The organism is Bremerella cremea (genome assembly GCF_003335505.1).
In the GTDB taxonomy this organism is placed as follows: domain Bacteria; phylum Planctomycetota; class Planctomycetia; order Pirellulales; family Pirellulaceae; genus Bremerella; species Bremerella cremea_A.
Genome location: NZ_QPEX01000033.1, coordinates 1 through 57,671 on the forward strand (window position 1 = coordinate 1; position 57,671 = coordinate 57,671).

The 57,671-nt window shown below is 52.9% G+C and carries 48 protein-coding genes and 1 rRNA gene (1 of these 49 running past the window's edge); 28 read left to right on the top strand and 21 right to left on the bottom strand.

Annotated elements, in window-relative coordinates; all coding sequences use genetic code 11:
- Nucleotides 1–111 (bottom strand): 16S ribosomal RNA (locus DTL42_RS16175); the annotation flags it as partial.
- A gap of 663 nt (nucleotides 112–774) precedes the next feature.
- On the opposite strand from DTL42_RS16175, the gene DTL42_RS16180 reads away from it, so the two are divergent.
- The 5 genes from DTL42_RS16180 (at nucleotide 775) to DTL42_RS16200 (ending at nucleotide 5,346) form a co-directional block, all read left to right on the top strand.
- Nucleotides 775–1,152, top strand: coding sequence for a thioredoxin family protein (locus DTL42_RS16180; protein WP_114369788.1), 378 nt, complete (start codon nucleotides 775–777; stop codon nucleotides 1,150–1,152).
- A gap of 150 nt (nucleotides 1,153–1,302) precedes the next feature.
- Nucleotides 1,303–2,139: a hypothetical protein gene (locus DTL42_RS16185; protein WP_114369790.1), complete on the top strand. Its 837-nt coding sequence runs from the start codon at nucleotides 1,303–1,305 to the stop codon at nucleotides 2,137–2,139.
- Between the two features lie 145 nt (nucleotides 2,140–2,284).
- Entirely contained in the window at nucleotides 2,285–3,691 is a 1,407-nt protein-coding gene (locus DTL42_RS16190; RefSeq protein ID WP_114369792.1) for a sulfatase, read from the top strand.
- A 100-nt stretch (nucleotides 3,692–3,791) separates the two neighbouring features.
- Entirely contained in the window at nucleotides 3,792–4,256 is a 465-nt protein-coding gene (locus DTL42_RS16195) for a YegJ family protein (protein ID WP_199590159.1), read from the top strand.
- 97 nt (nucleotides 4,257–4,353) lie between these two features.
- Nucleotides 4,354–5,346, top strand: coding sequence for a sugar phosphate isomerase/epimerase family protein (locus DTL42_RS16200; RefSeq protein WP_114369794.1), 993 nt, complete (start codon nucleotides 4,354–4,356; stop codon nucleotides 5,344–5,346).
- Nucleotides 5,347–5,438: 92 nt separating this feature from the next.
- Here the strand turns inward: DTL42_RS16200 and DTL42_RS16205 are convergent, their stop codons facing one another.
- On the bottom strand, nucleotides 5,439–6,635 hold the full coding sequence (locus tag DTL42_RS16205; RefSeq protein ID WP_114369796.1) for a helix-turn-helix domain-containing protein: 1,197 nt from the start codon (nucleotides 6,633–6,635) through the stop codon (nucleotides 5,439–5,441).
- 240 nt (nucleotides 6,636–6,875) lie between these two features.
- Between DTL42_RS16205 and DTL42_RS16210 the strand changes: the two genes are divergently transcribed.
- From DTL42_RS16210 to DTL42_RS16230, 5 genes are all read left to right on the top strand, one after another.
- A complete protein-coding gene (locus DTL42_RS16210; protein WP_114369798.1) occupies nucleotides 6,876–7,901 on the top strand; it encodes a DUF1559 domain-containing protein in 1,026 nt (341 codons plus the stop codon).
- Nucleotides 7,891–8,253 carry a hypothetical protein gene (locus DTL42_RS16215; protein WP_114369799.1) on the top strand — a complete coding sequence of 121 codons (363 nt, stop codon included), beginning with the start codon at nucleotides 7,891–7,893 and terminating at the stop codon, nucleotides 8,251–8,253. Before DTL42_RS16210 ends, DTL42_RS16215 begins: the two co-directional genes overlap by 11 nt.
- 317 nt (nucleotides 8,254–8,570) lie before the next feature.
- Nucleotides 8,571–9,503, top strand: a complete 933-nt coding sequence (locus tag DTL42_RS16220) for a DUF1559 domain-containing protein (protein ID WP_114369801.1) — start codon at nucleotides 8,571–8,573, stop codon at nucleotides 9,501–9,503.
- 118 nt (nucleotides 9,504–9,621) lie between these two features.
- Nucleotides 9,622–10,002: a hypothetical protein gene (locus tag DTL42_RS16225; RefSeq protein WP_147274304.1), complete on the top strand. Its 381-nt coding sequence runs from the start codon at nucleotides 9,622–9,624 to the stop codon at nucleotides 10,000–10,002.
- Nucleotides 10,003–10,053: 51 nt separating this feature from the next.
- A complete protein-coding gene (locus tag DTL42_RS16230) occupies nucleotides 10,054–10,557 on the top strand; it encodes a DUF423 domain-containing protein (RefSeq protein WP_114369804.1) in 504 nt (167 codons plus the stop codon).
- A gap of 93 nt (nucleotides 10,558–10,650) precedes the next feature.
- Here the strand turns inward: DTL42_RS16230 and DTL42_RS16235 are convergent, their stop codons facing one another.
- The 3 genes from DTL42_RS16235 to glmS all read right to left on the bottom strand — a co-directional run bounded on the left by DTL42_RS16235 (nucleotide 10,651) and on the right by glmS (nucleotide 13,942).
- The gene (locus DTL42_RS16235; protein WP_114369806.1) at nucleotides 10,651–11,217 is read right to left on the bottom strand and encodes a hypothetical protein; all 567 of its coding nucleotides are present in this window, start codon (nucleotides 11,215–11,217) and stop codon (nucleotides 10,651–10,653) included.
- 167 nt (nucleotides 11,218–11,384) lie between these two features.
- Entirely contained in the window at nucleotides 11,385–12,023 is a 639-nt protein-coding gene (locus tag DTL42_RS16240) for a hypothetical protein (protein WP_114369808.1), read from the bottom strand.
- A gap of 53 nt (nucleotides 12,024–12,076) precedes the next feature.
- Nucleotides 12,077–13,942 (bottom strand): glutamine--fructose-6-phosphate transaminase (isomerizing), encoded by a 1,866-nt coding sequence (gene glmS / locus DTL42_RS16245; RefSeq protein WP_114369810.1) that lies wholly within the window; start codon nucleotides 13,940–13,942, stop codon nucleotides 12,077–12,079.
- Between the two features lie 195 nt (nucleotides 13,943–14,137).
- On the opposite strand from glmS, the gene kdsB reads away from it, so the two are divergent.
- The 3 genes from kdsB (at nucleotide 14,138) to DTL42_RS16260 (ending at nucleotide 17,651) form a co-directional block, all read left to right on the top strand.
- Nucleotides 14,138–14,911, top strand: a complete 774-nt coding sequence (kdsB, locus tag DTL42_RS16250; protein ID WP_114369812.1) for a 3-deoxy-manno-octulosonate cytidylyltransferase — start codon at nucleotides 14,138–14,140, stop codon at nucleotides 14,909–14,911.
- A gap of 187 nt (nucleotides 14,912–15,098) precedes the next feature.
- Nucleotides 15,099–16,763: a CTP synthase gene (locus DTL42_RS16255; RefSeq protein WP_114369814.1), complete on the top strand. Its 1,665-nt coding sequence runs from the start codon at nucleotides 15,099–15,101 to the stop codon at nucleotides 16,761–16,763.
- 489 nt (nucleotides 16,764–17,252) lie between these two features.
- On the top strand, nucleotides 17,253–17,651 hold the full coding sequence (locus tag DTL42_RS16260) for a DUF1844 domain-containing protein (RefSeq protein ID WP_114369816.1): 399 nt from the start codon (nucleotides 17,253–17,255) through the stop codon (nucleotides 17,649–17,651).
- Nucleotides 17,652–17,907: 256 nt separating this feature from the next.
- On the opposite strand, the gene DTL42_RS16265 is transcribed toward DTL42_RS16260, so the two are convergent.
- Complete coding sequence (locus tag DTL42_RS16265; protein WP_114369818.1) at nucleotides 17,908–18,390, bottom strand: division/cell wall cluster transcriptional repressor MraZ; 483 nt, start codon at nucleotides 18,388–18,390, stop codon at nucleotides 17,908–17,910.
- A 337-nt stretch (nucleotides 18,391–18,727) separates the two neighbouring features.
- Between DTL42_RS16265 and DTL42_RS16270 the strand changes: the two genes are divergently transcribed.
- Entirely contained in the window at nucleotides 18,728–19,999 is a 1,272-nt protein-coding gene (locus DTL42_RS16270; RefSeq protein ID WP_114369820.1) for a beta-ketoacyl-[acyl-carrier-protein] synthase family protein, read from the top strand.
- Between the two features lie 98 nt (nucleotides 20,000–20,097).
- On the opposite strand, the gene mdoH is transcribed toward DTL42_RS16270, so the two are convergent.
- From mdoH to DTL42_RS16300, 5 genes are all read right to left on the bottom strand, one after another.
- Nucleotides 20,098–22,734, bottom strand: a complete 2,637-nt coding sequence (mdoH, locus tag DTL42_RS16275; RefSeq protein WP_114369821.1) for a glucans biosynthesis glucosyltransferase MdoH — start codon at nucleotides 22,732–22,734, stop codon at nucleotides 20,098–20,100.
- Nucleotides 22,722–24,275, bottom strand: coding sequence for a glucan biosynthesis protein (locus tag DTL42_RS16280; RefSeq protein ID WP_158545422.1), 1,554 nt, complete (start codon nucleotides 24,273–24,275; stop codon nucleotides 22,722–22,724). The genes mdoH and DTL42_RS16280 overlap by 13 nt, the downstream gene beginning before the upstream one ends.
- Nucleotides 24,276–25,169: 894 nt before the next feature.
- The gene (locus DTL42_RS16290; protein WP_114369827.1) at nucleotides 25,170–25,691 is read right to left on the bottom strand and encodes an adenine phosphoribosyltransferase; all 522 of its coding nucleotides are present in this window, start codon (nucleotides 25,689–25,691) and stop codon (nucleotides 25,170–25,172) included.
- A gap of 216 nt (nucleotides 25,692–25,907) precedes the next feature.
- Nucleotides 25,908–27,092, bottom strand: a complete 1,185-nt coding sequence (locus DTL42_RS16295) for a lipid-binding SYLF domain-containing protein (protein ID WP_158545423.1) — start codon at nucleotides 27,090–27,092, stop codon at nucleotides 25,908–25,910.
- Between the two features lie 178 nt (nucleotides 27,093–27,270).
- On the bottom strand, nucleotides 27,271–28,494 hold the full coding sequence (locus DTL42_RS16300) for an amidohydrolase family protein (protein ID WP_114369831.1): 1,224 nt from the start codon (nucleotides 28,492–28,494) through the stop codon (nucleotides 27,271–27,273).
- 161 nt (nucleotides 28,495–28,655) lie between these two features.
- On the opposite strand from DTL42_RS16300, the gene DTL42_RS16305 reads away from it, so the two are divergent.
- Both DTL42_RS16305 and DTL42_RS16310 read left to right on the top strand, forming a co-directional pair.
- Nucleotides 28,656–30,857 carry a protein kinase domain-containing protein gene (locus tag DTL42_RS16305; protein ID WP_114369833.1) on the top strand — a complete coding sequence of 734 codons (2,202 nt, stop codon included), beginning with the start codon at nucleotides 28,656–28,658 and terminating at the stop codon, nucleotides 30,855–30,857.
- 9 nt (nucleotides 30,858–30,866) lie between these two features.
- Complete coding sequence (locus tag DTL42_RS16310) at nucleotides 30,867–32,609, top strand: adenylate/guanylate cyclase domain-containing protein (RefSeq protein WP_114369835.1); 1,743 nt, start codon at nucleotides 30,867–30,869, stop codon at nucleotides 32,607–32,609.
- Here DTL42_RS16310 and DTL42_RS16315 read toward each other — a convergent pair.
- Together DTL42_RS16315 and DTL42_RS16320 are read right to left on the bottom strand one after the other, a co-directional pair.
- Nucleotides 32,587–34,020: a bifunctional folylpolyglutamate synthase/dihydrofolate synthase gene (locus tag DTL42_RS16315; protein ID WP_114369837.1), complete on the bottom strand. Its 1,434-nt coding sequence runs from the start codon at nucleotides 34,018–34,020 to the stop codon at nucleotides 32,587–32,589. The genes DTL42_RS16310 and DTL42_RS16315 overlap by 23 nt on opposite strands.
- 518 nt (nucleotides 34,021–34,538) lie before the next feature.
- The gene (locus DTL42_RS16320) at nucleotides 34,539–35,558 is read right to left on the bottom strand and encodes a DUF1559 domain-containing protein (RefSeq protein WP_114369840.1); all 1,020 of its coding nucleotides are present in this window, start codon (nucleotides 35,556–35,558) and stop codon (nucleotides 34,539–34,541) included.
- Nucleotides 35,559–36,138: 580 nt separating this feature from the next.
- Here DTL42_RS16320 and DTL42_RS16325 point away from each other — a divergent pair.
- From DTL42_RS16325 to DTL42_RS16340, 4 genes are all read left to right on the top strand, one after another.
- Entirely contained in the window at nucleotides 36,139–37,065 is a 927-nt protein-coding gene (locus tag DTL42_RS16325; RefSeq protein WP_114369842.1) for an ABC transporter ATP-binding protein, read from the top strand.
- 65 nt (nucleotides 37,066–37,130) lie between these two features.
- Entirely contained in the window at nucleotides 37,131–38,978 is a 1,848-nt protein-coding gene (locus tag DTL42_RS16330; RefSeq protein WP_114369845.1) for an ABC transporter permease, read from the top strand.
- A complete protein-coding gene (locus DTL42_RS16335) occupies nucleotides 38,975–40,912 on the top strand; it encodes a hypothetical protein (protein ID WP_114369847.1) in 1,938 nt (645 codons plus the stop codon). The genes DTL42_RS16330 and DTL42_RS16335 overlap by 4 nt, the downstream gene beginning before the upstream one ends.
- A gap of 10 nt (nucleotides 40,913–40,922) precedes the next feature.
- Nucleotides 40,923–42,191 carry a hypothetical protein gene (locus DTL42_RS16340; protein ID WP_114369849.1) on the top strand — a complete coding sequence of 423 codons (1,269 nt, stop codon included), beginning with the start codon at nucleotides 40,923–40,925 and terminating at the stop codon, nucleotides 42,189–42,191.
- A gap of 9 nt (nucleotides 42,192–42,200) precedes the next feature.
- On the opposite strand, the gene DTL42_RS16345 is transcribed toward DTL42_RS16340, so the two are convergent.
- Complete coding sequence (locus DTL42_RS16345) at nucleotides 42,201–42,860, bottom strand: class I SAM-dependent methyltransferase (protein WP_114369851.1); 660 nt, start codon at nucleotides 42,858–42,860, stop codon at nucleotides 42,201–42,203.
- A 266-nt stretch (nucleotides 42,861–43,126) separates the two neighbouring features.
- Here DTL42_RS16345 and DTL42_RS16350 point away from each other — a divergent pair, with 266 nt between their 5' ends.
- The 5 genes from DTL42_RS16350 (at nucleotide 43,127) to DTL42_RS16370 (ending at nucleotide 49,888) form a co-directional block, all read left to right on the top strand.
- On the top strand, nucleotides 43,127–44,896 hold the full coding sequence (locus DTL42_RS16350) for a hypothetical protein (RefSeq protein WP_114369853.1): 1,770 nt from the start codon (nucleotides 43,127–43,129) through the stop codon (nucleotides 44,894–44,896).
- Complete coding sequence (locus DTL42_RS16355; RefSeq protein ID WP_114369855.1) at nucleotides 44,893–45,777, top strand: glycosyltransferase family 2 protein; 885 nt, start codon at nucleotides 44,893–44,895, stop codon at nucleotides 45,775–45,777. Before DTL42_RS16350 ends, DTL42_RS16355 begins: the two co-directional genes overlap by 4 nt.
- A 359-nt stretch (nucleotides 45,778–46,136) precedes the next feature.
- Nucleotides 46,137–47,867 carry a biosynthetic-type acetolactate synthase large subunit gene (gene ilvB, locus DTL42_RS16360; RefSeq protein WP_114370050.1) on the top strand — a complete coding sequence of 577 codons (1,731 nt, stop codon included), beginning with the start codon at nucleotides 46,137–46,139 and terminating at the stop codon, nucleotides 47,865–47,867.
- Nucleotides 47,868–48,247: 380 nt separating this feature from the next.
- Nucleotides 48,248–49,150 (top strand): sigma-70 family RNA polymerase sigma factor, encoded by a 903-nt coding sequence (locus tag DTL42_RS16365; RefSeq protein ID WP_105332002.1) that lies wholly within the window; start codon nucleotides 48,248–48,250, stop codon nucleotides 49,148–49,150.
- A gap of 201 nt (nucleotides 49,151–49,351) precedes the next feature.
- Nucleotides 49,352–49,888, top strand: coding sequence for a macro domain-containing protein (locus DTL42_RS16370; RefSeq protein ID WP_234824235.1), 537 nt, complete (start codon nucleotides 49,352–49,354; stop codon nucleotides 49,886–49,888).
- Here DTL42_RS16370 and DTL42_RS16375 read toward each other — a convergent pair.
- A complete protein-coding gene (locus DTL42_RS16375; protein WP_199590160.1) occupies nucleotides 49,885–50,310 on the bottom strand; it encodes a secondary thiamine-phosphate synthase enzyme YjbQ in 426 nt (141 codons plus the stop codon). The two genes, DTL42_RS16370 and DTL42_RS16375, sit on opposite strands and share 4 nt — an antisense overlap.
- 729 nt (nucleotides 50,311–51,039) lie before the next feature.
- Between DTL42_RS16375 and DTL42_RS16380 the strand changes: the two genes are divergently transcribed.
- The gene (locus DTL42_RS16380) at nucleotides 51,040–51,264 is read left to right on the top strand and encodes a hypothetical protein (RefSeq protein ID WP_105351622.1); all 225 of its coding nucleotides are present in this window, start codon (nucleotides 51,040–51,042) and stop codon (nucleotides 51,262–51,264) included.
- Between the two features lie 254 nt (nucleotides 51,265–51,518).
- Here DTL42_RS16380 and DTL42_RS16385 read toward each other — a convergent pair whose 3' ends face one another.
- The 6 genes from DTL42_RS16385 to DTL42_RS16410 all read right to left on the bottom strand — a co-directional run bounded on the left by DTL42_RS16385 (nucleotide 51,519) and on the right by DTL42_RS16410 (nucleotide 55,782).
- A complete protein-coding gene (locus DTL42_RS16385; protein WP_114369885.1) occupies nucleotides 51,519–51,764 on the bottom strand; it encodes a carbon storage regulator in 246 nt (81 codons plus the stop codon).
- Nucleotides 51,765–51,863: 99 nt separating this feature from the next.
- Nucleotides 51,864–52,157 (bottom strand): hypothetical protein, encoded by a 294-nt coding sequence (locus DTL42_RS16390; RefSeq protein ID WP_105351448.1) that lies wholly within the window; start codon nucleotides 52,155–52,157, stop codon nucleotides 51,864–51,866.
- Between the two features lie 249 nt (nucleotides 52,158–52,406).
- The gene (locus DTL42_RS16395) at nucleotides 52,407–53,345 is read right to left on the bottom strand and encodes a PmoA family protein (protein ID WP_158545424.1); all 939 of its coding nucleotides are present in this window, start codon (nucleotides 53,343–53,345) and stop codon (nucleotides 52,407–52,409) included.
- 121 nt (nucleotides 53,346–53,466) lie between these two features.
- On the bottom strand, nucleotides 53,467–54,228 hold the full coding sequence (locus DTL42_RS16400; RefSeq protein WP_114369889.1) for a hypothetical protein: 762 nt from the start codon (nucleotides 54,226–54,228) through the stop codon (nucleotides 53,467–53,469).
- Between the two features lie 93 nt (nucleotides 54,229–54,321).
- Nucleotides 54,322–55,344 carry an endonuclease V gene (locus DTL42_RS16405; RefSeq protein ID WP_114369892.1) on the bottom strand — a complete coding sequence of 341 codons (1,023 nt, stop codon included), beginning with the start codon at nucleotides 55,342–55,344 and terminating at the stop codon, nucleotides 54,322–54,324.
- 15 nt (nucleotides 55,345–55,359) lie between these two features.
- Entirely contained in the window at nucleotides 55,360–55,782 is a 423-nt protein-coding gene (locus DTL42_RS16410) for a VanZ family protein (protein ID WP_158545425.1), read from the bottom strand.
- 129 nt (nucleotides 55,783–55,911) lie between these two features.
- Between DTL42_RS16410 and DTL42_RS16415 the strand changes: the two genes are divergently transcribed.
- Together DTL42_RS16415 and DTL42_RS16420 are read left to right on the top strand one after the other, a co-directional pair.
- Nucleotides 55,912–56,961, top strand: a complete 1,050-nt coding sequence (locus tag DTL42_RS16415) for an NAD-dependent epimerase/dehydratase family protein (protein ID WP_147274307.1) — start codon at nucleotides 55,912–55,914, stop codon at nucleotides 56,959–56,961.
- A 78-nt stretch (nucleotides 56,962–57,039) separates the two neighbouring features.
- On the top strand, nucleotides 57,040–57,671 hold the 5' portion of the coding sequence (locus tag DTL42_RS16420; RefSeq protein WP_114369899.1) for a 3-keto-disaccharide hydrolase. The gene runs 10 nt beyond the window's last position; 632 of the gene's 642 nt are visible here — the first part of the coding sequence; its start codon is at nucleotides 57,040–57,042; its stop codon lies beyond the right edge, outside the window.

A 57,671-nucleotide genomic window follows, 5' to 3' on the forward strand; every position in this document is an offset into this window, starting at 1 on the left:
CCCTTTCGCCGCTGTCCCCTTAGAAGCAAGCTTCCTTGGTTCTCGCTCGACTTGCATGCCTAATCCATGCCGCCAACGTTCATTCTGAGCCAGGATCAAACCCTTCAATTAAATATTTGCATGAACTTCAAGGCCGAAGCCCTAAAGTGATTTAGCAAGTTAGCAATCGAATATGTTTGAACTAGCTACTTAAATTCAAAAAAAATTGAACTAGCTTGAGTTCAAAGTTGATCGTCTTTCTCAGCTGCCGAAACAGCTTCAAAAAACACAACCACCTTCGTTCTCAAACAGAGGTCACTACCAAATTGTCAAAGATCAAATTGATGCTCTCGCAACATCAAAAGCAATTTGCTTTTGTCCCTGTGAGCGATGTTTCCCTCTCAGGAAGAAGCAAATAGTACCAGAAAGGATTCGGCTGTAAAGGGGCTCAGTGCTTTGCGGCGATAATTTTTCAAGAGACTTCGCTTTTCCTCGGAAAACACGGCGTGTTTTGCGTCTGGAATTTTCTGAAACCTCGCCTTTGCTCATCGGTTTGAGTCCTCTATTGGCCGTTCCCCATCCCAAAACGGGCATCGATTTCGCGATTCAACTCCAGCGAACAACTAGGTCCTTCTGTGACGATCGTGCCGTTTCCAGCGAATACGGGAGGTTGCCGGTCAATTTGGCTTCGATTTCCCTTGGAACCTTTCGGGGCTCTGCACCTGAATGAGCTTTATTGAAGATAGAGCTTGGAAACGAAATCGGCTGGATTGAATACTCGGGGGAAGTGTTGCTATGCAAAAACTGATTGTTGCCTTGGTGGCATTGGCATGCTTTGCCACGCCGGTCTTGTTAACGGTGGCCAGCTATACCAGCCAGGACTTTTCCCCAAACGAAGACGTCTCTCCTAGAAACCTACATGGGAAGGTCTTATTTTTCTCGGCCAACTGGTGCCCGGCCTGTCGGCATGCAGATCCCGTTTACCAAGAGCTTCGTAATGCAGGGTACCCAATAAGCAAGGTAGACGTTGATTCCAACCCAACCCTCGCCGAAAAGTACGGCATCCGATCCATTCCCCAGTTTATCTATGTGGTTGATGGGCATGAGAAATCTCGCATCTCTGGAGGAGCCTCAGCCAATCGCATCAAACGCCTCTTTCAAGGAGGGTGGTAAATCCTGCGTTTAAGTCGCCAATCTCCTTAAGAGGCCCCTCTAGTCGCTACGCCCATTGATTCGCATTGAGTACTTCTCCTCAAAAGTGCTAGATTGATTGCCCCGGTTTCCAATACCAACGAGGGGCAACCAATCCATCAGGAGAGTTCGATGCGAAATTACGATTCAGTTGGGCTCACACGCTGCTTGCCACTTCTTAGCGTGCTTCTCTTGCTTGCCCCCCAACACCTAATCGCTGCAGAAGCGACTGCTACTGGTCCAAACATTCGCTTGAACACGACTTATGGGGCTGAAACGTATCGACCTGCGGAGTTCGTCGCTGGGGAGACGGTCGTCGTTCAGGCAAAAACAAGTCACTTGAAGGCGAATGCTCAGGGGCAATACCAATTCGCCACCGAAGCCCAATTGCTCGATTCTGCAGGCAAAACCATTGAGAAGATCCCTCTTCACCGATCTTCTGAAATTGCCAATAGCTTTGAAACGGTCCACCTTTCCTTTCGCATTCCCACCGAAACACCACCGGGAAAGTATCGTTTTTTAGCCACCCTCCACGACTTAATGGCAGACACAAAGACAACCGCTGAACTAGAAATCACACTTCATCCGCGCGAGTCTCAAGACGTCACCGAACTACGGCTGACGCAAGAGCCTGCGACCTCACTACGCCCGGGTGCGACGTATTTGCTGGCGAATGTCTCTTCGGAATTGGTTGAGATAGATAGCCGGGGCGTTCAATGCACCATGCTCATCTGGGACGAGAAGAAGCGACTTATAGGAGAGCCTATTTCCGCCATCATCACCAAAAACTCTCGCCGCGAAGATGAAACAGGACGTCCATACAATCTAGCGTCGCCGTTGCCTTCGCTGCCATCGGGTAACTATCAGATTCGCTTGCTTGCGCCGAATGAGGTGGGCCGCGAATCGACTCAGTACCAGATCCAATACCGAGTTCCGTTTTACATCAGCGGAATCGATGTGCTTCGATGATTGCTTCTCTCGTCAAAGCCGCCTTTGCTGGGCTGAAGAATCTTAGCTTTTTCGGCGGTAATGACTCACGCTGCCGATTTGGGCAAGGGTATGATAATACGCGATTGGAACATTCCCTATTTCTTCTCGCGTAAGAGTTTCCGCCATGCCGAGCGATCGAATCTTTTTGTTGGCTTGCCTGTTACTCCTCGGAGCTTGTCCCCTCCGCGCAGCGGAAACAAGTACGTCGCCTCCGAACGTGCTGTTTATTGCGGTGGACGACCTCAACCACTGGGTAGGTCACCTTCATCGAAATCCGCAAACCAAGACTCCCAATATTGATCGCCTTGCAAGCATGGGGGTAACGTTCACCAATGCTAACTGCGCCGCACCGGCATGCAATCCATCGCGCGCGGCACTCATGTCTGGCCTGCGTCCCAGCACGACCGGTGTGTACGACAACGGACAAGCTTGGAACCCTGTGATTCCCAAAAAATTGACGCTGACCACTCAATTCTTGAATGCCGGGTACAACGTCTTCGGAGCGGGGAAAATTTACCATAGCAAGCAACATCGCGATGGTGAATGGACGGAATATTTCCAAGAGAAAGTCCCCCAACTCAAGCTCGATCCCTCAGCAAGAAACAATGGGGTCGGCGGCATCAAGTTCGGTCCTTTAGCCAATCCCGATAGCGACATGCCCGACTATCAGGTCGTCGACTATGCCCTCGAAAAACTAGATGAAAAGCACGATAAACCATTTTTTCTGGCCGTTGGTCTAGTAAAACCGCACATGCCGTGGAGTGTCCCCAAGCACTATTTTGATGACATTCCACTCGATTCCATTCAATTGCCACCGCACACCGAAAATGATCTGCAAGACGTACCCGAAGCAGGCCTCAAGATGGCCAAGCCAAACGGTGATCATGCATTGATGCTCAAATCAGGTCGGTGGAAAGAAGCGGTCCAGGCTTATCTGGCCACCATCCAGTTTACCGACGCCCAGATAGGTCGCTTGCTTGATGGTTTGCAGAACTCTGCCTATCGCGATAACACTATTATCGTCCTGTGGGGCGATCATGGTTGGCACCTAGGCGAGAAAGAGCATTGGCGAAAGTTTGCCCTTTGGGAAGAAGCCTGTCGTGCTCCTTTGATCTGGGTCGCCCCTGGCGTGACCACGGCTAACTCGACTTGCGATCGCCCGGTCGACTTTATGACGATCTACCCCACGCTGTGTGACCTTGCGGGCATTTCTGTTCCTGATCACGTTGAAGGGCCAAGTATTGCTCCCTTGTTAAAGAACAGTAAGGCGACTTGGGAGCAGCCTGCGCTGACGACCTTTCATCGCAACAACCACAGTTTCCGCAGCGAAAGGTTCCGATACATCCGCTATGCCGATGGCAGCGAGGAACTCTATGACCATACAGAAGATCCCTACGAATGGACCAATCTGGCAGGCGACGCCAAGTACGATTCGATAAAAGCAGCGTTCCAAAAGCATCTGCCAGAAAAGAACGTCCCGGAACTTCCCAAAGGCAACGATAAGACGGGAAAAAAGAAAAAGGCTGCGTGATTCTACACAATTAGACGATTGCCTCTCGTGAAGGTGGCTTTTATGCTGGAACGTTCCTGTTGCTTACTAACGTTCAAAAACCGCAATGGAATTGGCTCAGATGCGTATTGCCACGTTTATTGTCTCGCTCTTGCTGTTGGTCTCGACGTCCTGTGCCGCCCAGCCAGAAACGCTTGTTACTGGTGGGTACGACGAAAAAGAGATGAATCAGGCAATCGCCAAAGCAAAGGAAACGGTCGACAAGTTCATCAAAGTGTTGAAAAGTGGCAAAGGGGAAAATTTCGCCGTGAAAGCCCCCATCCGTGATGGTGAACAGGTCGAGCACTTCTGGATAACGAATATCTCCTACAAGGACGGGAAGTTCATCGGTCAGATCAACAACGAACCTGGCATGGTCAAAAACGTCACCCTCGGACAGAAATGGACGATCAGTAAGAAAGAGATCTCCGACTGGATGTACATGCGAGACAACAAGATCCACGGCAATTACACCTTACGTCCGCTGCTGAAGACACTTCCCGAGGCGGAAGCGAAGAAAATGCGAGCGATATTGGCCGATCCTTAACGGCGATGACGGGACACTCCATCTTGTTCGTTCCTGGCAGGCCTAGCCTAGGTACCCAAAATTCACCTTCTCATTCCGTAAACCGAAGATCGACCTCATGAATCAACCTTCTTCCCACAAATCACGTTCCTCACGCCGAGGTTTTCTGACGGCGGCAGCTGCTGCTTCGCTAATTCCGTTAGGACAGGCTTGTGCTGCGGAGGAAAAATCGGCCGATATTGGCAGCGGGGCGCGCAAGACATCCCCGATCGTGTTGTCTACCTACTCGCTATGGCGATTTAAAAATGACGATCTTCGCGATTTCCATAAGTGCATCGATATCGCGGACGAGTATGGTTTCGACGGCGTAGAGCTACTGCTGTACCAAGTTGAACAGAACGACTTGCTAAGCCGCTCGAAGATGATGTCGTACAAACGCCATTGCCTTCGCCTGGGCTTGCCTCTGGTTGGCCTCTCAACCCACCAAGGCTTCGTCACGCCTGACCTCGAAAAGCGTCAAGCGAACATCGATCGCACGATTGGCCAAATCGAAATCGCGTACGAACTTGGTATTCCTGTGATGCGCGTCAACAGCGGCACCTGGGGAACCTCAGGCAGCTTTGACGAACTGATGGCCAATCGCGGGATCGAAAAACCACTGGAAGGTTATACCGAAGAAGATGCTTTCCCTTGGGTCATCGAAGCGTTAGAGAAATGCTTGCCGACGGCGGAAAAGTGCGGCGTGGTGCTGGCCTTGGAAAATCACTGGGGCTTGGGGCTCACGCCGGAAGGTCTGCTGCGGATTGTGAATGCCGTTGATTCTCCCTGGCTCCAAATCTGCACGGATACCGGCAACTTTCTCGACGATCCTTACGATCGCTTGGCCAAGATCGCTCCGAAAACCATCTTCGTGCAAGCCAAAACCTACTATGGTGGCGGGCAGTGGTACTCGCTCGATCTCGACTACGCCCGGATCGGTAAAATTTTGGCCGAGCATAACTACCGTGGTTATATCTCGCTTGAATTCGAAGGAATGGAAGACTACACCAAGGCCATTCCCGAAAGCTTAGCACTGCTGCGGAAGGCTTTTCCCCGAACTTATAAGAGCTAACCGTTGCTCGTTCCCCACAAATCAAACAGAAGGCCCCAAGGAGTTGCTTCCCTGGGGCCTTCTGTTATTAGTCGATCGTCGGCTGTTCGCGTTTATTCATCGGTTTGCCTGGCCGACATACGGTATTCGTTGGGTGTCTGCCCGACTTCACGGCGGAAGAAGTTGACGAAATTGGCTGGCTCTGGGAAGCCACAAAGCTCGGCAACCTTCGTCACACTGTGATCGGAATTCTCTAGCATTTTCTTGGCTTGGTGGACCCGCATAGCCCGGATTTTCTTGCCTGGGGTGATACCGTACTCTTGCTGAAAGCGACGATTCAACGTGTTGCGTGAGACGCCCAAACGGCGTGCGAGTTCGTCAACGTTAATTCCCTTACAAGCTTCCCGTTCGATAATACGGTTTACCTGAGCGACAACGGCATCTTTTACCAACTCGAAACGAAACGATTCACGTTCGATGAATTCGAGACGGACATGCTCGACCAAGCTGTGCGAGTCATCCGGAGCCTCTAACCGTTGCAACACCATCTGAAACGCGCGGCGTCCGATCATGGTCCCATGGATCTCAACCGTTGAGATCGACGGGGACGAAACACGTGAGACGGTAAAGTTACCGAAGCCCATCAGGGCGATATCTTGCGGAATACGGTATCCTAAGTCGCGAGCAACCCGACTAAGCAATGCCGCGAGATAATCGTCGTCGCAATACATCGCAGCCGGTTGTGGCAAGGCTTGCAGGAATTGAATCAATTCCGCCTCTCTGGCCGGTTGGAACATCCGTTGCCGTTCCTCGCTCGGCAAGCCAGGGGCAATAAAAAACTGAGTCGAAATGCCATCGCCCTTCAATCGCGCGATCAACTGATCGAGCCAAGCGACCTTGAATGGATCGTTTCCTAAATTATGGGAAACGATCGCCGCACTAGGGCGTCCTAGCGACACAAACTTCTCGACCAAGTCGTCCTGCAATGCTTCCCAATCGAACATCACAGAAGGGACGCCTTCCGAAATCCAATTACTGCCGCAATTGATCACAGGTATCCCCATTTTCAGCAGCCGCCGCATCCAAGGCGATCCCTTATAGGCCCAGACGATCGCGGCATCGAATTGGAGATCCCCCAAATCGAAATCAAAGTCTGGCTGCGCATCGTCATACGGCCACTCTAAAAGAGTGATATGGGGATAGTCAGCAGCTCCCATGGCAGCCCCTGCGGTGATCCGCGCGGACTGCTCGTGCCCCCGAGGGAGGAATAATGCGATCGTTTTGGTTACCAAGTTCGTGTGATCAATCATCCACAGTTGCCCTGGATTCAGCACACCAGGAGTGAAACAAATTGAAAATCACTAAAAACGGAAATAGCAATGCTTTATCTTTGGCAATAATCCAAACTACCTCTTGTGAAGCCACTCCCATCATGCACCGTTGGCATCGCAAAGCCAAGCAGAAAATCTAGCGCTGGGGGGCGTTAGGCCAATGCCGAGCTTTGCGGGCCAGACATCATCCATTTATTACGATCATGGAGTGGTACTCAAATGTCAATGACAAGAACGAGGGGATTTACCCTCGTAGAGCTGTTGGTGGTCATCGCCATCATAGGTGTACTGATTGCGCTGCTTTTACCGGCTGTGCAACAGGCTCGCGAAGCCGCAAGACGGACACAATGTTCTAATAATTTAAAGCAAATAGGCTTAGCGTTACATAATTATCACGACACGCACGACGCTTTTCCCTCTCGCTCTGCCGGTGCTGGGGCGTGTGATAATTGGTGGAGCGGCGTTAGTGGAACCATCCCTTTGCTTCCGTTTATGGAGCAATCCGCGCTTGCCAAACAATGGCAAGAACGCTTAGTAAGTGGCCAGTATTGCTCGATTGATGCGGTCTTCCCCGCCACACAGACTCAGGTCGAAGGGTTGTTGTGCCCATCGGATCCTGAATTCCGCAATGGCCGCAAACAGGCTATGACTAACTACGGTCTTTGTGTTGGTGATAACTGGCGGCAAACCTCCGGTGCCGATGCCAACGACATTCACCCGCGCGGCATGTTCGGCTATCGCTCGTGGTACAAGATGCGGGATGTTGTGGATGGCACGACTAACACCATCGCCTTTGCCGAGATCATTCGCCCTACTGGCGATCGCAAACGAGGGGATACCGCAATGGGCGTTGGGCCTTCCTCGCCATCTGATTGCACGAACAGCTCGGTCTGGCTAGGCAACCGCTACGCAAACGGTATCTCGGTCGCTGGCGGAGTCGACAAACATGGTTCCAGCTACCATCCTGGTGGCGCGATCTGGACCTCGGTGACAACCATCATTGCCCCGAATGGCCCCTCCTGCACCATGGAGAACAACTACTGGACCGAAGCAATCATGACTTCCAACAGTCGACACCCAGGTGGGGTGGAAGTGCTGCTGGTCGACGGCTCGGTGAAGTTCATCCCGGAAACTATCGATACCGGCGATCAAACCTCTTCTCCGACTGATAGCGGACCATCCCCCTATGGTGTGTGGGGAGCCATGGGAACTCGCGACGAAGGGGAGGTGGTCAGTGGCGTATAAACCCAATCCTCAAAGATCCATTTCGCGAATCTATCAAGCTCTTCGCGTTAGCGTTTTACTGCTAGCCAGCGTTGCCATGACTGGCTGTGGCCAACAAGAGATTGATTCGGAAGTTCCACTGCCGCCTGATGGCGTAGCAATGCTACGAAACTTCCTAACTCAGGTCGCCGATCCGGACAAACCGATGCCTCAAATGTTTGGTATCGAGCCCGCGTTCGCCGATGCAATGCGACATGCTCCGGATCAAGTGGCACCGTTGAAGCCGTTGTGCAACCGCTTGAAGTCGGCTGGCAGCGACAAGCAACGCCGCAAGATCGCCAGCGAGATGCTGGAAAAACTACCTCCTGCCTAACCGGATCGTAGAAAACTGCTGGTACGTCCTCGCCCTGTTCCCCCAACAGGGCGAGGTCGACCGCTGGCTGACCACGGATTGCCCACCACACCCAAGATCCGTTATTTGAAACAAATTACAAATCTGTAAAAACCGTAATTGCAATTCCAGCTCGCGCGGGACGTGATAGTATCCTCTTCAATTCCACCCCATAAATCATGCAACCCCCAATCGCCCCGGCTTCTTCATTACAAACCGAACCCAATCACTTGTGCTCGGCCAACCCCAGATAAAAAGCCGCAACTATCATCCTTTTATCCGTCCTGGAGTGGAACAGAATGCAATCGTCCAGATTAAAAGGCTTCACGCTCGTTGAGCTGCTTGTGGTCATTGCCATCATTGGCGTGCTGATCGCCCTGCTGCTGCCAGCGGTGCAACAAGCCCGTGAAGCAGCACGCCGGATTCAATGCACCAACCATCTCAAGCAACTCGGCTTGGCGATGCACAACTATCACGATACGTTCGGCAATCTGCCTGCCGGACAATTTAGCCAACAGCAGTTGGACGACCCCAACGGGCAACCCAATCGCATGACGTGGTATGTTTCGATCCTTCCCTTTGTGGAACAAAAAGCGATGTATGACATCGTTAAACCCAACATGGGTACCTCGCCTGCCAACACTTGGAACGAAACGGTCCGCAAGACAGTTGTGGAAGGATTTGTCTGCCCATCCGACCCTAACGGTGGCAAGGTTGGCACCGATGGTTTCCAAGGAAACTACGTAGGCAATTCTGGGCACGATATTATGGTACAAGCCAACGCCGCCACTCCTTCAACCCATGGTGAAGGCATGAGCGGACTTTTCTTTGTGAAGTCACACATTGGCTTAAAAGACATTACCGACGGTACGTCCAATACGTTGATGTTCGGCGAAATCCGTCAAAGCCCTCAAGCGAATTGCACGATTGGTAACTACTGGAACGGCTGGGGTATGGAGTCGATGTTTTCTACTCTTTTCTGGATTAACACCCCAGCGCCAGACTTCGTGCCTACTGGTACCGTTGCCGACAACCCTTGGCGTAAGACCCAAGAGATGCCTGCTGCTGGGCCCGGTTCACAAACCAACTATTCGCTCCGCAGCACTCACCCAGGCGGCGTTATGGTCACCCGGGCAGACGGTTCCGCTTCGTTTTTGCCCGAAACGATTAGCAGCCAACTGCTCAAAGATCTATCTAACCGTGGCGATGGCTCCGTGATCACTTCCTTCTAGGGAATTACTCCCAAGCAGCACGTGGCGACTAGTTTGCCACGTGCTAAAAACAAAATTCTCTATGCAGTCACCTATGCCGGCGATTGAGTCGTTTGCTTGTAAAGAAGGAAATCGATCGATGGAATTTTTCCGTTTAGCCCCATATCAGGCTATGTTTCTGCTGCTATGTGTTGGTGCCATATCTGGCTGTTCTCAAGGGCCTGTCACCTTTCCAATTACCGGCAGCGTGACTCTGGACGGCAAACCGCTGCAAGACGGCACGATCATGTTCTCGAGTACCGAAAACGGGAACGAGATGGCCGAAGGCAAAATCATTGAAGGCACCTACACACTGGAATGCACTGCCGGTGCGAAAACGGTTCAAGTTGGGGGCTACACTGCAGAGAAAAAGATTGTTCCGTGGCAATACCTGAGTCAAGACTCAAGCCTATCGGCGAATGTTAGCCAAGAAGCAGAGATCAACTTTGAACTAACCTCGAAGCAAAAACGACGGCGTTAGAGCAAAGCTCCTTAACAATCAATTGGCATCTACCAACCTGAAAACAAATCGATGTCCACGCTCAACTTAATTTTTGGCTGCCTATTCGGCTTGGGTGCAGTCCTTGCTGGGCCCGTTGGCGAATCGTTTGTCCAAGCCAAGTTCCAAACAGAACTGCGTGAAAAAGCCAAGCTCACCCCTGGCCGGATCAACCCTGATGGGAGCCAGGAAAAAGACAGCATGGAAATCAGTACGATTGATCGCCAAGAGAGCGACCAACGCTGGGCAAGATACCAGAAAGGGATTCAATCAATTTCGATCTATTCCTTAGCCCTGGTCGGCTTGGGCCTGCTTAGTACGTCGGGCAAAGGACAACTTATAGGAGGAATCGGTTTTGGCCTGGGAACGCTTCTTTACGGAGGCGGACTCGCCCTAGGAGCCTACTTCAACATGCCCACGATCGGTGTGCTCGCGCCCATTGGTGCGATGATCTTGCTGGCAGGCTGGGGAGGACTACTCTTGGCGGCACTACAAGGCCGAGGGGAAAAACCGATGCTCACGGAGGCGGGGCAGTAGAGAAGAGGCCATCTCTCAACTGACGCTCCGACGAAAAAACGCCGCACGATTTGTGCGGCGTTTTTTTGTTCGAGCTCTATGCATTGCGATTACTTACAATAGGTTCATTCTCATCTCAGGGAACTTAAAGTCACTCGGAAAGTCGGGGAACAAATTGCCAACCGTCTGCGGGTTGACTTTCTTTCCTGCAATGTATTTCCATTCGCTTTCCGTTTTCTTTTTTTGCCCGAATTCGTAACCAATCGCCTCTACCTTCTTCTCATCAATGGTCAATACCATGCGTATTGGAATAACCACAAAATGACTCTTTTCGGATTCCAAAAAATAAGGTTCCGTTGTGAATTCAAGCACATCCATACTCACATTATTTTCCTGGAAAGTAGCTAGAACGCCCCGCATCGCCTCGCGGGCTACTTCCGGGTCATCAACAACTTCCAAGACTTTCTCATGCGTTAAGCCAAGCAGCGTATCGACATCACCTTCAAAAGTTGCCGCCATGACCCGGCGAAGATCTTGCTGAACTTGCTGCGGGTCTTTCCAATCCTGTGGTGACACCGATTCCCCTGATTTCGCCGTACTCGAAGTATCTGAACTTTCGAGGCTTTCAATCGGCTTACACCCCAAGCCGACGAGCAAAAGAACCAAACAGACGAACCGCATTGAAAATCCCTCAATTGGAATAGCGAAAGCAAACTCGTTAGACCGAGTTCCTATCATGCTAAATCACACAGGCAACCTAAGCAAGAAAATCTTACTCCGACGTGACGGATGAAACTTGGTTTACCAAGCTGGGGCCGTCTTCCGTGAAAAGTCACCAGCCCAACGCTTTAAACATATGCGTCCATATAGAAAATGCCCCGCTTCGTATCAATCCAAACTTGGACGTATCCGTCGCTGAAGTATTCCCCCTCTTCAATCTTGTTCGGATTGAACCAAGCTTGCTGATGCCGGGGCGAGTTGCCCCAGGCAGGCACAAATGTAAAGCGAGCGTTAGAAATCGATTGATCGATCGGCATACCAGGCCCAAATTTAACGCGGTACACGCGTTCGACTTTGGCCAAGGTTGCATAGCAATCTTCTACCGAGGCGTGGAAGGTGACCCGCGTATCGGCCCCCGTGAAGCCGTTCATCCGCTCAGAAGCCTGCAGTTGAGAAGCGGATGGCGGCAACTCGAACGGACAACTGAGACGATTGAAGATACTCGGTAAAACAACACCGAATACCATCGCCAGGGAAACCCAAAGAAGCAACGCATAACGCAAACTACCGCTATGCTTCTGGCCTGAAATCAACAGATAGCCGAGAGCAGCAGATGGAATACCTAAGAAAGCCAGCAGCAACGGACTGTACGGATCAAGTCGATAAACCGATCCTAACAAGGCCGCAACCACCCACACCAAAGCAAAGAGCTTTCGCAGCGTAAAGCGGGTCCCTGGTCGGTCATTCTCAACGATGGCGTCCGTCATGTAAGCATTTTGGAGTTAACGGATGGAAACTAGGTCGATGGCGAACCGTAAATCTACTCCACCGTTACACTCTTCGCCAAGTTTCGCGGCTTGTCGACATCGCAGCCGCGCAGCAGCGCGATGTGGTAGGCAATGAACTGCAGCGGTATCACGGAGACGATTGGCTGAAGGAACTCTTCCACCTTCGGGATACGAATCACGTCGTCGGCGTACTTTTCGATCTCGTGGTCGTCTTCGCTGGCAATCGCGATGACTGGGCCGCCGCGGGCCTTGATCTCTTGCAGGTTACTCATCACTTTGTCATACACCACGCCCTGCGGCATGATAAAGACGCTGGGGGTGTTCTCATCGACTAAGGCAATCGGACCATGCTTCAGTTCTGCAGCCGGGTAGCCTTCGGCGTGGATATAGCTGATTTCCTTCAGCTTCAATGCCCCTTCCAAAGCCACCGGAAAGTTGAAGTAACGCCCTAGGTACAGGAAGTTGTTCACCGATTGATACTTTTCCGCTACCTTCTTCGCTTGCCCCTGAGTGCCGAGCGCCTGGCGAACGGCATCCGGTAGCGTTTGCAAAGCTTGGATGATTCGATAGCCCTGATCAAAGCTCAGGTGATTCAAGCGACCAAAATAAAGCCCTAGCATCGCCATCACGGCTAACTGCGACGTGAATGCTTTCGTCGAAGCCACGCCCACTTCCGGGCCGGCGTGTAAATAGATGCCGCCATCCGATTCCTGGGCGATGCTACTACCCACGACATTACAGATCGCCAGGGTGGGATGCCCTTTCCGCTTCATCTCACGCAGGGCGGCCAAGGTATCAGCCGTTTCTCCACTCTGTGTGATTCCAAACACCAGCGTTCGCCGCGGAACCGGCGGATTTCGATACCGCAATTCTGAAGCGTACTCGACTTCCACCGGAATTCGAGCCATCTCCTCGATCATGTACTCACCCACCATCGCGGCATGCCAGCTCGTTCCGCAAGCGGTCAGCAAAATTCGATCGACGCCGCGCAATTCTTGCGGGCTCAAGTTCAGCCCGCCAAACACAGCGGTGGCATTGTCGAGACTCAACCGGCCACGCATCACGTTTTCCAGCGATTGCGGCTGCTCGAAAATCTCTTTGAGCATGTAATGCTCGAAGTCCCCTAGTTCGACATCACCAGAGGCAATCTCCAACTTTTCAACACTGTGGGTGACTTCTCCTAGATCGCGATGGGCAATCTGCAACGAGTCCGCTTTGAGCAAGGCCAACTGATGATCGGTCAGGTACACAATCTTTTCGGTATAGCCCACCAAGGGAGAAGCATCACTCGCCAGGAAGTGAGCATCTTCCGATACACCAATCACCAGCGGGCTACCTAGCCGAGCCGCGATAATCAAATCAGGCCGGCTGCGAAATAGAATTCCTACCCCGTAAGTTCCTTGCAGCTTGGCCAACACCTTTTGCACTAGCCCGACCAGTGCTTCGTCGGTCGGCGCTTGATTCGGGGCAATTGGAAGTTGCTTGAGGCCATCTTCCAACATGAAGGCAATCACTTCCGTGTCGGTGTCGGAACGAAAGACGTATCCTTTTTGTTGCAGGCGCGACTTAAGCGCGGCGTAATTTTCAATCACCCCATTATGAACCACCACAACCTCGCCGTTGGGACCAGGGTGCGGATGAGCGTTGGCCTGGGTCGCCGGGCCATGAGTAGCCCAGCGTGTATGGCCGATTCCTGTCGTCCCGATTGGCATGTCGTCCGCCAATTGTTCTGCCAAAGCGGCGATCCTGCCGGCGGACTTGACGATGTGAATGTCTTCATGACGATCGACTGCGGCAATGCCGGCGCTGTCGTACCCGCGATACTCAAGCCGCCGCAAACCTTCCAGCAAGAAGTCTGCCGCACGCAAGTTTCCCACGTATCCGACAATACCGCACATAGAACCGTATCCTCAATCGTTCGTCCAATGGTTGCCCCGCTATCAATGTCAAGCGTAGCAAAATCCTGTTTACGTACGAAGATCAGACCACAAATTGGGCTTCTGATTTCCACAGGTTAAAGCGTATGCTGTCGGCGTTTTCGCGTCTCGATCACGCGATATGCCCATTTCGAATGGAATTCCAACTTTTTAACCATGAAGCCTGAACTCGCCCTTTCGCTTTCCAGCCTTGTTGTCATCCCGGCTCGGCTGCACTCGTCCCGCTTGCCTGAAAAGCTGCTGCTGGCCGAAACAGGCAAGCCGTTAATTCAGCATACGTACGAAGCAGCTTGCCTCGCCCGCGGGACAGACGGTGTGGTCGTAGCGACCGACCACGATACGATCTGCCAGGCAGTGCAAGGGTTCGGCGGTGAAGCGGTCATGACCAGCGAAACATGTGCTAGCGGTACCGATCGCGTGGCTGAAGTGGCTCGTTCTCGCCCGGATGTCGATATCTTCATCAATGTCCAAGGGGACGAACCAGAGATCTCGGCAGAAGCAATCGAAACCGTTCGTCGCTTGCTCGAGCTAAATCCAGAAGTCTCGATGGCCACCCTCGGCACACCGATTCGCAGCCTGGAAAAGCTGCAAGATCCTGCCTGCGTAAAAGTCGTTTGTGCTGAAAACGGGCGGGCTCTCTATTTCAGCCGTAGTCCTATCCCCCACGTTCGGGATGGTTTCGACGAGATGCTCTCGGCAGAGCCAGCGGTCTTTTACCAACATTTGGGCATCTACGCCTATCGCCGCGATTTTTTGTTGAAACTAGCCACCGCCCCTCCCTCTCCTTTGGAACAGCTCGAAAAGTTAGAGCAACTTCGTGTTTTGGAGATGGGAGAGCCAATTTTGGTGGGCAAAATTGCGGAACCCAGCATCGGAATTGACACGCCAAGCGACTATGCGGCGTTTGTCAGAAAGATGAGCAATTGCTAGGATAGTGTTTTCACGCTAGCGGCCCTGCTTTGGTTTTCCTTAGGGTCTGATTAATCCCCGTTGGCCGGGCATTAACAGGCACTTAATGGCCAGGATGTTAACATCCTCTGCCGAACCAAAATAGCCGTCGTGGCATGTCTCTCTTTCTGCTTGGATGCACGCAAGGTCGAAGGGCCCCCGCAACTTCATGGCAAAACACATTTTCGTCACCGGCGGCGTTGTCAGTTCACTAGGTAAAGGGTTGACCAGCGCATCGGTCGGGATGCTGCTCGAACAGCGTGGCCTCAAGGTCAAGATGCAGAAGCTCGACCCCTATATTAACGTCGACCCTGGCACCATGAGCCCCTACCAGCATGGCGAAGTCTACGTGCTGGACGACGGTAGCGAAACCGACCTCGACCTAGGGCATTACGAGCGATTCACCAACAGCCCGCTGACCCGCGATTCCAACTACACGACCGGGCAGATTTATCTGTCGGTGATCAACAAAGAACGTCGCGGCGAGTTCCTGGGCAAGACGGTTCAGGTCATTCCGCACATCACCGACGAAATCAAGTCGGTCATTCGCAAACTGGGCGATGACGATACCGATGTCATTATCACCGAAATTGGGGGAACGGTCGGCGATATCGAAAGCCAACCGTTCTTAGAAGCGATTCGTCAATTCCCGCAGACCGTCGGGCGTGAGAACTGCCTGTTCATTCACTTGACGCTCGTTCCTTACCTGAAAGCTGCCGGCGAACTGAAAACCAAGCCAACCCAACACTCGGTCGGCCAACTGCGAGAAATTGGTATTCAGCCAGACATTCTAATTTGCCGCACCGAACGAAACTTGAGCCGCGACGACCGCGAAAAGATCGCGTTGTTCTGTAACGTGCCGATCGAAGCCGTGATCGAAGAGAAAGACAAAGACTTCTCGATCTACGAAGTCCCTATCAGCTTGCATGACAATCAGCTCGATGACCTGATTGCCACCAAACTGGGCTTGCCGCAAGTTTCGTCGGTCGACCTGACCCCGTGGCAAGAGATCCTACAGACACTCCGTTACCCAGACCACGAAATCAGCATCGCGGTTGTCGGCAAATACGCGGAACACAAAGACGCCTACAAATCGATTTACGAAGCAATCGATCACGCCGGCATTCATCATAAGTCCCAAATCCGAATCGGGCGCATTCAAAGCGAAGCCCTTGAAACGGAAGGGGCCGAACGGATGCTGGCTGGCTTCGATGGCATCCTAGTCCCAGGCGGCTTCGGCGAACGGGGCATCGAAGGGAAGATCGATGCCATCCGCTATGCTCGCCAACGGGGTATCCCATTCATGGGAATTTGCCTCGGGATGCAGTGTGCTGCCATTGAGTTCGCCCGCAATGTGGTGAATCTGGAAGGTGCCCACTCGACCGAATTCGACAAACATACACCGCATCCGATTATCGGCTTGCTCGACGAGCAGAAGAACATCACCGATAAGGGGGGCACAATGCGTCTTGGCACGCAACCTTGCTCGCTTAAGGAAGGCTCCAAATCGCTCGAGGCATACGGCCAAGAAGAAATTTCAGAGCGCCATCGTCATCGCTACGAATTTAATAACGTCTACCGAGACCAGTTCCGTAGCCACGGGATGAGCTTTGCCGGCCTGAAGCCAGATAACTCGTTGGTCGAGATTCTGGAAATCGACGAGCACCCTTGGTTTGTTGCTGTTCAATTCCATCCGGAATTCAAGAGCAAGCCAATCAAGGCGCATCCGCTCTTCGCCGGCTTTGTCGGTGCGGCCATCGCTCGCCGCCGTCGTGATGCCAAGAAGGAAGCTCCTTCTTCCAAGACTGCCTCGGAACAAGCCGCCGACGCCTAACAAGAGTATTGATCCCCCTCTCTTCCCAATCTTGCTGCGGGAAGAGAGGCGTTCAGCACCTATTTCCCACTTCTTCTGATCTGGCAACCGCGATCTTCCGCACCTCTCTTTGCTTGCCGGACGCCCCCCTTGAGATACCGTAGCAACTGAAACGAGCGATTCTCCGCCGGTTTTCATACGATCGTACAATCAAGCACACTTCGTCGTTTGCTTATCTTCTTAGGCCAAAGCAAGACAAAGCGGCGGCAAACAAACCTCCCAAGCAAGCATCTAGGGACAGCCAGAAAAACTCGTGGCAAGAGTTTCGTGCCTATCGAGCCAAGTCAATCACCGTATTCCCATGACTCACTCACGTGCATATACGACTATTGAGCATGAAACCTGATTCCTAGTAAAACGTAGATTGGAATGCCCTCAATCGGTAACAGCGATTGAGGCAGAACCTTCCCTCACCCTTTCCCATATTCCTCCGACAAGTAGACAAAACCGATGAGCGAAGACCCTGAGAAGAAGATCGTCGTTGATGGCGATTGGAAAGAACAAGTCCGTCAGGAAAAAGAAAAGCAGGCTATCGAGGAACAGCCCGAGGCTCCGATCGAGTCGCCCGCTGAGGCTACGCCACCCCCATCCCCAGGCAAACTCCCCAAGGCCGATTTTGGCTTTCTGATTTCCATGATGGCTACCCAGGCGTTTGCTGCCATGGGGCAAATCCCTGAACCAGGCACAGGCCAGGTAACGAAACAGCCTGAGGTTGCCAAACACATGATCGACTTACTGGCCATGCTCGAAGAGAAGACCCAAGGCAATCTCGACGCCAACGAAAAAGCAGGATTACAGAACGTCCTCTACCAACTGCGTATGGCCTTTGTTGCCAGCCAGCAAGGGTAAACACGGCAAGCTCTACGGCGAAGCGCTGCCTTAACCATGTGCTTTACGTGGAGCGCATAAAAAAAAGCCCCGCGGTTGAGTGGACTATTCTCAACCGCGGGGCCGTCGCTTACTGGGGAATTATAAAAGTAGGCATCCTTGCCCAAAGGCCATCCCTGGTATCTTGTGATTGACCTGGTCGTTACGGAACAAAACAGGGTTAACGACGTTCGATCAATTCCCTAGCAAGCAAAGTGACTTCATCTATTGTTTTGGTTTAGCCACTGAGTTGATCCAAAAGCGATCGGAACTCGGGCATCTTCTCTTCCAGATTTTGTAGCCAGGCTTCGGGCTTCCAAATTTCGACACAGACAGCCGCTCCGATAATCAAAACTTCGCCGCCGGCATCTACGCCTAAGAACTCCCGAAATCCTTCAGGTATCAGTAATCTCCCTTTTCCAGCTAACGCAACATTGCGTTGTCGCGTGGAAAGCAGTCGCCCCAGCAACTGAACGTCGGCAATGCGGTTCTCTAGCTTGCCCGCAGCGATCTTGGCGTGAACCAAATTCACCCCCGCATCGAGCTTGCCCTGCCACTGCGGTCCGTTCCATAAGCTCAAGCAACCAGGTCGCTCCTTGACGAGAATCAGGTCGTCCTCCTTGGGTGCAAGAAGGTCGGTTATTTGCGTGGGAATCGACAGCCGAAACCGGTCGTCCAGCGTGCGGCTGAATTCGCCCAGAATGAACTCGTCGGACCCCATAGGTTTTCGTTTTCATTCAGGAAAACCGCCAAACGCCGTTTTGGGTTAGTTTCCCACTAAATCGCCAATTAAAATCCACTCATGGGTTAATTTCCCACGTCCAAGAGTTTACCCGGCAGCACATTTTTGGCAACCATTCTTGAGGGAAATTTGGTAATTCTTTCCAGATATGCGGAATTCCCCGAGAGTTGCTTCTAAGAACTCTCAGAAACTGAACTGGAAACGTTTCTTGGTATTGGGTAACTTTCCCACACGATGGCCTCGAAAGCCCGATCGATAGGGAGATCGCTCGGCGGGGCAACAGGCATTTAGCGGTTGGAATACGCAAAACGTGACCATGGAAGACGCGAAAGACCCGGTCGTGATCACCGGAATCGGCTTGATCACGTCCGTCGGACAGGATCGGGAATCGACCTGGGCGTCGATTCAGCGCGGAACGTGCGGAATTCGCCGTATGACGGGCATCTCGCCGATAGAAGACAATCTCGTTCTCGGCGCACCGGTCGACCTGCCCCCCGGCTACGAACCTCGTTTGAAGATTCTTACTCTCAACGAAATCGCCGCCGGCGAGGCATTAAAAGACGCCCAAATCGACATGGGCAATATCGACCGAACTCGTTTCGGCTGTGCCGTGAGTGCCGGTATGGGAGACGCCCGTGCGATCTTCGATGTGATCGATGTTCCTGGCGGTACCTGGCCGGTAGCTGGTGGAATTCCTCACGAACAATTTTTCCCCTGCACACCTTCCTACCATGTCGCCCACAAATTTCAGTTGGAAGGTCCGCGGCTTTCCCATTCCACAGCCTGTGCGAGTGGCTTAGTCGAACTTGGCTGTGCGGTCCGTGCGATTCGCGATGGCCAGTGCGATATCGCCTTGGCGGGGAGTGCCGAAGCAATCGATCCATTATTCGTCGCAGGCTTCCGCAAGATGCGTGTCCTCTCCGACGATGCCGACCCGGTACGAGCTTGCCGTCCCTTCGACAAAACCCGCAACGGGTTCGTTATTGGCGAAGGTGCCGCCATGTTCGTGGTCGAACGGCTCAGCCATGCGTTAGCTCGGGGAGCTAAGATCTATGCCGAGGTGCTTGGCTGCCGCATGTTGGCCGAAGCACACCATGTCACCGGCATCGATATGAACAGCGATGCCCTGGAACGTCTACTCCGCATTACGCTGAAATCGAGCAATCTGGGGCCACGTGATATTGATTACGTAAACTGTCACGGCACCGGCACACAGCAAAACGATGTCAACGAGGCTCGCGGTATCCGAGCAGCGTTCGGGCCGTTCGCTAGCCGTTTGTGTGCCAGCAGTATCAAATCTATGATCGGCCACCTACTGAATGCCTCTGGCAGCGTAGAACTGGCCATGACCGCCCTCGCTCTGCGAGACGGATTCGTGCCACCTACCTCGAATCTCCGCAGCCTCGACCCAGATGTCGATATCGACTGCGTTCCCTTGGTTGGTCGACAACTGCGTATTCAACATGCGTTAAAGTTGTCGGTTGCCTTTGGTGGCCATCTGGTAGCAGTCGCCCTGCGGCGTTGGAACGATTCGCAAAGTGGTTTCGCCTACCCAGAGCTGCCCGAAGAAACTCGCCGTGTTGCTTAACCCGACACCGTGCCGCGTTCTACAAATTTGCCGCGTCAAGAAACGAAACATGCCCACACGTTGGTGGGCATGTTCTAGGTTTTAGTGGCTTTCTAGGCTTACGATCGATAGGCCAATGGCGATTTTGGTTTCCGCTGAGATCGCAGTTGAATGTGCAACTGCTCCATCGCGTAGCGGTTATTCTGCACCTGGAAGCGAATCTTAGGCGGAAGCGCGTGCAGCCCATCTCGCTTAACAACTGCTTGAATCGCCATCAATTGATCACGAAAGATCGGAATCTCGCGTTCACTCGTTCGTAAAATCCCCAAGTGCAACACCAAATAGGCGGGATCTAGTAGCACCATTTCAAACAGATCCCCCTTGGGACCAGCTTGCTTTTCGCGACTAGACTTCGCCAGAGCAGCGCGTTGCACTTTAAGTACTTCCGGAGCTTCGACTTCCTCGTTGATGAGAAGCAAGCCTTGTCCTTTCATCTTCTTGCCGATCTCCAAGCTCCCCAGCAGCATCGATAGCGGTACCGAGAAGACCAAACCAACCAAGACCGGTGAAAGCCAGAGCAAGAAAGTAGGGGCGGTGAAGCACAGGATCGCCGTCGCGGTGACACCAACTAGGGTATGAGCCCAGTGCATCATGAACGCATCCGTCAGCGAAACGCCAACGTCATCGCGTTGCTGGGCGTTCCACTTCACCTTCTTTCCACGTAACGTCGCCAACACAAATTGGCTGTGCAACAGCATCATGATCGGAGCAATCAAGATCGCAACGCCTGTTTCTAGCAAAACACCCAGCCAAGCCCGCTGGCGAATCTGAGGTGAATCTTGCGGCAGGGGTCGAAGCATTAACGCGAACAAGCCGTAAGCTTTCGGAATGAGCAGCATCCCCATCGTCGCCGCGAACAGCCCGCCAGCAAGCCAAGGATTGATCCCAGCAGCCGCAGCGTCGCCCCCAAGATAAGCAGCCACCAGCGACAGGGTGAGGAAGACCAACCACAGCGGTGAAGCCAGGTAGCTCATCACGCCCATGCTCAAATGAAGCCGGCTAGTTGGGTGAAAACCATCGGCGAGCAGCAAGCCCATGTGCTGCATGTTCCCTTGGCACCAGCGTTGGTCACGTTGGGCATAATCGAGCATCGTGGTCGGGCACTCTTCATAGCTCCCTTGAAGATCGTGAGCCAGACAAATTTTCCAACCGGCTCGTCGCATCAAAGCGGCTTCTACGAAGTCGTGACTTAAAATCTCGCCACCTAATGGTCCATTGCCCGGCAAAACCGGTAGGTCACAATGTTCCATGAACGGCTTGATGCGAATAATCGCATTATGCCCCCAGTAATTCCCGTCGCATTCCGACCACAAGGCGAAGCCCTCTAGGAAAACACGACCGTAAACCTGAGCAGCAAATTGCTGGGTCCGGGCGAAGAACGACTGACGATTGACTGGGGTCGGTGGGACCTGCAAGATTCCGATCTGCGGATCGTTTTCCATGCGGCGGACCATCTCGACCAGCGTTTCGCCCGACATCACACTATCGGCGTCGAGTACCGTCATGTAAGGATAGTGGTCGCCCCAGCGTTGGCAGAAGTCGGCGATGTTGCCTGCCTTGCGGCTAGTATTCTTCGCGCGGTGGCGATAGTAAACGCGGCAATGCTCCGGCAAATCGATCACCAACTTGGCCCAGGCCCGTTCTTCTTCGAGCCAGACATCGGGGTTGGTGGTGTCCGAGAGAACAAATAGGTCAAACTTATCTGCGGCGCCGATCGACTTCAGCGATAAAGCAACCGCCTTCAGATTCGCCATTACGCTGGCAGTATCTTCGTTGTAGATCGGCATTAAGATCGCGCTACGCGGCAAACCGGTCAGGTATTCAGGATCGTCAACCGGGATCACCTTCTTCTGCTTCTTCGACATTAAGATCGAAGCCAGCCCCATCGTGGCCGTCCAGAAACTAAACGCAATCCAGAAGAACAGCAGCACAAACATGCCCACCAGCGGATACTGAAAGATCCCTGTTGCCGACACCGTCTCCCAATAAACAGCCGCCGCCGTTGCCGTTGTCAGCAAGGTAAGGAACGCCAACAACCCCCGGGTTACGTTGAAGCAACTTCGAAAGGAACAAGGCTGCTCGCCCCCTTCGCTTGCGATATTGTCTGATTTCTTGTGGCTTGCTTGGCACAATCCCAATACTTCGGCAAGCTGCTTGCCCCAACGAGGCAACAGCGGAAGCTTCTGTTTCGTCATTCCCTTAGGAACCGGTGGCGGCACGACGGGCTTCCGTTTGGTTTGAGCCGAGGCCACAAACCGTTCCGGCAATGACTCGTCGACCAAACCTTGCGGGTGCAGGCTCAAAAGCTCTGGCAAGTGCGCACCGATTACCCCAGGCGGATTGGGCGTGCCCTCGGCTCCATGCTCGACTTCAATGGCATGAACCCACTTGGCTAACTTTTTAACGGTTAGCCGGATGGCCATCTTACGGAGCCGCTTTCCATTGGTCTTGGGATCTTCCGCAATCGCGGCGAGCGACTCGTTGACAATTCGCTTACTTTCGGAAGCGATAAAATCAGGATCGGTTAAACCAAGGTCACGTAAGTAATCGGCGACGACGCTCTTTGCTCCGCGAACATCAGCATCTGAAAGTTCACGATGCAAAGGGGGAGTCGGTAATACCGGGCCCATCTGGTTGGCGTCGAAGGAGTGACCGTATAGGGCTCCGACGTCAGTGGTTGAGCTTAAATGGGACATAGATATCTCCACGATTCAGAGCAGAGCTCGTCCTCTACCTTGAGGACAACCTCAATCTCCATGGCGTAAGGTCCGTCCGGGATCAACTTGCACGAGACTTCCACCGTGTTAAGCGCAGTTCGCCGGACGACGATCTCTTTCGCGCTGCCTCGTTGTACCTCGATAAGAGGTAGCAACTCGCGTTCCACTGGAAGTCTGGATAGGTTGTCGCCCTGAAAAACGACGGTGAGATGGAGGGAGGATTTATCCGAGCGATCAACTCGAAAGTCAGTCACCTTCGCCAGCGAATGCTGCTTGGGTGCCTGGTGGAGGAAGGCAATTTCATATTCCAACTCAATAGGTTGGTCGGTCGTAACAGGTCGATCGGCAACCCAGTAGGCGCCAATGTTATCAGTCCCTTCATGATCGGAAGGAAGTTCTAAAAGCTGTACTGTTCCGTTCACCCATGGTTTGCTCGGCGTAATCCAAACACTCGGCCGGAGATCGTACTTGGCTTCATCGTCTTGATACCGAGCCGGGTCTCGCTCGGACTGCATAAGCCCAAAGCCGTATAGCTGCCGCGCCTGGTAATTGCTGAGCGAAGGAAAATCGAGACGATTCAGCGAACGCCGAATCCACTCGTTCTCGCCCGTTTGAATCAACAAACTATCGGCATCATGAACCCGGGGACGGGGATCGTTGGCTGGACCTTCTTTGCCCAGCCCCCACATCCACATGCTTGTCAGCGGAGCAACGCCCACCTTCTCAGGAACTTTACGGAAATGAAGTTCCGCCTTAACGTCGATCGTCATCGTTTCGTTAGGATGAATTACAAACGCATAAGCCCCCGTCACACTGGGGCTATCTAGCAAAGCCCAAACCTTGAACTGCTTGGCATCTGGTTGGGGGCGTTCTACCCAAAATTCTCGAAAGACGGGAAACTCTTCTGGCTTCGCCAAACCAATATCAACCGCCAAACCTCGGGCACTCGTCCCATAGAACTGATCAGGGGAAATTGCACGAAAGTAACTAGCACCTAAAAACGAAGCAATCTCTAGCGGGTGCTCTGACTTGGGAAATTTGCCGATGATTTTCAGGCCGGCATATCCCAAATCTTTAGGAGGAGTCAGCCCGGCCAGTTCGCCACGATATTGAAAGCGAGAAGGATCGAAATCTAACCGTTCAGCCTCATTCACGGATGAACTTCCCGGCGGCAAAAGAAACACCTGAACTTCATCGCGATAAATATACCCGCGATGAAAAAGCTCCATCCAAAAGGGCAATGCCTCTGGCTTCCAGATCGATTTTTCGTGCTCGAAAGCGATCAGACGGTAGGTGTCATAGTTTAAGTCTTTGAGTTCGCCCGGTAATTCAGGGGATGACTGATACGGCTTGGCGGCAACATCAGCGGCTTTTTCCTGGATGGCATGAAAAATCGGATCCTCCGCCTGGGGCGTTTTATCTTGCGCGTGGGCGCAGTAGACATTCGCCGTTCCCGCCAGGAACATCACCATGCAGCCAGTAAACCAGCGTCGACCAAGTGGTTTCCTTCTGAAATCCATTACTTTCTTCAACTGAAAGAAATCAGCGAACATAAAAAAAGGCCTATGAAATTATTGGGATAGCTGTCACGAATGCGCGCAGCCCAAGTTATTTTAGCACTGCGTGTGCCAATATTTGATTTCCTTTTCGCTTACAGGTCACGCCTGCACAGTCCGCCTGAACAACAATCGGAACCAAGCCACTAATGCCAGGACAATGGCCTGTCGCCCCCAAACACTCCATTGAGCAAAGATTGCTCACATGGCCTACCTGGTTCCTAGACGATCTCTCTGACGCTTAAATAACCGATACTTTGTGCAGAATTTGCACAACCTGTTGCCCACATCTACAAAGCAACACCTGTTGATATAACAGCCACAGATCGACTGCTCTTGATGCCTAGAGAAACTCTTTAAGACAGAATCGTACTTCGTGCTGGCGACTTACGATAGTGATCACGAGGATTGAAGGGTTGTGTTTCCTTGCCCTCAATTCATCCGACGTCTCAACCCCACAAGATGGATGTCACGAGCCATCTCAGATGAGCACTGAAGAAGAAAAAGCCTGCTTCGGACCTGCGTCGTCCCATCGAAATTCTGCTTTCGTTTTGAGAAGATGAAAGCGATTTTGCTATGCCTAATCAGATAAGCCGTGGCACGAGCCGAGAACCAACGCAGCTGGCGAACGTTTCCGAAGCGGCGACACAATGTACCGCCGCAAAGAGATATGACGACGCAAGGAATCTAAGGCATTTGCTTTTTCCAGCCGTCGAGGATTTCGTCGCAGCGATCAGATTGAGCTTCCCATCGCAGGAGAAGTTTACCCATGCGATTAGCAATATCTAGTTGATGAGAATGCAATTTAATATAGTGCTTTCTATCTTCATCAAACTGTCGCTGAGCCTAATTCACTTTTCAGTATTCGATCAAGCTGAAAGACTCGAATGGAGCGATCCGCTGTTCACCCTCGAGCGCCTTGAGATTGATTAAGAAGCAGCAGCCAACCACGGTGGCCCCGATCTTTTCGACCAAATTACAACAGGCTTTCATCGTACCGCCGGTGGCCAGCAGATCGTCGACCATCAGCACGTTTTGCCCTGGCTGAACGCCATCGATGTGGATTTCGAGGGTGTCGCTCCCATATTCTAGCTCATAGTGGAACGAATGCGTATCGAAAGGCAGCTTGCCAGGCTTGCGCACCGGCACGAAACCGCAATTAAGCCGCAAAGCCAACGGGGCGGCGAAGATAAAGCCACGGGCTTCTGCCGCGACAATCGCATCGATCTTCTTCCCCTCGTAGTGGGCGGCCATCTGATCGATTGCTTCGTTGAACACGTGCGGATTGGCCAACAGGGGCGTGATATCGCGGAACAAGATTCCCGGTTTGGGGAAGTCTGGGACATCGCGAATGTACGACTTGAGATCAATTTCCGACATGCTCGTTTTCTCCGACCGACAAAAAAACACCTGAAACTTGGTTCGCTCCAGGTGCTGAATATACGGGGATTTTCGAGCAGCGGAAAGAATAGGGGGGATATTCCCTGATATGCGGAGTACTTGGCTAAGGTCTCTCTCAGAAATCAGGCTCTACAAACGACCAAGAGAGCATCTAGGGATGCTCTCTTGGATGAATCAGGCTTCTGGCAATCACTTCTAACGTGGAAGGATCACGGAAGGGGCAACCCCTTGAGGGGCGATTTCCTGCGGTCCGACTGGTTGCGGGGCTACAACTTGAGGTCCCACATTACTTGGCGGAGGAGGGAGTCGAATTTCGCCGTTTTCAGCCGCCATGGCAGCCAAGGCATCGGTATAGGTAATTAACAAACCATGCACGTGCTGAAAATCAGGTCGTTGCGTTAGCTGTGCGTAGTTGGCATTTCCGGCAACTTGATCGTAGCGAGCAATACATGCTTTCAAAGTCTGAGGATTAGGGTGGGGTCCTTGCTCGTAAACTTCCTTGGGCAAGGCCAGATATCCTTTCCACTGGTTATCAAGCACACTTCCTAACCGATTGGATGCTGCAGCCAACTCCATTCGGAGTTGATCGATGCCAATCGCGTTTTGTGCTGGCGTCATCGCCGGGTTGAGTTCGACGACTTCCTGTGGAACTTCGTAGGTGGTGTTCTCTGCTTGAACAGGGACGTTGTCGGCATACTTGGCGATTGTTTGCAACAACTGGACGGCCGATGCCGGAAGCACTGGCGTATTGATCGCAGGCTGGCCGTTAGGCGTGAGGCCGGTACTCGCGTAATAGTTTCGATTGGCGAGAGTGTCGATTTGCAACGAACTGCCATCGACCGCTGCCCCCACAAACAAGCCCCGGCTGCGGCTGTAAGAGAAAATTTCGCTTTGCAAGCTCAAATCGGTTCCAGCGGAAGCCTGACGCCCGACAGGCCCAGCGGCTGCAGAAGCATCGACCCCAATGGTGAACTTGCCAGTAAGAAGCCCTTGAATGCTTTTCTTGGTTTGAAACACCAAGACAACATCGGTCGCTTGAATACCAGCTTGCCAGCCAACGCTTCCTCCGGTCATCGTGACAAATTGAGGAGGCTGCCAACCACGGTTTTCATTTCGCACCAACACCACACCACGGCCGTGTCGGACACCGATGACGAATCCCCCTTTGATCATATTGGGAATGATCACAACCCCTTCAGCCCGAGCCAAAAGCGCATGAGGAATTCCTTTGGCCGGAATGGCCATAATTTCGTTGAGCACTTCCGTCGATTGCTGTACGACCATGTCTTCGCGGCTCACTTGAGCGAAGACCGAATGAGCACTTAAGAGCGCTAGGATAATCGCCGCGAGAGCAACCGATGATTGGGATGTCGTCTTCATGAATTTCCTCCGTGAACATGGGGCCGCCGCTAGCACTGCTGGCAGAGATGCGACAGCCATGGTTTGCCTAATGTATCCCAACCGAGGAGAACCACAAACCTCGATTTCTTCTCGATCCGCTTGAACAATGTGCCCTTCGTTCCTACGGGTCCCGAGATCTATTCGTTCAGCTACGTGCCTACGGGGCAGCTTGGTTGGTCAGAATCTTCTTCAACTTCTCTTCAACCCCGGGGATAACCTTCGCCGCGTTGCCGTGATAGATCTTTTTCAGCACGTCGTCAGGCAACTTGATGCCATAGACGTACCACAACCCTTGCGGAGGCGGGACTTTTTCGGAGTAAGGGAAGTATTCGTCGAAGGTCTCGAAGAATCGCCAATAGTAATGCAATCTCTGCTCCGGCCAGGGGCCGTCGGTACCGAATAGGATTCGATCTTGATACTTCAAGAAAAACTCGCGCGCAGTATAAGGTTGCCGCCCCAATTCCGAGATACGAGAAGCAGGCTCGATGTATAAATTCGGGTACTTCTCTAACCACTCTGCCACTTGCCCCAAATCTTCCGAGTTGTTGGCAAAGTGCGCTCCGATGAAGGTCGTTTCTGGATGACGCTCGATCACCCGGTTACGCGCGGCCAGCAATTCCTCACGCGAGGGGAACTGATCGCCATAGAAACTCCAATCGGGGTGCCGCGAAAGTTCTTCCCAGCGTTCGTTCGTCTTGTCGATCGGTTCAAAGAACGCGGCTGGATCGGCCGTATGAATGATGACCGGCAATCCCAGCTCTCCACAGGCTTTCCAAATCGGGTCCCAACGTGGGTCATCGATCTTCAGTAGCGAACCGTCTGCGTCTTTATAGCCCAGGCCAAATTGTTTGAATAGTTTCAGCCCACTGGCCCCCTTCTTTTTCGCTTCGGCCAGTTCCAAAGTCATGCGCCGGGCAAAGTCTGGTCGCTGACAGGCCCATGTTTCTGGTTTCTCAGGGTCGCCGTCTCCTTGCCAATCGATATTCGCATAAATCAGAAATCGATCCGGGTACTTCGTCCACAGGTATTTCGCATGCTCGTCGAAGTCGGCCCCTAATTTTCCATCGAGGCTGACGCAAATCGCGATATTGTTGCGATCCATCACTTCGACAAAGTCGTCTAGCTGTTCAGGCGAATGCCTGAGGCGATAACGAAAGTGCGTATGATCGTCGACCACCGGAAATTTGGCGTGAGTCAAATTGGTCTCACGAACCTTTAACGTCGCTTTGGGTCGAAACTCTCCGATAGCCAATGGGCGGCCATTTTCGCCATCCAAAGGTTCTGCGGGGGATTCAGCCTGAGCCCAAACCAAACCAGACAAGCCGCTCAACCAAAGTAGGGTAAGTACCGGCGTAAGTGTTTTATGTAAAAAATGGGGCATGAAATCTTCCTTAAAATATCAACTTACGCTCCCCACGATGGGTAAACTTCGATGGGGACCGGTGTCTTCTTTAGCTGCTAGTACCGCGTGTCATGATTGGTCCACTCGGCAAATGACCGTAAAATGTTGCAATCACTTCTTCCCTCCCTTTCCACGATGCCATGAGCCTGGACGAAACGCAAAAACAAACGCCAGGGCAGCTTAGTGCCGCCAAGCACCTAAGCCGGCCCAAGGGGAATCCTCCCTGCGAAATCCCAGGCTACGATCTCGACTCGTTACTCGGACGTGGCGCCTATGGCGAGGTTTGGGTCGCGACGGCCCAAAACACAGGGCGCCGTGTCGCCATCAAAATCTACCATCATCGCGGGGCATTGGACGAAAGCTTCGTCGCCGCCGAGGTCGAGAAACTGGTCTTTCTTTCCGCAGATCGCTATGTCGTTCAATTGCTGGAAGTGGGATGGAACGCGGAACCTCCTTATTATGTCATGGAGTACCTGCCCAACGGATCGCTCGAAGACCGCCTCCGTCGTGGTGGTGCGATGCAGGTGGACGACGCAATCGAGATCTTTCGAGATGTCGTGATTGGCCTGCTTCACGCCCATGGGAAGGGAATTTTCCACTGTGACTTGAAGCCTGCTAACATTCTACTCGACCAGGACGGGAAGGCTCGTATTGCCGACTTTGGCCAGTCGCGGCTTTCCCACGACCAACGCCCTGCCCTGGGAACGCTGTTCTTCATGGCTCCGGAACAAGCAGACGTAGAAGCGACTCCTGATGTCCGCTGGGACGTCTATGCCCTGGGGGCTCTGCTTTATACGATGCTCGTGGGTGAGCCTCCGTTTCGCTCTTCTTCGAGTGTCGGAGAAATTGATTCTTCCAATGGCCTGCGCGATCGTTTGCAAAAATACCGCGAACTGATCACGGCTTCACCTCCTCCAGATGCCCATAAAAAGATTCGTGGAGTCGATCGCGAGCTGATTCAGATTGTCGACCGGGCGATTTCCGCCGATCCTCGCCACCGCTACCACAACGTTCAAGAGGTGCTTGACGCCCTGAACGAACGGGACCGCATGAGGTATCGTCGCCCCCTCATTCTACTGGGAGTATTAGGGCCAGCCATCCTGCTCATGATTGGGCTTTTCTTTGCTTGGACCAACTACGAGTTTGCGATGAAAGCCTCGGAGAAAGCAATGGTCTCCAAAGCACACGAGAGCAATCAATTCGCAGCGGAGTTGGCTGCTACGAATGTTTCTCATGCGATCAATGCCCGCTTTGAAGATGTGGAACGCCTAGCCAAGGACAAAGAATTTCAGCAACTCTTTCTCAGTACAATTCACGACCCCGAACTGGAACCGCTTCTGGAAAAGCTGCACGCCGTACGCGCAACCGGTAAGAATCAATCTCCAGACCGAGTTCAATTCCAGCAACATCCAGCTCGCCAAGCTCTGCAGCAGCGGATCATGGATCAGTTCAACCTTCCTTCGCAAGCCAACACTTCCAGTTGGTTTGTCATTGATTCGCATGGTATTCAGCTTGCCTCTTCCTACGATGCCAATCTGGCCATGACGCCGATTGGTGGCTATTTCGGTTACCGCACCTATTTTCATGGCGGAAGCGAAGACCTTTCGCCAACCGCCCCGACACCACCTCCGATCGAATCAACTCATCTTTCTGCGGTGTTTCGCAGTACGGCTTCTGGAACTTGGAAGGTCGCGATGTCGACTCCTATTCGGCACGAAGGAAAGATCATCGGGGTCGTTGCGATGTCGGTGGATGTCGGCAAGTTCACCGGCCTGGAACCTGCCGAGCACCAGTTCGCAATTTTGGTTGATGGCCGTGACGCCCCCACGCATGGCGTGATCCTGCAGCATCCGCTTTTCGATAAATTGCTTGAAAACCACGAAATGGTACCGCTGCGATTTTCAGAAGATCCTCAATTCCGCGTACAACTTTCACAATTCGAAACCGGGACCCCAGTGGTCGGTAAAGACCCGATTGGCAGAGACGAACTCGGTGCTGCCTACGATCGAGATTGGATTTTTGCGGCACAAGGAGTCTCGATGCCAACCCGCCCTGGTCCCGCTGCCCCGCAGCAAGACTCGACCGGCTTAGTGGTCGTCGTACAAGAGGAACATGCCTTCGCGGTGAAGCCGATTTTCGAGCTTGGTTCACAACTTTCACGGCAAGGTATCTTGGCCGCAATATTGATTATTGTGGTTGTCTTGACGTTATGGTACTTCGTGGTGCGAGCGTTACGCCGTGTTCCTGTGGGGGCTCATGCCACAGGGGATACCAGCAGCATCATTCCTCCCCACGAGCAAACGACGATCGCTCTGCCGGTGCGGAACACTACCCCCAAATAAGAAGGCCCAATGGCTGAACTTTTTGCCCGCGATACTCTTTCTTCTCAGCGTTGGCGCCGCCGCTTGGTGCCGAACCAGCCGTTTATTATTGGCCGAACCACCCTCGCCTTCCCGGTGGCCTGGGACAAACAGGTTTCCTCCAAACATGCTCAACTGACCTGGAATGGCGCCCAGTTAGAAGTTCGCCAATTTCAGGAAGCGGTAAATCCCATCTTCTTCAATTCGCAACCAGAGTCGACGTTTTGGCTCAAACCGGGACAACACTTCGTAATTGGGCACACTGAATTCTTACTGGAGAACACCGAGCCAAGTTTTCCCCTCCCCCATCGCAGCCCCAAAACAGAAGTCACCATTCACCCTAACGAGATCCGCAAGGCTGCGTTTCGCAAGACACCGGGTCGAATCGAATTACTGACCGAGATGGTCTCGAAGATGACTTCGTGCAACGACCATGAACAACTGGTGACAATCACGCTGCAACAACTGCTGGAAGGGATCACGCATAGCAACGATGTCGTCTTGCTGGAACAGCGTACTCGTAAAGATAAAACTCGCTTTGTTCCGATCGCTTGGGATAGCCGAGACGGGCTTTCCACCCCAGGTGGTTCCAGCCAAAGCCTGATCGAACATGCCACCCAGTCCGAAATGTGCGTACTGCATGTGTGGTCGAACGACCCGATGCCAAGCGGAAGCGACTACACCCAGGTTGCCGGGCATGACTGGGCGATGTGCATTCCTCTCAAGTTTCAATTGAACAAATCTGGCGCGCTCTACCTATCTGGCCGCCGCGCCCAATTAAAAGGAAACCTGACCGAGGTTGAACTTCTGCAAGACGATATCAAGTTTGCGGAACTCGTGGGCTCGACGTTTGCCAACCTTTCTCGCAATTTAGCCCTGGAACGCCGCCAATCGCAGTTAAATCAGTTCTTCACCCCTGGCCTGCTCGAAGGCATTTCCTCTGACTTGGAAAGCTATCTGTCGCCACGGGAAGCGGACCTTGTGATTCTCTTTTGCGATCTACGTGGTTTCTCGGCAGCCACAGAAGAACACTTCGACCGGCTGATACCTTATCTCCAGCAAACGAGCGAAACGCTCTCGACAATCACCTCGGCCATCTTGGCGGAACAAGGGGTGATAGGCGACTTTCACGGCGATGCTGTCATGGGATTCTGGGGTTGGCCCAAAGATACTTTGCAGCAGCCACTCGGCGCGCTCAACGCCGCGCAGAAAATTATCCGCACCCTCGCAGGCACCGATTTCCTCTGCTGTGAAAAGCCCCCGCAAGCCGGTATCGGCATCGCGGCTGGCCGCGCGGTAGCAGGCATGATTGGCAGCCGCGACCAAGTCAAAGTCACCGCGTTCGGGCCACCAGTGAATTTGGCAGCAAGGATCGAAGGCTTGACCAAACCACTCGGCGTTCCCCTTCTGCTGGACGAGGCCGCCAAGCAGTTTCTGCAGAACGATCCTTCCATCCCAGCCGACCACTTCGTCCGGCTTGGCAACTTTCGTCTGGCAGGTCTCAAAAACCCTACGCAAATCTACACGGTTCAGCCAGACAAGCTGGCTTGGTTGTCCGAATACATGCAAGCACTCGCATGCTTCGAGGCTGGGCAATGGGCACAAGCGATCGAACTGCTTCAACAAGTGCCCGTCTCGTTTGGTCCGCGAACATTGCTGCTGAACCAAATAGCCGAGCACCATGGTCAGAGCCCAGCAGGGTGGGATGGCGTTATCGAGCGGCGGACGAAATAGAGGAAGCCTGGCCCGCTTGTTGTTCTCTCCAAAAGCGCTTGAATTCCGCCGCAATAAAGAACGAACCAGTAACAACTAGCACGTCGTTAGAACCGCTTGATTCAATCGCCTCGTGAAAGGCAACCTTTGCGTCGTCTGCCGTGTGCAACTTCGGCAACTTCTCAAGCTCAAGCTTTTCAGCCAAAGAAAGTAAGTATGCCGGATCGGTCGCGCGGGGGCTGAAACTATACTTAGTCAGCCAAACCTCGTCGAACACACCTAGCAAATGTTGCAACACTGCCGCGTGGTCTTTGTCACCGCTAGACGCAAAAACAAGTTGCCGCCGACGGCCAGGAAAATGCTCTTCCAGAACGCTCACCAGCGCCGCCGCTGACGCATCGTTGTGAGCCGCGTCGACAATGATTGTTGGGCGATCGCAGACGCACTCGATCCTCGCCGGCAAAGCCGTTGTAGCAAGTCCTTCGCGCAGTGCGTCTTCTGAAATGTCAAAGCCCATCTGCCGCAGCAATTCAATGCAAGCAATTGCCAGGCCCGCGTTCGCAACTTGATGTTGCCCTTTGATACCAATCGCATAAGCGCGTGGCTCGTTCTCTTTCCAGCAGAAATGGAACGTCTGCTGAAACAGTGCCCCCGCAGAGGATTCTTTCCAGGCACGATCCGTAGGTCGGCTCGAAAAGTCTTCGCCCAGTTGCCACAAACGCGCCTGATGACTTCGTGCCACGTCTGCAATAACCTGACGAGCTTCGATGGCCTCAACCCCACTAACCACCGGCACACCTGGTTTAATGATGCCGGCTTTCTCGCCAGCAATTTGAGCTAAGGTATCACCCAGCAGTGCCATGTGATCGCGGCTGATGCTGGTAATCACACATAACAAAGGATGGCAAACGTTCGTCGAATCAAGTCGTCCGCCCAGGCCAACTTCCAACACGGCGAAATCAACGTTTCGCTCTGCGAATAGCAGGAAGCCCATCGCCGTCGTTAACTCGAAGAAGGTCAAACGGTCTTCTGGCCCTGAGGCTTCATCCATTTGCTTGATAATCGGCACCAGTCGGTTGACCAACCACACGATATCGTCCGCCGAGCAACTCTCACCACTGAGCCAGAAACGTTCTTCCAGACGTTCCAAATGGGGTGAAGTAAATTTACCGACCTGATAGCCCGCCTTCCAAAGAACGTTGGCCAAAAATGCCGAAGTCGAACCTTTTCCCTTGGTTCCCGCGACGTGAATCACTTTCACTTTTCGCTCTGGATTGCCCAAAGCATCCATCAGGGCCTGCATCCGGTCGAGCTTGAAGCTACGCGAGCGATAGGGAATGTCGGTGGTTCGCTCGTAGTTAATACGTTGGAAAAGATAATCCAACGCCTCTTGATAACGAGTCGACTCAGTAAGACTTTGTCCGGCGTCCAACGATGTGGCTTTCCCAAGGTTTCAAGCGATATTCAATTCAGCCGTAGTTGAGTTATTTTAGCGTAAATAGCTGGGGACTGAATGTGCTGCTGCCTCTGCTTTTCACTGTGACCTTGTTCACTCGACCAATCTGGCCGTGTCATGACAAAAAAAAGACCGGTTTGCTGCGGGAAGCAAACCGGCCGAATCAGGAGACGGACGTTGTTTAACGGGTTTCATTTCGTTGGACAGACGAAATGAATATTGGAGGTTGCACGAATGTTTGAGGAACATTTGTTACGAGCTTGTCTAACAGTAAAGCACCCGGCGTGCCAATTGCAGTGAGAAGCCCTAGCCATAAACAGCAACCTGTTTGACAGTAACAACTTAGAGGCTGCACAAAATATCTCAACATCGAGATGCTAGCAGTAGTACTTGTAATGTTTGCAACTTGTACAAACGACAATTGAAGTTCCTACTGCTTTCACCAGATGGAAACGCCCGACTTCAAAAGCGCGAAAAATCGGGCGGTGGAACGCTTATAGCTTGTTGCGTTCGACAACCTCACCACCAAAGCGGGTGGCAATCGCGCGGTAGACATACAAGTCGACCGTTTCGGTCACCTTAGTCACACTCCCATCCATGAAGGTCACGTTCACCACGCCAGGGTGGAAGCTGCGCGCCGTAACCGCTGCCATACAGGGGTTATCGGCCACATCAGACTCCCCTTCGGGGTTATTCACAAAGTCTGCTGGCTGCAAACGACCATCGATATTGAAGATGGTATTCGGCGTAAAGAAGGCCGTGTACCCCGTTTGAAGTACATTCCCTGAGACCCACTGTGTGTGGCCAAAGTTCGAAGAGCCTGAGCTCACGTTGGTGCTGATAACCGAAGCCATATCGGACAGAGAAGGAATCCCCGCCGAATTGTCATAGGTCCGCGAACCGCTGCTAAACAAGGTGAACGAGTTCACTTCCGAGATGCCCATGGTGTTGCTCGTTCCATCGGTCTGGAACTCGGCAATCCGGGTATAACGATTCGCACCAAAAGCGCCATCCCCGGCGCTACTGCCGTTGTAAACACTGAACGTGCCATGGCAGAGGGCGTAATTCGAGGGGAAATAATCTGGAATGCCATCTCCCGAGGCATCGACACCCCGTAAGTTGACTTCCGAAGGACACTTGAACATATCCAACTCCAACGCAGGGAGCGGAGTGCCGGTCTTCAAGATATTTCCAGCAGGTCCATTGGACTGGTATTTGGTATACGACGTTCCCCAATCGATGGCGGCCTCGATATTGGCTTGTTCGATATAGGGGAGCAAGCGAGCAAAACCAGACCATCCACCTTGGCTATCCCAAGCAGGGGGAAACGAATCATAGGTGTCGTGATATGTAAGCGATGCAAGCCCCAACTGTTTGAGACTATTCGTGCATTGCATGCGCCGAGCGGCTTCGCGTGCCTGTTGAACGGCTGGCAATAGAAGACCAACCAACACGCCAATAATCGAAATAACGACCAACAACTCGACGAGTGTGAAGCCCTCGCGACGGTTCATACGTGCCGACCTCTACCAAAAATGGGGCGAAGCTACCGATATGCCTCCCTCTCGGGTGGGTAAATGAATGATACCCGCTTCCTAGGTCTAAGCCGAGTGATTTTGTCATAATTTTCAGGGTAATTTCCTCCGGAAGCTTGCTTTAGGCATAAGAATTTAAAGCATTTTCCTCCCCCTTTTCCTTCTGCTACCTAGATAGGTAATTGAGAGTTGCTGGCCTACTCTGAAATTGCCGACGCTAACCTGATCAAGCGAAACGGATAATTAGCAGAATCCCCCATCCAGGCGGAAAATCCGGAAAATGCTGGGGAAGTTCGCATAAACTCCATACCGCATAGGACTTTGGTTCCTTGCCACGTGGTGGCCGCGCATTTATAGTCGAACTTTTCCCTTATGCGTTCTCCCATTCACCGGGGAAGTAGAAAAAGCTGTCGTCGCTAGCCGAACCAAGCTGGCTGAGCTACGTACACAGGGAATATTCGAGCTGTGCAATGATTTTTTGGTGCAGTTCACCTATTCATTTACTTCTCCTAATTTCTTCCTTCACTTAAATCCACCACCGTGGCTTGAAACAGGTTCCATGGCATCGGTAGAAACTCAACCGCAATCGACCGCTCCTTCCAATAACGAAGTCATCATCGAAACGCGAAATCTGACCAAGATTTATCGCGATTTCTGGGGTCGCCAGAAGGTGCGAGCGCTTAAGGCGCTCGATCTTGAGGTCCGCCGAGGAGAAATCTTCGGGCTCCTGGGGCCGAATGGTTCCGGGAAGTCGACGACCATGAAGCTGTTGCTGGGGCTGTTGTTCCCCACCAGCGGCCAGGCGTTAGTCTTCGGACAAGACCCTTCCAGCATTGCCACCAAGGAACGGATTGGTTATTTGCCGGAAGAATCGTACCTCTATCGCTTCCTGGACGCACGCGAGACGCTTAACTTCTACGGGCAATTGTTCAACATGCCTGCCGATGTCCGCCATCGCCGCGTGAACGAACTGATCGAGATGGTCGGCCTGAAATGGGCTGAACGCCGTCAGTTGAAAGAATACTCGAAGGGCATGACTCGCCGCATTGGCTTGGCTCAAGCGTTGATTAACGATCCAGAATTGATCTTTCTCGACGAACCAACCACCGGCTTAGATCCCATCGGTATTCGCGAAATGAAGGACTTGATCCTTAAGCTTCGCGACGAAGGCAAAACGGTCCTGGTCACCAGCCACCAACTGGCCGACCTGCAAGACGTGGCAGACCGAATTGCGATTCTGCATCAAGGTGAACTAAAAGAACTGGGTCGCGTGGACGCCTTGCTGAAGGTGAGCGATGAAACCCAGATTCGCGCGAAAGGGGTTAGTGAACAGGCCAAAGCAGAGATCATGGCCATTCTCCAGCGGGAGCATGCCGAGAACATCTCGGTCGAGAACCCGACGACTACCCTGGAAGAACTGTTCCTCAATATCGTTCGCGAGAGCGAGGCCCGACCTGGCCGTCGAGCCGGTTCGGAACAGTCTTAATACCCACGTTGCCTTCGGCCTCTCTATTCTTTCCACGCGAATATCACGAGTAAGAAACAGTCACCATGGGGATTGAAGATAATATCCAGTCATTGAACCAGTGGCTTCTTCCCATTCCAGGCCAGCAATTAGGGGGTCTACTGACCTTTCTGATTGCCTTGGTCATTTTGATCGTCTGCGGGATCGTCTTCGGTTTTGCGGTCTCCGTCTTTCGCAACGGCCCGTTTGAAGCCTTCTATGCAGTTTTCGGCACGGCTGTGAAAGCGGTCCCTGAGCTGCTTTCGATCTCCCCCCGCCGTGTGTGGGCCATGACCTGGCTGGCGATTCAAGAAGCGATCCGGAAGAAGGTCCTCATCATTTTTGCGATCTTCTTGCTGGTGCTGCTGGTCGCAGGTTGGTATATCAACCCGAGCGCCGAGCAACCGGTTCGCTTGTATTTGACGTTCGTTCTCACCTTCCCTAAGTGGCTTGTTTTGCTGCTGGTGATCGGGCTAAGTGTTTTTAGCCTGCCAGACGACATCAAAAATCGCACGATCTACACCATCTTCACCAAGCCAGTTCTTCCGAGTGAAATTTTCCTGGGGCGACTGTTTGGTTTTGTTGCTGTGGGTACTGGCGTTTTGGTCGTGATGGCCGTCTTGTCGTACGTTTTTCTGCTGCAAGGCTTACGCCATACTCACTACATTAACGCCAATGACTTAGTCCCCGGCGAGAACGGCACCTTAATCGGGGAAACAACCGAATCGGAAGGGCATAAGCACACCGTTACCATTTATCCCGAAGGTGACGGCGAAACCGATCTGGTTCACGAACATCGCCATACGATCGTGACCAAAGAAGGTGCCGGGCCAGAAGAAAAGTACGTCGTACAAGGGCCATCGGACATGTTCCAGGCCCGCGTCCGCCATATCGGCACAGTTCAATTCCTTGATCGTTCAGGTAAGAACCCTTCTGATCGCGGTATCAATGTCGGTAAAGAATGGGAATACTTCAGCTACATCGAAGGGGGAACCTTCGGTGCGGCGGTCTTCACCTTCGATGATGTCAACGAATCGCTGCTCAACAGCGAAGGACAATTGCCGGTTGAGTTCAACCTGAGCGTTTTCCGAACGTACAAAGGAACGATCACCGAAGGGATTCGTGGTAACTACTATTTCAAAAACCCCGAAACTGGGGCTCGTAGTATCGCGATTCCATTTACCGCCAAAGAAGAATCAGACCTGCAGTACATTCCTCGCAAACTGTCCAACTTCAAAACCGACCCGAAACAACCGACGCTCGACCTGATTGAAGACCTTACGACCGAAGATAACGGTCGCTTGGAATTGTGGATTCAGTGTGTGGAGCCAGGGCAGTACTTCGGCGTTGCCCAAAACTCGGTCTACATCCTAGAAGACAACCGCAGCTTTTTGATGAACTATATCAAGTGCTACGTCGGCATTTGGTTTCAGGTGGTTTTGGTGATCACTTTCGGGCTCGTGTTCAGCACGTTCCTAAAAGGCCCAGTCGCATTGCTTGGTTCGTTTTTGGCCCTGGGCTACGGTACCATCGCCGAAGATGTCCGAGGCTTGGCTCGAAATGTTATTTTCGGTGAGAAAACCGGTTGGTACGGCGGTGGCCCGACAGAAGCCATGGTCCGTCTGTTCCAACAGAAGAACATTATGACCGAATTAGGTGACTATACCTGGGTCAAGGTTATACAATCGATTGATATGGCATTCGCCTTCATGATCTATGCCTTTGTGAACATGCTGCCTGACTACAGCATGTTCGACACGATGGGCTTTGTCGTCGATGGCTACAATATCCCGCTGGCTGTGGTCGCGGAACAACTTATCACCGTCATCGGCTTCCTCGTGGCCCTGGTCGCAGTGGGTTACTTCTTTCTGAAATCGAAAGAAATCGCAGCATGAACAAGAACAAATCTTTTCAACATAAGATTATCTATGGCGGTTGCATGATCGTGCTGCTGATCGCGATCTCGTTGATCAGCCGCCCAGCCACTACTGCCGAAGACAACCCAGGTGGCTTGCTCGCCCAATTGCGGAAGGAATATCACATTTCCGACGCCGAGCTAGGCAAGGTCGACCCGGCTAGTGAAGCGATGCGTTTATCGCTGGTTGGGCTTGATGGTGTTGCGATCACGCTCCTCTGGAACCAACTAAACGAATACCAGAAGACTGAACAATACACCCTGATGGAGGCCACGGCCCGTACGATTTCGTATTTGAACCCACACTTACTAAAGGTCTGGGAGTTCCAATCTTGGAATATGTCGTACAACGTGTCGCGCGAGTTCGATAACTACAAGCACCGCTACCTGTGGGTTAAGCGTGGTATCGAATATCACATGGACGGGACCGAATACAACTATAACGAACCGCGCATGATGAACTCCATCGCGCACTTCTTCGGCAACAAATTTGGTATCGCCGACGAAAAAGTCGAGTATCGCGAACTCTTTCCGACCGACCGGTTGTTTCATTCGAAAATCCAAGAGCACCTCGACCGCAGCGGCTTCGACGTCGTGCAAAATGCTTCTGGTGTCGTGGAAGGCAACCCAGACAACTGGCTTGTCGCCCGGCTGTGGGATCTTTGGGCCACCGATACGCTCGACAACGAACGCGGCAGCATCGGCGCAATGTCGCCGACGATTTTCTACCAATACCCTGCCAAACGTCTGATGAACTTTGGCGAGGCGATTGAAAAAGAAGGACACATTTCTGAAAAAGCCAAAGCGGCCTGGGCCAAGGCCTACGCCGATTGGAACGAATACGGCGACCACGAAATGCCGTCGACCTATGGCATCTCGATCAAGCTCAATGATGCTGACCGCCTCAACAAGGAGATAAAGGTCGATCAAAAGGAATTCGACGACAAGTACGGCCAATACGTCGATGTGATCTATCAAGAGAAACTGGCGAAACTTCCTGCAGAGAGTAAAGCGGCCATCGAGACCAAAGAGGAAGAACGTACAGACGAGCAACGAAGCCTAGCCTACGAAGCCCAACAGTCCTTGAGAGTTTCGGAGTTCGATGTGGTCAAACACATGCGAGCCAACAATATCGAAGGAACCTTGGACGCCTCGAAACTGGCAAACCAGCTCGACCAGGCCAAGTTTCTTCGAGGCGTGATTGATCGCCAAAAGGACATCGTCGCTTTCAACTACTGGAAGACACGCGCCGAATCGGAAATGACCGATCGCAACCTTGAAGCTCGCAAGCTTGTGTACGATGCCCATGAAGCATACAAGGATGCCAACCTTGTCAAAGCACGCGAACTATATGAGAAGGCCTGGGAAAAGTGGACTGAGATCTACGACGACTACCCTGCCCTCCGCGACGACTCGTCGGCAGACGTGTTGGCGGATTCCATCAAGGAATACCGTTCGCTGTTGAACCAGTTTGACGAGGACATTTCCCCCAACTTCCCGCTGCTCGATATCCTCCAGAACAATACGGACGACTTCGTTCCTCCGACCTGGAATCCGGACGACGAACCGTCGAAGGAAGAATCTCCAGAAAAGGGCCCAGAAAAGGGCACTGACGAATCGGACAAGGCTCCGATGAAAGAAGAGACTCCCAAGTCCGCAGAGAAGCCTGCTGAAGAGCCTATGAAAGCCGAAGCGGAAACCAAAGAGCCGACGGCGACCGGGCCCAAAGCAACAGAGCCGATGAAAGAACAACCTCCGGAATCGGAGCCAACCGAACCGAAGGCGGAAGAACCTCAGCCCATGGAAGAAAAGCCCGCTGCTGAAAAGGCGGAAACACCTGCCGAAGAACCGGCAGAGCAACCCGCCCAGCCGATGGAAGCCGAGAAACCAGCCGAAGAGAAATCGGACACGTAGGATTTCACGCGTGCAAACCGTTGAACACGAATCGCCCGAGGCTCGATCGGATACTGATCGAGCCTTTTTCTTATACCAACGCTTGGTAAGCTTGTTTCTGCCCATCCTGGTTGGCGTAACCTATCTGATTTGGCTTCCTCAACAGCAGTTCCCTGCGGTTCCGGTTCTGGAGGTCTTTTGTCCCGTACCTGGCTTTGTCGACCTGGGGCTATTGGGGGCAATCCTTGCTCTTTCGCTCGGACTGTTGCTAACAGGGCCTCAGTTTAAATGGGCCGCTGCCATGTGGCTGGCGTTGGCGTTCTTGTTGGTCTTCGCATTCCTGTTGAATCAACATCGCTTTCAACCTTGGGCCTATCAGTTCGCCGTGTTGGCTCTTTTCTTTGGCCTGGCCCCTCCGGCGATTGCCCGCCGCTTAGCGAGTTGGTTGGTGCTTAGCATTTACTTTTACTCGGCTTTGTCTAAGCTAAATCCTTCGTTTGTCAACGAGTTAGGCTCGGACTTTTTAGCCACACTCGGCAACTTTGTGGGCTTGAACCTAATACCCATACAGCTTGGACCCTGGAAGTGGTTCGCCCTCGCTTTCCCGGCCTTCGAGATGCTGGCCTTCCTCCTGCTGCTTAATCGTCAAACTCGAAAAGTGGGAGTTGTCGCGGCTTGCTTGATGCATGTTGGCTTGCTGTTGGTTTTGGGCCCTTTGGGCTTGAATCACAGTTGGGGCGTGCTGCTTTGGAATGTCTTCTTTTTCGTGCAAGCGATACTTCTGTTTTGGTTTCCCGTCCCAACGGCAACACCTCAACCGGCTTGCTGGAACGTTCGTCTAGCTCAAGCGATTTGCGGGCTGGTCCTTTTGTTCCCAACCTTAGAATTAATTGGTCTCGGAGACCCTTGGCCTTCGTGGGGCTTATACGCCTCGCACGTTGGGCGAACGCATTGCTTTCTGGTGCGTCATGCGGCGACGAAGCTCCCTGAAGACCTACAGAAGTATGTTGCAGCCGATTCTACCAACGATTTGTTCGTCCCGGTTGAACTCGACCAGTGGTCCCTCAGAACAACCGGCGCCCCCATGTATCCTGGCGAACGTTTTGCTTTCGCGGTGGGTAGATCTTTCGTCCTCAAGACGAATACGGCCAAGGTCGCACAGTTTGTCCTCGAATCGCCAGCTGGGCGTTTTCAGGAAGATCGTCAGACGAATAAGTTCTCTGGTGAAACACTGGCTGAGCAAAGTCGCCAACGCTTCTGGCTTAACACCTTGCCGCGCGATTATTACCTGGCGAATTGAACAATTCCCTTAGGGGCGAACGCCTGAGAACAAGGCGACCGATCCGATCTGTTCGATCTCGATGTCGTGAAGCGAATCTGACAAGCTTGCTGCGAGCGCATCTTTGGTGTCGTCCGCATTTCCAAAGATACCTTTTCGATTGTACGAAGCCATAACACGCCGCCCGAGCCAACCACGCGGTTGCGGTTGTCCTAAGATCGTCGCGCCGAAGAGTTGTCCTCCGGGGAGCAAGCTCGTAGCACAGTGCCCGATAACGCGCTTCCGGAAAGCGGCATCCCCAGGCAAGCAGTGCAGAACATACATGAGCGAAAGCGATTGAAAGGGTTCTGTTTGCAGGCTAAAAGGTTCCGCCAGGTTTGCATGGATGACTTCCGCTTGCAGCGGAGCAATCCGCTGCTCCGCCACATGCAAGCAATTCTCATTCGCATCGAGTAGCCCGATCCGGCTTTCGGAGGTCCATTTCGTGCAGCGTTCCAGAAAGAACCCTGTTCCCACTCCCACATCAAGATGATTATCGGTTACGTGTCGCTCGAACCACGCTTGAAGCTTAGCCGTTGGGCAGTTCCACAGCCAGTGATTTGAAAAGCGATGCACAATCACATCGTAAAGAGCCAACGTTTTCCGCGTGTAGATCTGGTGTCCGGCTTGTAGGTCGAGCGTATCGGGCATCAAGTTTGCAATCCCAGGAGAAACGAAATAAGAAACGGCGTCCCATTTTAACGTCCGCTTGGTTTTTATGGGGATCGCCCACTGGTGCTAATGGACATACATCCGGCGACGCTTTACAGCGGTTGTACCGACTTTGCGGAATCGGTTTGCCTTTACCGTAGAAATCGCATTACGGTTTACCCCATGCCCGTGGGATATCGCAGAGATAACGCAACCTATGGTTTTCGCATAGGTCCGTTATCATCAACTCCATTAGCAGGGCATTTGTGGACAGTTCACGGCAACTAACCAACGCTGCATCGTCACGTCGCTGGGCGGGCTGGGGGATCCTAGCCGGAACACTTCTCGCTGTCGCGATCGCGGTTAGCCCTAACGGTGCCGATCCAGACCTGTGGGGGCATGTGCAATATGGCCGCGATGCTCTGCGAGATGGACTAGCCCGCACCACAACCTACAGCTATACGGCGGAAGGATATCGTTGGATCAATCACGAGAATCTAAGTGAACTTGCCCTAGCCATAGGTGTTGATACGATCGGCCCAACCGGTTTGTTGGTGCTGAAAACGCTTTTAGGGCTACTGCTTTGTGCCATACCGTTTTGGCGTACGAAAGACTACGTCAACAATCCTTTCCCGGTGGTTGTGGTTTCGCTGTTGGTTGCGGTCAATCTAACGAATCACTGGAACGTTCGCCCGCAGCTATTTAGCTTTGGCTTTTTTGCCCTGCTACTGCTGCTGTTTGACGTCTCCTTCACTGGTTGGCAGGGGCATTGGAACTTACCTTGGTTTACTTCGCTCCGCCGAGGAGAGCCAGCCGCTGCACTCCATTGGAGTCACCGCCGGATGCGGCTACTTTGGCTTTGCGTTCCCTTGTTCTTCCTCTGGACCAATAGCCATGGCGGCTTTCTGGCTGGGCTCGGTGTGCTGGCCGTTTACCTGATTTGCCGCATGCTGGAAGCCGCTACCATGCGCGGCTGGGCTTCAGCTGGCATGCTTCGCCGTTTGATGTTGATGCTGGTCGTCGCCGTGCTGGCAACGCTGGTGAATCCGTATAGCTGGGAACTTCATCAGTGGATGTTCGCCGCCCTGCGAGTGCCACGTCCCGAGATCACCGAATGGCACCCGCTCTATTCGTTCGATATGTTTAGCATTGCCTTCCTGGCAATGATTGGCGTCGGCTTCTGGGCGTTGACGTTCTCGACGAAACCGCTCGATTTTACGCAATTGGTCGTCTTGGCCTTGGTTACCGGGCAGTCCGTGATGCACCAACGACACGCACCTTTTTTAGCGTTGTTATTTGCATTTTGGTGTACACCACACGTGGTTTCAGCGTGGCGTCGAGCGACACAGCGTAACGAATCGACCGAAGAGAACCCGCACCCAGCGTTGGTTTGGAGTGTGGTTGGCTTAGTGGCTCTGCTATTTGCCGTGCCGCTGTGGGAGCGTCTCAGTGTGATGCGAGTCGATCGCGACACCTATCCTGTCTCCGCGATTGAATTTCTCAATCAGCACAACCTACATGGCAAGACGGTGGTTTCCTACAACTGGGCTCAGTACTTCATTGCGGCTCGCTGCGGCGATGGGGAGTCGCAGGTTCAATTCGATGGGCGATTTCGTACCTGTTACCCCCAAGACGTCGTCGATCAGCACTTTGATTTCATCTTGGGCGATGCCCCAGGGATGCGGTTCCGCCAACTGGACTCCCCTGTCGATCCCACAGCAGCCCTAACCGCTGGCGTACCGAAGCTGGTATTGCTAGATCGTGGCCAACCTCACAGTGAGGCGGTCATGCGACAGAGAAGAGATTGGACGCTTCTTTATCAAGACAGTTTGGCTCAAGTATGGGGACGTCGTAATTTGTTCGACGATCCGCAATCTCCCGAGTACCTCGCCCCACAACAGCGTTCGATTTCGGATGTTGAAAAGCAAAATGGCTACGTAGCCTGGCCAGCAATCCCCACAGCCCCAGCTACAGCCACTCCATCATTGCACTTGGCTCGCGTTTCGAGCCCAAACCCCACGAGAACTCAACCATGACAGCCAGCTTACTCGAACACCCACAAGCCAATCATGCTCAGGCCTGGGAACCTACGGTCGATCATTCCTCCGATTCATACGACTTGGCTCCCTGGGAATTTCGCTTGGCAGAAACCCAAGATTTGACCGACGAGCTTACCTCCTGCGAAACGTCTTCTCCTAGTCAGCTCGACTACACTTTGCCGCACGAGTTCAAACTTTCGGTGATTGTGCCGGTTTACAACGAAGCTGATACGATCGCGACAACTGTGAGCCGACTCATGCAGTTGCCGTTTCGTACAGAAATTGTGATTGTCGAAGATGGCAGCACCGACGGAACACGCGACGTGCTGGCCCGCTTAGCCCATTTTTGCGACCTGAAAATTATCTACCACCCACGTAACCAAGGGAAAGGAGCCGCAATCCGGACGGCAATCCCCAACGTGACCGGCGATATTGTGGTGATTCAGGATGCGGATCTCGAATACGACCCTCAGGACTTGATTCAGGTCATTCGTCCTTTGATCAGCGGCGAAGCGGACGTCTCGTATGGTTCGCGTTTTTTAGCAGAGAGCTCGCCCCAGAAAAGCTCGTCGTATTTCCATCGCTTGGGCAATCAGACAATGACTTTCCTGTCCAACTGCTTAACCGGTCTGAACCTGACCGATATGGAAACCTGCTACAAGGCCTTCCCTCGTTCGATCATCCAACGCATCACGACGCAACAAAACCGCTTTGGCTTCGAGCCGGAAATCACCGCTAAACTGGCCAAGCGGCGTTATCGCTTCCAAGAATGCCCCATTCATTACCATGCACGCGATTGGTCAGCGGGGAAGCAAATCGGATGGAAGGATGCCCTTTCCACCCTCTACAGCATCGTGCGATATCGGTTTGTCGACTAACTCTATCCAACCGTCTGGCCGGGTGGTCCCCCTACCTTCTCCCGGCCAGGCGAGTCGGATATTCGCGTTATCCCGCCCGAATTCTCTTCTCTCTGCCTGGAAATACCCCACCCGAGGGTTTTTGGTTGTCGAAAAACGTCCAATTCGGTTGAACCCTAGCCCCACAAAGCCTATCCTTATAGTTTGGGCCAATGTCCCCTGACCCACTCTATGGCAATAGGGCCAGCACGATTGGCTGAAGGGCGGCTGTCGATCCGCATTGGTTCGCGGAAGAGCCGGGTCCAAAAAAAGGATTATGTTTCTATCACCGGAGAGAATCTGTGAGTACTTCGACCGAGAAAGCTTCGAATAACCAAGTCATGCTGGGCGCCGACATTATGATCGAATCGCTGGTACGACATGGTGTAGAAGTACTCTTCGCCTATCCCGGCGGTTGCAGTATGCCGCTGCACCAGGCGTTGACCCGCTACAAAGACAAGATTCGCACTATCCTGCCCCGCCACGAACAAGGTGGCTGCTTTGCCGCACAAGGGCTTGCCCGCAGCACCGGCAAAGTGGGTGCCGTGATGGCCACCAGTGGTCCGGGTGCCACCAACTTGGTGACGGCAATTGCCGACGCCAAGCTCGATAGCATTCCCCTGGTTGCGATCAGCGCTCAGGTTCCGCGAGCCGTCATCGGTTCCGACGCCTTCCAGGAAACGCCGATCGTGGAAGTTTGTCGCGGTATCACCAAGCATCATTACCTCGTGACCGATATTCATGACCTGACCCGGATCATGAAGGAAGCCTTCCATATCGCTACGACCGGTCGCCCTGGTCCGGTGCTGATCGATATTCCGAAGGACGTTCAGCTGGAACAATGCGTGCCCGATTGGGACTGCGCCATGAACCTGCCGGGCTACAACATTCAGCCACGCGTGGCTGCACCCGAGCAAATCCGCCAAGTGGCCGCAGCGATCAAGCGAGCCAAGCGTCCGGTTATTTATGCTGGCGGTGGTATTATCACCTCCGAGGCCTCCGGTGAACTTCGCGAACTGGTTAAAAAGACCGGCATTCCGATCACCATGACCGTGATGGGCTTGGGCGCTTACCCCAACAAAGACCCACTTTCGCTCGACATGCTGGGCATGCACGGCACCGTTTACGCCAATGTGGCGGTCAGCGAGTGCGACCTGCTTATCGGGCTGGGCGTTCGCTTCGACGACCGGGTGACCGGCAAGCTGTCGGAATTCGCCAAAGACGCGAAGATTGTTCACATCGACATCGACCCGAGCGAATTGAACAAGAACAAGCAAGCTCATATCCCCATCGTCAGCGACTTGAAGCCTGCCTTGAAGATGCTGAACGAAGTAGTGGAAGCCCCGGAAGACATTTCCGATTGGGTGAAGCACTGCCAGAAGCTGAAGCATGATGATCCGTTGACTTACAACAAGGAATTCGACGGCATTCTGCAGCAGCACGCCATTGCCGAACTTTCGCGGATGACGCAAGATCGCGAAACGATCATCTCGGTAGGTGTGGGTCAGCATCAAATGTGGGCCGCCCAGTTCTATCAATTCGCCAAGCCTCGCACCTGGCTTTCCAGCAGCGGCTTGGGAACGATGGGCTTCGGTCTGCCCGCCGCCATGGGTGCTCAGGCCGCCAACCCCGACGCATTATGCATCGACATCGAAGGGGATGGTAGCTTCCTGATGAACATCCAGGAACTGGCGACCTGCTACTGCGAAAACTTGCCCGTGAAGGTCCTGTTGGTGAACAACCAGCACTTGGGCATGGTAGTGCAGTGGGAAGACCGCTTCATGGCCGGTAACCGAGCCCATACCTACCTGGGCCCAATTCATCACGATGAATGGGAAGGCAAAGGAAACGACATTTACCCAGCCGAACGCTACCCTGACTTCGTCCAAATCGCCAAAGGCTTTGGCTGCGGTGGTGCGACGATCAGCAAGAAAAGCGAGCTGATTCCTGCCCTGGAAGAAATGATCGCCCACGATGGCCCTTATGTCCTCGACGTGGCCGTGCCCTACCAGGAACACGTGCTACCAATGATCCCCAGCGGTATGACCGTGAAGGATATGATCAAGTCGTAGCAGCGACCAGACAAACTGAAACCAACCGACGGGGAACGAGCAATCGTTCCCCGTTTTTTTGTTTGGGCTTTCAAGCACTAATTTCTCGCAATAAGTGCCTCTCGAAATACGGGCCAAGCCGGAAGCCAAGATTCCTCGCATTCTTCGCGGGAAAACCACACCGCTCTGCTCCACGCAATCTAACCGTTACAAACTGTTCGGTTTTTCCTACTTCTTTCCTTGTTTCGGTCGTTTCCGTTGCATTGATCACAATCGGAACATCCTGTGCCAAGCGGACTGTTTTGCCATGTGGCAAAGAAACTGATAGCACATGGACGATAGCAATGGTGTGACAGCGTGAAAATATTTCCCCCGCCACGATCCGAAAGCATAGAAGCACCATGGCCACTAAGACCAAACGGAGCGAAACGGAGTTCGACGATTTCGAATCCGTGCAAAGTCCGCTCGAAACCTATCTGCGTGAAATCAACGAGACCGCCCTGTTGTCCGCCAAGGAAGAACGGGAACTCGCCCAGGCCATTGGCAACGGAGATGTAGCGGCGCGCGATCGGATGGTCCGCGCTAATTTGCGTTTGGTCGTGAATATCGCTCGCGGGTACACAGGCAAGGGGCTCGGTCTGCAGGATCTGATCGAAGAAGGCAACCTGGGACTCTTGCGTGCGGTCGAAGGTTTTGATCCGGCAATGGGTACTCGCTTCAGTACCTATGCCAGCTACTGGATCAAGCAGTCGATCAAGCGAGCGCTGATCAACTGCGCCAAGACAATCCGCATTCCGGCTTACATGGTCGAATTGCTCTCGAAATGGCGGCGGGCCACCAATCGTTTGACGGAAGAGCTTGGCCGGACGCCAACTCCAGAAGAAATCGCTCGCGTGCTGGGTTTGCAGAAAAAGAAACTGCCGATCATCAAGAAGGCAATCCGCATCTACAACAGCACCCCGCAAACCGATCAAACCGACAACGGCTGGTCGCTGGGCGAGATGGTGACAGACGAGCGGCTGAAGAATCCGGAAGAGGAACTGGTCGAACATGACGACCTAAAGCACGTTCGTGAGATGCTCAAGACGATGGACGGCCGCGAGTCGACCGTCTTGAAGATGCGTTTCGGCCTTCATGGCGAAGAGCCGCACACGCTGAAGGAAATCGGCGAAAAGCTCGGTTTAACCCGGGAACGTGTACGTCAAATCGAAACGGAAGCCCTCAATCGCCTAGCCGAAGGCCTGCAAGACCCTCGCGAACGGATGCTAGAAGGGCCCATCCGACGACGCGGTGTGCGGAAATAGTTTGAACCGTTGTCACACCGTAGATCTGTCACACCAAGAGGGGCCCGACGAGTGCCCCTCTTTTTTTGTTGGCCCGTTACGTCTTGCCAACATTAGTGTTTTATATACACTAACAATATGGACTCAATCAAGATTTGGCTCATTCACCCCAATCAAAAGATGTGCCAGGCATTCCAGACGCGTTTCGCGGGACTGCCTGAAGTGCGAGTCCTTCAGACTTGCTTTGAAGACCTAGAGCCGCACGACTGCTTTGTGACGGCGGCAAACTCATTCGGAATCATGACGGCCGGGATCGATGCGGCTGTGGTGCGGTACTTCGGAGAAGAACTCATGCAAAAGGTTCAATTCCGCATCATGAACAACTACTTGGGAGAACAGCCGGTCGGTTCGGCATTTCTTGTCGAAACCAACCACCCTTCGATTCCCTATGTCTGCCATGCACCAACGATGCGTGTGCCAGGAGGCATCGACGGAACCGATAAGGTCTATATGGCGACCTGGGGTGCCTTGCTGGCAATCTACCAACACAATCAAAACAACCAACGTCAGATCGAGACTGTCGCTTTTCCCGCATTTGGCGCCGGTTTTGGGGGCGTTCCCTATGCAGAGGTTGCACGACAAATGGCCGCTGCCTACGATCACTTCCTCAATCCGCCTCACCGACTGGACTGGGATTGGGTTGCTCGCCGTCAGAAATCGATCTGCTACGACGGAAACCGCCAAGTTGTCCGTGGCTAATGAGCTTCCCCCTGAATGGTGAGCACCAATCTTCGTCCGCTAGCATGGTTGCGATGTTCACAAAGATAGATCCCCTGCCAGGTTCCTAGATTGAGGCGTCCTTCGGTAATCGGAACAGTGACACTGCTTCCCAGCATGGCGGCTTTAATATGAGCTGGCATGTCGTCTGGCCCCTCCATGGTGTGAATATAAGGGAAGCTCTCTGGAACGATTTTGGAAAAAGCCATTTCCAGATCGACCGGAACGTCTGGGTCCGCGTTCTCGTTAATGCCCAAACTAGCCGAGGTGTGCTTGATGAAAACATGAAGCATCCCCACACGAATACCCCCTAAATCAGGCAATTCCGCTAACACTTCGCGAGTGATTAAGTGAAACCCACGACGACGTGCGCGGACAGTTATTTCTTTTTGTATCCAGGTCATCACACATCCCAAGAGGCGAGAATATTCTCAAAAAAACGGACGCCACAAAAAATATTTCGCAAGGGGGCTTGCTTGCTGATTGGCATAGTTTGGCCAATCGTTGGGTACTCAGTAATCGTCAAAGTGAACCTTTAGTAGCAGTTAAGTCTCCATTAAGCTATCGCTAATGACACTTCCCACTCAAGTAGTTAGTGCGTGGGCAAAACGAGCCCATCTGCAGATCCCTCATTAGGCGGAAAGTCTTAACTGGTCTAAGCTTAGCAGAAGCATCTGCCTTGCGGTAACGCGCAGAAAATTGTATTGACACGTTAAGAGATCGATAAATAATCGTGTGCTTGATCGGAACAGAGATGGATTCACTGGGAAGATCAACGGCCTACTCTCACAAAGACTCGACCCACAAAAGAAATCACACATTTTTAATGGTCGAGTTGGAGGCCGTCAGCACAGCAAGCCGAGAACTGTTTGGTCTAGAGCCTATAGTTCCTACGGTAGACAACCGGTACCAGTTCCTGCAGGAAACGTTTAGTTGCGGTTCTTTGGTTTGAAACAGGTGGTCCTGTGCTGTCTTACGGGCGAACGGATATTGCTCTCGATACCCCATCAAGGTTGGCTGGCCTTTAACTTAGGTCCGCTTTCCTTCAATACGAAATGAACAGGTCGGTCATGTCGACCGTACGTAAATCACGCCCCGTGCATATGCTTGTTGAAAGTAGGTAGTTGGAAAAGATGCAGAAGATTAAGAACGTTTTCGATGCCATTCTGAAGTTCGGTCATGACGAAGACTTCGTTCCGGATGCTGGCGACGAATTTGTCCCCACCGATGCCCCCGCTGGTTCCGAAGCGAAGATCGAAGTTCTTCGTCGTCGGGTCGAACAGGGCCTTCCCTTGTGGCACGAAGAAGATCGTTGCGACTACACCGGGTTGACTGGTGCGATTCGTCCTCGCGAGTGATTCTCTCGCACCGACGTGCTTTGATAATACAAAGTGATTGAGGGGTGGCACACTACCCCTCTTTTTTTATGCGCTCTCTTTCACGAACTGTGACGGCTGAAGCACAATTGCCTGCGCACCGTAGGATGGCTACCGACGCCTCGGGCGAACCTGCCATCGTGGTTCGCCTGACGTCCTTCCAGGGAAGATGGCATTCGCCTGGGAAGACGTAGCCATCCTACGAGATCATTTGTCACGCTTGCCCCTCAGCGTGATCAGGCCGCAATTCTCAGCGTTTTCGCGGCCAACTGGTCCACCTCTGCCGTGAAGACCAGTGTTGTGCGTTCCTCGTCTTCCGCTTCGATTTGATCGTGGGTGTCGAGTTCGTCCCGAAGAATGAGTAGGTTCGAGGGGGCCTGAATTCCCAAACGCACCTTATCAGCTCCGACCTTGACGACGGTTATTAAGATCTCGTCACCAAGCCGAAGTTTCTCACCTTCCTTGCGAGAAAGGACTAGCATATCAATAAACCTCCATGTTTATGCGGTATTCAAATATGAGATGGATCCAGAGTCTATTCGCACGGCTCGGCCGATCCGTCGCCCGAGGCTGCCGCTAAGTTAAGCGGCCACCTGCAACGCAGAGGAACTCGACAATTGCGTTCGTAGGAACCGTTCGCCACTGGCCCCGTAAAACAAAATTGTGTTGGTGTCGGTTTCCCAGATGGCCGTGCATTTGACACTTCGCGGTCCATGCAAGCAAAAGTAGATCCCGCAAGGATCTTGGGCTCGCACGATAACACGCTCGGTCATGGGGAATACGCCCGGCTCAAGCTGTTCTTTGTCACATAGAATCTGGTAAATGTACTGCCGAAGGTGTTCCAACTGCGTGAAACACGGGGATTCAGCGGTCATGGGTTGGGGATGCTCCGTATAACTCCGACTCATCATCGATCGCCACCAACGATGGGCCGTTTAGATAAACTGGGTTAAGTGTTTGCAAGATTAGGTATCGGCAGAGAAGACGGCAAAGTTTGACATAGTTAGGCTAGGAAATATGGGAAATATTTACTCGCAGCGCAAGCAAAAAGCTCGACCAGCGATTGCCAGCCGAGCTTTGCTCAAAAGTCGAATAAAATTGCAATTTCTAGCGTGCTTGCATCGTTACTTCTTTACTTTTTCGTAACGAGCAAAAGCTCCGGCGATGTCTGCCTCTTCTGTGGTTCCTTCATGAATCAAAACGCGGTAGCGGAGATTCAACTCTTCGCCTGGCTCGATCGTATGATCGCCAGCGGGCTTGTCTTTTCCAGCGAAGTCATGCACACCAAATGGATTCGCGGCAAACAGGCCATACGTACGAACATGCCAGTACGTGGGATAGCCGTAGCTAGAAGGGTGATTCAAGATCGCGACGCCGACGGTCTTATCCTTAACTGGGCCATAGTAATCGACCCATGCTGATTGCTTGCCCCATGCATCTTTGTTCTTGGTCCCCTTATCGTTCACGATCGTCCCGCCCAGTTTGGCATCGACCTTCATCGTGCCAGCGACACGCATGCCAAAGGTGCCTTCCTTGGTATCCCCAAAAGTTACCGGCTTGTCCCCTGGAATGATCGTGACATCGTAATCGATATACTGTTGCCCTTCGTCTTGTCCAAATGTAAGCGAACGCCGATCACGACAGACAACGTTCCCTTCGGGATCTTCCCAGCGATTTAACGCCACGATCTGCGCCGTTTCGCCGTCGGTTACCTTTTCGAACTCCTCGTGGATGATCTTCCCCCCCTTCTCGTCACTTTCCAGCCAGAAGTCGGTTCCATTCACCTTGCCGTGTGTGAACCACATCGAACGATGGTGAATATGGTCGTCTCGCTCGTGATCACCAAGCGACTCGATCGGGTAGCGGCGTGTCAGCGGCAAGCCATCAGGGCCCAGTAAAGGATAGAGAATTGGCTTTGTGCCGCTTTTTGTCAGATAGCGGGTCAGCAGTTTTCCATCGTAATGAACCGTCAGACCATCGTCTTCCTGCACGATTTCATACGTCTGGGCGAGGCACGTAGAAGCGCAAGCGGTTACAAGCAATAGGGTTAACATTCGGATCATGCGCAGCATATCCTTGATTTCAGGTGGGGTGTTAAAAGAGTGGAACCACGAGGTGAGTTCCATCCTACCTGAGGAAAATGCTCAAATCCAGCGAACCATGCTTAGCTTGTCACAAGCCTGCTTACTTGGCGAATACCGGCTTGACGTATTCTTCAAATGAAACCGCTTTTGCTTTTTTCAAGTCGGTTTCAATCGATTGAATCAACGCGTTGCCTTGCGGAGTAGACTTCCATTGATAGTCATGGGTCGAGCGAGCAAAACTGCTCTTCGCGGGATCGGAATATCGAACCGTTTTGCGTACTTCTCGCGGGACTGCCCCCTTGGAACCAATTTGGTTATTAAGTTCCATTCGTGCCTGAGGCAGCCCGCCTATGCCAGTCACAAAGTTCAATTGGGCAGCCCAATCACAGAAACGAGAATAAGTATCCGCCAGGGGCTGTTGGTCGATTAAGTCCAAATCTACTTCGTAAGTGATCGGCCCCCCTTCCATCTTCAACAACTTCATTTGGGGATCGTACTGCGTGCTGAACTCTGGATCTCGCAAGAAGTTCCAAAGAGGATTATCTGGGAAATTCCCTTTGGTTTTAAAGTAGGCCGAGTTTTCTAAGATTTCTTGGGTTCGCAGGGTGACTTTGACCTGGCGTTGGGGATCAAGCAGCGTGACCAGCCCTGCCTCGAAGTCGATTATCGTCACTTGGCGAGGCGCCGTTGTGATGACATCGTAAACCTTCTCTCCCTTGAAAATGGTTTCCAAGGTAATCGCAGGGTTCGGGTTGTTTCCCTCGTATAGCCGTGTCGAGACTTGAAAATCGGCAGCATGATTGAGAGATGCCAGCGAAACCCAGGTAAACAGGACAGCGGTGACTAGCAAGGTCGTTTTCACGGTTCAGTCAACTCGACGATTGAAGTTCAAAAAGACAGGGAACATCGGTCGTCGGGAACCATACCCCAGCAGCCGGCTCCGAGTCTAGACGAATCAAAGCGTGCTAGCAATCCGCCGGCTCTCGCGGTCCGCATGATAGATCGGTTCAGGGCTGCGATGCCCCGCAAAGCAGCGGTCTACTAGGCTGCGCATTGCCTCCTCACCTACGGCATATCCCTCGGAGATAAAGAGCGGATTCTTTGTTTTGCCGTGCGGTAGTAACGCGTAGCCCAGCACCTCGTGCGGTTCATCAATGCTGGCAACAATCGGTCCCCAGGTGCCCACCTTTAAATCTTCGTGCAGCAGCGTTCCGCAAAGACGGCTCTTGGCAATTCCGATGGTTGCTATTCCGACCAAAGCACCAAGCATTGTCGCGATTCCCATGCGACGCGGATGCAGCTTTCCATTGCCATCAACTAGCAGCACGTCCGGTAAACGCTCGTTGGCCTGCATTTCAGCCAACAGTTCCAAGTAGACCGGTAGTTCGCGGAATGCCAGATAACCAGAGATGTAGGGAAACCGAATCGGGAGAGACTTTACGTCATGGTACTTCAGCTTCTGGCCATCAGCACCGAAACAGCTGCAAACAGCCACGCCAGTCTCGCCATGATAAGAAACATCGAGCCCGCCGATCGTCGTTACATCGCTCAGCTCAACGTTTTTTGCCCTGGGCACAACAAAATCTCGCTGCCAGGCTTTTAGCGTCGCGAGAGGCTTTGCCGTTGCAGGTAACTCACAGCGGAATTGGTCCAGGTCGACTCGACCGTCACGGGCCATAATTCCTTCCTGGGTGAGCTTCACCGCTTTTTCGGTTACGTCCCCGCTGTAATACAGTCCCAACTCTCCAGTCGATCGGACCACTCGATGAGAGCACTCAGCCACGGGGCCGTCCGGAAGCAGCAAGTAGGTTGCTACCCAACGGCTTGCAACCGAATCACCCAAGCTGTTAGCTAAATCGCCATAAGCAACCACACGGCCTGGCGGGATGCTCCGTACGAGACGCTGGAGCTCCATCCCCAGGTCAGGAATTCGCTGCTGCAGGGAATCGGCAACCTGACCAAGATCCGGAAGAGGCATTCCTGCGTTCTTTCGTTACGAGCGAGACTCGCTCGGCAAGAGCCACTGTTCGACACTTCGGCCGCGCGCCCAGGCAATCACACCGATCCCCAACGAGACACCTATCGCGTCAGCAATCAAATCGGCCGGGTCACAAGATCTGCCTGCCACCAATGTCTGCGTCAGTTCATCAAAAGCCCCCCAAGTGACTAACGAAAGCCAAACGGTAAAGACCAACGAAACAGACCAATGAAACTTCCAACTCCCAAACACGATTAACAAAGCAATCGCTAGCACTGCATATATCGTAGCGTGGACAAACTTGTCGAACTGCGGCAGCAAATCGGTCGTTTGTGCCATCAGCTTATGCGGCATCGGCCAATGGGTGGCCGTAAATGCTAGAAGCCCCAAGAAAATGAGAACAGCAGTGGAAAACAAGGGAGATATGCGGGGAAGCATAAACGGTTCCAGGAATAATCGTACGACAAACTCTCGGCCGTAAACTCTTCCTAATAAGCCAAGGCCGGGCTCGTAAAGCATTGCTTCCAGACTAATCGATGACAAGAATCCTCACAAGCGAGGCGTATCTTGCAGCAAATTGCCTATCTCAGTATCGTTTGTAGCGGTTATCAGGTCTCCTTAAATTCGCGAAATTACGACGCATTAGGCAAGTACGCTCTCATGGCCATTCTGATCACCGGCGGTGCCGGTTTCATTGGTAGTCACCTCACGCAGATTCTCCTCGCACAATCGAACGAGAAACTGATCAGTCTCGACAACTTTAACGACTACTACGATCCCGCCCTCAAACGAGAGAACGTTAAGCAGGTCGCCAATGAAGAGAGGGTCACCTTGATCGAAGGGGACTTCTGCGATGGCGAGGCCATGAAGCGGCTCTTTGATGAACATGACATTGATCAGGTCGTCCATTTGGGGGCCTATGCCGGCGTCCGTATCAGTGTTGAGCAGCCGCACAAATATCAGCATGCCAATGTTGGGGGCACGCTCAGCTTGCTGGAAGCGGCCAGGCATCATCCAGTCAAGCGTTTTCTATTGGCTTCATCTTCCACCGTTTACGGCAAGGGAGCCGGAATTCCGTTTGCCGAGGATGCCCCACTGGGAATTCCAGCCAGCCCGTACGGTGCCACCAAACGAGCCGCCGAACTGCTTTGCCTGACTTACCACCAGTTGCACGGCATACCTACGGCCTGCTTACGGCCATTCAGCGTTTACGGGCCACGGTTGCGGCCTGACTTGGCGCTGACCATCTTCGCCAAGGCGGTCCACGAAGGCACCCCTATCCCCCTATTCGGCGATGGCAGCATTCGCCGCGACTTCACGCATGTCAGCGACATCTGCCAAGGTTTCATCGCCGCGTTAACCGCTGAAGGAGTCGTCGGCCAGGAAATCAACATCGGGCATAGCGACCCAATCGAAATGCGGAAACTGATCGAGCTGCTCGAGAAATCTTTCGGCAAGAAAGCGGTCATCAACTACCTGCCGGAGCGGCCTGAAGACCTGCCGGTGACTTACGCAAATCTTAACAAAGCCGAAAAATTACTCGGCTACAGCCCCAAAGTGCTGATCGAGGACGGCATCCAGGAATACGTCGACTGGTTCCGCACTTGGCATCGCTAATGGATTCCTGGTGGCTGGCTTGGTAGGCTTTTAGGAAAGCGTTTTGCCACAATCTTATTCCTAGAGTGATCCACAGCCATGCGAAGTTACGTCTCAATCAGCGGTTTGTTGTTGCTCGGACTATGGGTACTTCCAGTGCTCGCTGACGATGCCAAGGAATCGCCGAAAGCGAAATCTCTGTTCGATGGCAAGACGCTGGAACACTTTGAAGTTCCGCAATTTGGCGGCGAGGGTGAAGTTGCCGTTCAAGACGGCGTGATCACGATGGGGCAAGGTGTGATGCTGACAGGTATCACCTATAAGAACGACGACCTCCCCAAGACCAACTACGAACTGACCTGGGAAGCCCGTCGCACGATGGGGCTCGATTTCTTCGCCGCTGCGACGTTCCCTGTCGGCGATAGCCACTGCAGTTTTATCCCTGGAGGCTGGGGGGGCGCCGTGGTAGGCCTTAGCAATATCGACGGCGAAGACGCTTCCGAAAACGAAACTACCAAGTACGTTTCGTTCAAAGACAATCAATGGTATCGCTTTAAGCTTCGCGTTACCCCAAAGAAAATCGAGGCTTGGATCGACGATAAACTAGTCATCGACGCGAAGATCGAAGGCAAAAAGATTTCAACTCGCAATGAAGTCGACCTATCGCATCCGCTCGGCTTTGCCGCTTGGCAAAGTGGGGCTGAGATTCGCAAGATTGAACTGCGTGAACT

Bases quoted from the DNA above. Each gene is read 5' to 3' on its own strand.
- DTL42_RS16365 (WP_105332002.1), top strand. From the start codon at position 48,248: ATGGCCACTAAGACCAAACGGAGCGAAACGGAGTTCGACGATTTCGAA.
- DTL42_RS16335 (WP_114369847.1), top strand. From the start codon at position 38,975: ATGAACAAGAACAAATCTTTTCAACATAAGATTATCTATGGCGGTTGC.
- DTL42_RS16180 (WP_114369788.1), top strand. From the start codon at position 775: ATGCAAAAACTGATTGTTGCCTTGGTGGCATTGGCATGCTTTGCCACG.
- DTL42_RS16325 (WP_114369842.1), top strand. From the start codon at position 36,139: ATGGCATCGGTAGAAACTCAACCGCAATCGACCGCTCCTTCCAATAAC.
- DTL42_RS16210 (WP_114369798.1), top strand. From the start codon at position 6,876: ATGTCAATGACAAGAACGAGGGGATTTACCCTCGTAGAGCTGTTGGTG.
- DTL42_RS16305 (WP_114369833.1), top strand. From the start codon at position 28,656: ATGAGCCTGGACGAAACGCAAAAACAAACGCCAGGGCAGCTTAGTGCC.
- DTL42_RS16395 (WP_158545424.1), bottom strand. From the start codon at position 53,345: ATGATCCGAATGTTAACCCTATTGCTTGTAACCGCTTGCGCTTCTACG.
- DTL42_RS16295 (WP_158545423.1), bottom strand. From the start codon at position 27,092: ATGAAGACGACATCCCAATCATCGGTTGCTCTCGCGGCGATTATCCTA.
- DTL42_RS16255 (WP_114369814.1), top strand. From the start codon at position 15,099: ATGGCAAAACACATTTTCGTCACCGGCGGCGTTGTCAGTTCACTAGGT.
- DTL42_RS16380 (WP_105351622.1), top strand. From the start codon at position 51,040: ATGCAGAAGATTAAGAACGTTTTCGATGCCATTCTGAAGTTCGGTCAT.
- DTL42_RS16230 (WP_114369804.1), top strand. From the start codon at position 10,054: ATGTCCACGCTCAACTTAATTTTTGGCTGCCTATTCGGCTTGGGTGCA.
- DTL42_RS16185 (WP_114369790.1), top strand. From the start codon at position 1,303: ATGCGAAATTACGATTCAGTTGGGCTCACACGCTGCTTGCCACTTCTT.
- DTL42_RS16220 (WP_114369801.1), top strand. From the start codon at position 8,571: ATGCAATCGTCCAGATTAAAAGGCTTCACGCTCGTTGAGCTGCTTGTG.
- ilvB (WP_114370050.1), top strand. From the start codon at position 46,137: ATGCTGGGCGCCGACATTATGATCGAATCGCTGGTACGACATGGTGTA.
- DTL42_RS16385 (WP_114369885.1), bottom strand. From the start codon at position 51,764: ATGCTAGTCCTTTCTCGCAAGGAAGGTGAGAAACTTCGGCTTGGTGAC.
- DTL42_RS16310 (WP_114369835.1), top strand. From the start codon at position 30,867: ATGGCTGAACTTTTTGCCCGCGATACTCTTTCTTCTCAGCGTTGGCGC.
- DTL42_RS16265 (WP_114369818.1), bottom strand. From the start codon at position 18,390: ATGGGGTCCGACGAGTTCATTCTGGGCGAATTCAGCCGCACGCTGGAC.
- DTL42_RS16390 (WP_105351448.1), bottom strand. From the start codon at position 52,157: ATGACCGCTGAATCCCCGTGTTTCACGCAGTTGGAACACCTTCGGCAG.
- mdoH (WP_114369821.1), bottom strand. From the start codon at position 22,734: ATGTCCCATTTAAGCTCAACCACTGACGTCGGAGCCCTATACGGTCAC.
- DTL42_RS16240 (WP_114369808.1), bottom strand. From the start codon at position 12,023: ATGACGGACGCCATCGTTGAGAATGACCGACCAGGGACCCGCTTTACG.
- DTL42_RS16330 (WP_114369845.1), top strand. From the start codon at position 37,131: ATGGGGATTGAAGATAATATCCAGTCATTGAACCAGTGGCTTCTTCCC.
- DTL42_RS16410 (WP_158545425.1), bottom strand. From the start codon at position 55,782: ATGCTTCCCCGCATATCTCCCTTGTTTTCCACTGCTGTTCTCATTTTC.
- DTL42_RS16300 (WP_114369831.1), bottom strand. From the start codon at position 28,494: ATGCCCCATTTTTTACATAAAACACTTACGCCGGTACTTACCCTACTT.
- DTL42_RS16205 (WP_114369796.1), bottom strand. From the start codon at position 6,635: ATGATTGATCACACGAACTTGGTAACCAAAACGATCGCATTATTCCTC.
- DTL42_RS16270 (WP_114369820.1), top strand. From the start codon at position 18,728: ATGGAAGACGCGAAAGACCCGGTCGTGATCACCGGAATCGGCTTGATC.
- glmS (WP_114369810.1), bottom strand. From the start codon at position 13,942: ATGTGCGGTATTGTCGGATACGTGGGAAACTTGCGTGCGGCAGACTTC.
- DTL42_RS16405 (WP_114369892.1), bottom strand. From the start codon at position 55,344: ATGCCTCTTCCGGATCTTGGTCAGGTTGCCGATTCCCTGCAGCAGCGA.
- DTL42_RS16190 (WP_114369792.1), top strand. From the start codon at position 2,285: ATGCCGAGCGATCGAATCTTTTTGTTGGCTTGCCTGTTACTCCTCGGA.
- DTL42_RS16345 (WP_114369851.1), bottom strand. From the start codon at position 42,860: ATGCCCGATACGCTCGACCTACAAGCCGGACACCAGATCTACACGCGG.
- DTL42_RS16320 (WP_114369840.1), bottom strand. From the start codon at position 35,558: ATGAACCGTCGCGAGGGCTTCACACTCGTCGAGTTGTTGGTCGTTATT.
- DTL42_RS16195 (WP_199590159.1), top strand. From the start codon at position 3,792: ATGCGTATTGCCACGTTTATTGTCTCGCTCTTGCTGTTGGTCTCGACG.
- DTL42_RS16225 (WP_147274304.1), top strand. From the start codon at position 9,622: ATGGAATTTTTCCGTTTAGCCCCATATCAGGCTATGTTTCTGCTGCTA.
- kdsB (WP_114369812.1), top strand. From the start codon at position 14,138: ATGAAGCCTGAACTCGCCCTTTCGCTTTCCAGCCTTGTTGTCATCCCG.
- DTL42_RS16235 (WP_114369806.1), bottom strand. From the start codon at position 11,217: ATGCGGTTCGTCTGTTTGGTTCTTTTGCTCGTCGGCTTGGGGTGTAAG.
- DTL42_RS16290 (WP_114369827.1), bottom strand. From the start codon at position 25,691: ATGTCGGAAATTGATCTCAAGTCGTACATTCGCGATGTCCCAGACTTC.
- DTL42_RS16200 (WP_114369794.1), top strand. From the start codon at position 4,354: ATGAATCAACCTTCTTCCCACAAATCACGTTCCTCACGCCGAGGTTTT.
- DTL42_RS16260 (WP_114369816.1), top strand. From the start codon at position 17,253: ATGAGCGAAGACCCTGAGAAGAAGATCGTCGTTGATGGCGATTGGAAA.
- DTL42_RS16375 (WP_199590160.1), bottom strand. From the start codon at position 50,310: ATGACCTGGATACAAAAAGAAATAACTGTCCGCGCACGTCGTCGTGGG.
- DTL42_RS16355 (WP_114369855.1), top strand. From the start codon at position 44,893: ATGACAGCCAGCTTACTCGAACACCCACAAGCCAATCATGCTCAGGCC.
- DTL42_RS16280 (WP_158545422.1), bottom strand. From the start codon at position 24,275: ATGGATTTCAGAAGGAAACCACTTGGTCGACGCTGGTTTACTGGCTGC.